The sequence below is a fragment of the Thalassolituus pacificus genome (assembly GCF_025318105.1).
GTDB lineage: Bacteria > Pseudomonadota > Gammaproteobacteria > Pseudomonadales > Oceanobacteraceae > Venatoribacter > Venatoribacter pacificus.
Genome location: NZ_JAOANI010000009.1, coordinates 115,155 through 171,534, shown reverse-complemented (window position 1 = coordinate 171,534; position 56,380 = coordinate 115,155). Strand labels below are relative to the sequence as shown.

Here is a 56,380-nt window from a genome sequence, read left to right as displayed (position 1 = left end):
GGCTTTACAGGTTGGACACCAGGTCGCCCAGACGTTAACCAATACCGCTTCTTGCGGTAAATGATTGGTGCTTTCGCCGGACTCCACAGTATTAAGGATAAAGGTCGGAAACGGCTTACCAATTAATGGCGACGGCAACGCCGTTTTATCTTCCTGTCCCAAACCAATCCAGAACAGAATACCCATAGCGATAAAACCGATCAGCGGTATAAACAAAAACGCGCGATTCATACCGTCACCTCGGTCGCAGTATTGCCGCGGGCGTTATTCACCGGCGCATTTTTACGCTGGCGGTAGCGCTTATCCAGCATGGCCAGCAGACCACCCACCGACATAAAAATGGCACCCAGCCATACCCAGCGCATAAAAGGTTTTACCTGCAAACGCATGCCCCAGGCACCATCAGCCAGAGGCTCACCCATCGACACATACAAATCACGGAACAAAGATACATCGATAGCGGCTTCCGTCATGATCGAACCACTGGCGTTGTAGCGGCGTTTTTCCGGCTGCAACAGCGCAATTTCACGCTCACCGTCATAGACGCGGAAACGGATCGCATCGGATACATAGTTCGGCCCTTCGACATGACCGGCATCGACAAATTCAAAGCGATAATCGCCAAGCATTTCCGAATCGCCCTTGGCCATGCGTACCGACACTTCGGTGCTGTAATTCGCCACCATGGTCACGCCAATAATGGTTACTGCCACGCCAAGGTGCGCCAGCACCATGCCCTGATAACTCATGCCCAACTGCGGAATACGGCTTAAGCGACCACGGGCTTTTTTCCAGACATCCAACAGCGTGGCACCAATCAGCCAGAAACTGACGCCCAAGCCCAGCAGCACTTTCCAGTTCATTTCACCGTTCATCAGCAGTGGCATGGCAAAACCAAGCAAGACTGCTGCGACCATTGCGGCAATGGTTTCGCTGCCCAGACGTTTCAGATCATCGGCTTTCCAGCGCGCCATGGCACCCAGTGCAATCACCAGTCCCAGCACGACACTGATCGGTACAAACATAAAGTTAAACCAGGAAGCACCGACCGACAGTTTGCCCATGCCCATAAAGTCGATAATCAGCGGATACAAAGTCCCCAGCAGAATGGCAAAGGCCGCGACCAGCAACAGCAGGTTATTGAGCAGCAGGAAGCTTTCACGCGATACCCACTCATAGCGGCCAACCGACGCTACCGTTGGCGCTTTAATGGCGTACAACAGTAAAGAGCCGCCAACGCATATACCCAGCAGCGCGAGAATAAACACTCCGCGTTCAGGGTCAGAGGCAAAGGCATGCACCGAGGTCAGTACGCCGGAACGTACCAGGAATGTACCTAACAAACTCAGCGAGAAAGCAAAAATCGCAAGCAATACCGTCCAGCTTTTAAACAGGCCACGTTTTTCGGTCACCGCCAGCGAGTGCAGCAGTGCAGTCGCTACCAGCCACGGCATTAATGACGCATTCTCAACCGGATCCCAGAACCACCAGCCGCCCCAGCCAAGTTCGTAATAAGCCCACCAGCTGCCGAGCGCAATGCCGAGAGTCAGAAAAATCCAGGCCGCCATGGTCCACGGACGTGACCAACGCGCCCAGGCCGCATCCAGGCGTCCGCCCATCAGCGCCGCCAGCGCAAAGGCAAACACCACGGACAAGCCGACGTAACCCATATACAGCGTTGGCGGGTGAACGATCAGACCAAAATCCTGCAGCAGCGGATTCAGGTCGGCACCTTCCTGCGGCATGCTTGGCAAGCTGCGCTCAAACGGATTGGAGGTTTCCAGGGTGAACAGAATAAAGCCCACCGACACCATCCCCATAGTAGACAATACCCGCGCCACCATTTCCAGTGGCAGGGATTTACTGAACCAGGAAACCGCCAGGCCCCAACATCCCAGCATGGTGACCCATAACAACAGAGAGCCTTCATGCGCGCCCCAGACGGCACTGATCTTAAAAGCTGTCGGTAACGCGGTATTGGAGTTTTTGGCGACATAAGCCACCGAAAAATCATCGACCACAAAGCAGTAGGCGAGAATCACCAGACTGATGATCAGAAACAACGCCTGCGCGGTTGCCAGCGGACGGGCATACGCCATCAACCAGGCCTGACCACGGCGCACGCCGACCAGCGGCACCACAATTTGTATCGCAGCAACGAGCAGAGCAAAAATCAGCGCCAGCTGGCCAAACTCGGGCAGCATTCCGGACAGGTTACCCATATCAGTATCTCGCCTCTTCTAACGCCTGCTTACCATCTTTGTGCGCCTGATCCAGCGCATCCTGTACTTCCGGCGGCATATAATTTTCATCGTGTTTGGCCAGCACTTCGGAGGCTACGAACACACCGTCTTCACCCAATTGACCCATGGCCACAATGCCCTGCCCCTCGCGGAACAGATCCGGCAGAATGCCTTCGTACGCAATGGTGACTTCTGAGCGGCCATCAGTGACCACAAAGCGCACACCCAGTCCGCTGTCATCACGTTCCACCGTGCCCGGCTCCACCAGACCACCAGCGCGGATAGTACGGCCAACCGGCGCTTCACCGCTGGCGATCTGGGTCGGTGTCATAAACAGGTTGATATTCTGGCTGAGCGAATACATCAGCAGGCCAACGGCAGTACTCACACCGAGCACCATAAACAGAATCAGAGTCAGACGTTTTTTACGCTTGGGGTGCATGCTTTTTCTCCCGGCGCAGACGCTGGGCCTGCTCTTTCAGTAAACGACGACGACGCAGCAACGGCTGAGCCACATTTAAAGCAATAATCACAGCTGTCAGACCATAAGACAGCCAGACGTACAGGCCGTGGTGACCCATGGCCAGAAATTCGGCAACACTGTTGAATTCCATCAGGACTCCAGAATCTGTTTGACCCAACTGCGCTTACGTTCGTGCCATAAAATTTCATTGCGCGTACGCAGAATGATCAGCAGAGCGAAAAACACGTAGGTGGTGACAATCATAATCAGCAGCGGTATCAGCATGTCCGGATGCATGCTGGGTTTTTCTGTCAGTTTCAGGGTGGCTGGCTGATGCAGCGTATTCCACCACTCTACCGAGTATTTAATAATGGGAATGTTCACCAGACCAACCAGCGACAGAATGGCACCGGCACGGTAAGAACTGTCTTCCGATTCCATCGCCTGCTGCAGCGCCATCACACCGAAATACAAAAACAGCAGCAACAGCATGGACGTTAAACGTGCATCCCAGACCCACCAGGTCCCCCAGGTTGGTTTACCCCAGATAGCCCCGGTCAGCAGTGCAATCAGACAAAAACTGGCGCCGACAGGAGCGATGACTTTTGCCACCCAGGCTGCCATTTTCATGCGCCAGATCAGATACACCGCACCAGCCACGGCCATCATCATAAAGGCGCTCTGCGCCAGAATCGCCGCCGGTACATGAATATAAATAATGCGGAAGCTGTTGCCCTGCAGATAGTCTGCCGGAGCATACAACAGGCCCAGCACCAGTCCGACCACCGTGCCGACCACCGACAGAACGGCCAGCCAGGGAATCCAGCCGGTGGTAATTTCATAAAACCATTTGGGTGAACCCAGACGGTGATACAGCTGTTTAAGCCACTGCCACATAACAACTACCGCGATAAGTTGAGTTTTAACGCCGCTGCCGAAGCAAAGGGCGTCAGACATAACGCCAGCGCCAGCATGGCGCCGAGAAAACCAATCTGGCCGTTCCAGGCCATGCCAATGCCTGCATGGTACACCGCACTGGCCGCAAAAATCAGAACCGGAATATACAGCGGCAGAATCAGCAGACTGAGCAGCAAGCCACCGCTGCGTACACCCGCAGTCAGTGCCGCACCGACGGCACCGAGCAGACTGAGTACCGGAGTGCCCACTGCCAGGCTAAGAATCAGCGCCCAGAAGGCGTCATCCGGCAATGCCAGCATCAGCCCCAGCACCGGCGCCATAAGGGTTAACGGCAGACCACTGATACACCAGTGCACCAGCGCCTTGCCCAGCGACATGGCATATAACGACTCGCCGGAGGCCAGCCATTGCTCCAGCGAGCCATCTTCGACATCGGCTTTGTACAGAGCATCCAGCGACAATAACGTTGCCAGCAACGCGGCCACCCAGATCACGCCGCCGGCAATCTTGCTTAAAAACTTAGGGTCCGGATCAACGGCCAGCGGAAACAGCGCCGCCACCATTAAGAAAAACATCAGCGGATTCAGCCACTCGCCGGGATTGCGCGCCGCCAGTAACAGATCACGCTTGATGGTTGCCGTCACCAGACTCATGCGCGTGTACTCCCCAGTTCCAGCTGACGCAGACTGGCGATATTTTCCAGTGCGTGGTGACTGGTAATAATCACCGCACCACCGCTTTCAACCTGACGCTGCAGACAACCTTCGAGCCAGCGCACACCGGCTTTATCGAGTGCCGTAAACGGCTCATCAAGAATCCATAATGGGGTTGGCGCCACACATAAACGCGCCAGAGCCACCCGGCGCTGTTGTCCGGCCGACAATTGCTGACAGGCGGTTTCTTCATAGCCGCCCAGCTCAACCTCATCCAGTGCCGCCCACAGCTGATCGTCACTGACGTTCCAGCTGCTGACCAGCCAGCGCAGGTTTTCCAGCGGCGTCAGTGCTTTTTTTACAGCCGCCAAATGCCCCTGATACAAGCGCTTTGAGGCATAAGCGAAAAAATCGTCGGTCAAAGGCTGGCCACACCACAACAATTCACCTTCATAGTCGCGATTCAGACCGGCCAGCAAACGTAACAAGGTGGTTTTACCGGCGCCATTCGGCCCGGCCAGCTGCAACAAGTCGCCATTACCAACCGCCACATCCAGCTGCTCAAATAACACCCGGTCGTCGCGTTCACACAGCAACTGCCGGGCCTGCAAATCGATAATGGTGGAGCCAGAAGTGGCGGTCATGATGAACCTTATTCGCAAAAATCCGCGGCATTATATACAAAATCCCTCTGTCAGGACGGCAGCCACCGAACTAAGATGGGTAAAGATGCGTAAACCTTGGCCGATATCAACGTTATGCTGCCCGAATCCGTCCCGCTACTGTCATCCGCGACCCTGAAGGCGGCCGCCCTGAATAAGGTTCAGGCGGACGCGGGCAAGGCTGTGGACGCCTCTCCGGACCGAAGCACGCAAAGCAGCGCAGCAACTACAACAGCAACAAACGCAGAAGCCACGCGCCAGTCAGCCACGCAGAATTTTAATGCCCGGGTGATCAGCAGCATCGCCACCGACGATGGCTACCGTCTGACCCTCGAAGGCCAGGACAGCTCCGGCAAACCTCAAACCCTGCAGGTCAACAGTCAGTCCCCATTGCCGCGTAATACCGTATTAACCCTGCAACTGAGCGAAGATGCAGACGGCCAGATGCGCCTGAGCGTAACGGATATAAAACTCCCGCCGCAGAGCGGCTCGCTATCGGATACCTCCGCCAGCATCATTAAACAGGCAGCGGCGGCCTTGTTGGCCAACCTGCAAAACAACGGCAAAGCAACAGGCAGCAATCTTCCGGGCAGTAACAACCAGCCACTGCCGACCAGTACGCAAACACCGCTCCCCGTACCGCCGATATCAACCGCCACGACGAACAGTGCCAGCGCGATACTGAACGCAAAACAGGCCGCACCGCTGCCGGCACTGCTCAGCCAGTTTCTGGCCAGTCGCATTCCGCTGCTGACATCCTCGGCAGCAATGCTGCTGCCACCGTCGACCACCAGCCAGTCTCTGCCTGCCGACCTGAATGCACCAGCCTCCAATGTCTATACCAATCCTGCCAGACGCCCACCGGTCAATACCGCCGCAACTGCAGCACAAACCCATGCTGCCACTGCAGGGAAACACCTGACGCCACAGACAGGCTCTTCCCATGCCTTGCAGCAGCTGCTGCAACAGCCATCACTGCCCGCCAGTGTGCGTATGCCGTTACAGCAATGGCTGAATAATCTGCCGCAGATTCCGCAGTTACAGCAGCCCGCGGCTTTACGCGAGAGCGTTCTCAACAGCGGCATGATGTACGAGAACAAAGTGATGTCGCTGCTGCAGGATGCACTGTCTGCACCGCTCAGCAGTAAAAACGCAGCAACACCACCAGCAACAACACCAGCAACAACACCAGCAGCCAGCACTGGCAACGACAGCAGCTCACTGTTCCGCTCACTCTGGGCCAGAACGGGTCTGTCTCAGACGGTAGCGCAACTGCAAACACCGCAAACGGCGCTGCAGGCAGACAGCCGTTTGAACAACTCAGCGGCGCAGACTCCGCCGGCGGCACCGGCAGATGCCTTAACAGCTGCCCTGCAGGCCACGCGCGAGCGGCTGGAAAAAACCGCAGAAGCCCCTGCCCCAGCGGTCAGCCACAATCTGCTGCAACAGATTGAGCACCTTCTGCACAGCGACAGCAAAGCCGCTATGGGCAAAGCGCTGCTCGCCTGGCTGCAGATCATTGCCCAGAACAGTGGTAAAGATGGCCAATTCTCCGCGCCACGGGAGCTGCCTTTGTCACTGCCTGCAGCGCTGCGCGACAACCTGCCGGACGGCTTCCGGTTACTGCACAGCGCACTGGCTCAATTGGAAGTTGATCAGGCCCAACGTCTGCAAAACGGCAATGACAGTAACCTGAATATTCCTCTGTATTTCCGTGATGATCAGCAGCCCAAAGAAATCCGTTTGCAACTGCAAAAAGAAGAAACCAGCAGCAGCGACAACGAACAGAAAAAGACCATACGCTGGCGTCTGAAGCTGCATTTTGAGCTGCAGCAGCTCGGCCCGCTCGACGTTGAGCTGGATATGACATTACCGCAGGTCGCCGCAACCTTTTGGTCAGAGCAACAGGACACACTGGCACAACTGCAACGCAGCCTGCAGCCATTACGCAGCCGCTTACAACAGATGGGGGTCGATGTCAGCGAGCTGCGCGCCCGCCATGGCCGACTGCCGGAAACCACCCGCAACAGCATCAGACACAGTCTGGTGGATGTGCATAGCTGAGGAGACGCGATATGAGCATTCCGCAATCCCTGCTCGACGCCAGCGCAGCCATTGCGCTCAGTTACGATGGTGTCAGTGCGCCCAAAGTCAGCGCCAAAGGACAGGACGAACTGGCCCAGGCCATCATTCAGCTGGCGCTGCAACATCAGGTGCCGGTGTATGAAAATGCGTCGTTAATGCGCTGGCTGGGACAATTGGATCTGGGCGATGAAATTCCGCAGCAGCTCTATCAGGTGATAGCCGAAATTCTGTCGTTTGTTTATGCACTGGAAGGCAAGATACCGGGTGAAAACCCACAGGCGAAGACGACAACGCCGAAAAGCTAATCCAGGAACATAAAAAACGCCGGACTGTCCGGCGTTTTTTATCGCAAATGTAAGCGGTCTTCCGTGCGTCAGGAAACCCGCTCTGACTGACGCTCCAGCGTCGACAGCAGCCAGCTGATATGCGCCTGAACCACTTCATCCGGAATCAGATCCACCCCCGCCAACAGCATCGGTAGCGCGCGGTAGCGGTAAGAATCAATCAAGCCATGAATAGAAGCGATAAAAAACAGCGCCAGTTGCTGCTGTGCCGCTTCGCTGCGTTCTGCCAGCGATGGCACCGCGTCGCTCAGCAGTGACAACAGATGACGCTGCCATTCTTCAACCAGACGCCCGACCTGCAGCTGAATATCCTGATCAACGGCTTCGGTTTCATCCAGGCTCAGTAACGGTGGCTGAAACATCAGCTGGTAATAACCGGGAAAGCGCTGGGCAAAAGCGATCAGCTGACCGGCAAAGGCATACAGGGAATCGGTGGGGCTGCTGCTGCTCGACATCTGCTCGTTAATATCGGCAAAGGCCAGATCAAAGCCGCGACGACGGGTATGAATAAATAAAGACTCTTTATTCGGGAAATAATTGTAAATATTGCTCGCGGTCATTCCCAGCTGCGATGCCAGCTTACGCATGGACAAATGATGAAAGCCGACCTCGGCCATCACACTGGAAGCACTGTCCATAATTCGTTCACGCTGCGCCGCAATCTCTTCCGCTGTAAACGGCTTCTTTGGCATGTCCCCACCCCTTTAAGATTCTCTGCTTTTGCAGATGTCATTATTTATTGAATATTTACACTGGGTATAAAACGTCTGATCTTTTGTAAAATCAAGACTGTTAGCGGCCAAAGTCGTAAAAAGTTGAATAAATGTCAATTAAACGTCGCAACCCCCACCTTGATATGGCGCAAGGCCCGTCATTTGCCACGCACTACAATGACGACTGACTTCTGTTAACCGTGACGACACAATGACTGAGCAACTCTTGTGGGACCCTCTGCTGATTCAGCGCTACAACAAACCTGGTCCGCGCTATACCTCTTATCCGACCGCCGTTGAGTTTCAGCCTGCCGCCGACGATCTGGGCGAACGCGCCGCATTTGCCCGGCGTGACAACAGCAAAGCGTTATCGCTGTATATCCATATTCCGTTCTGCCGTCATGTCTGTTACTACTGCGGCTGCAACAAGATCGTTACCAAGCATACCGAGCGTGCGGCGCCATATCTGGAACTGCTGAAAAAAGAAATTCTGCTCAAACGGGCTCTGTTAAGTAAAAGTGCGGTGGTCGAACAGCTGCATCTTGGCGGCGGCACACCCACCTTCCTCAGTGATGCAGAACTGACGGATCTGATGCAGTTTCTGCGCCAGCACTTCAATTTCAGCCATGCTGACAGCGCCGACTATTCGATTGAGATTGATCCGCGTGAACTGCGCCCAGACACACTGAAGGTACTGCGTTCACTGGGCTTTAACCGTCTGAGCTTTGGCGTGCAGGATCTGGAACATCAGGTGCAGGAAGCGGTTAACCGTATTCAGCCGGAATCCATGATCCGTGCGGTAATGGATGAAGCCCGCGCGCTCGGCTTCCGTTCCATTAATATGGATCTGATCTACGGCCTGCCCTTGCAGACACTGGAGAGCTTTGACCGCACACTGGATACCATCATTGAGATGTCACCCGACCGCCTGTCGATTTTTAACTACGCCCATCTGCCGGAACGCTTCAAACCCCAGCGTCGCATCTGTGCCGACGACCTGCCGGGTGCCGATGAAAAACTGGCCATTCTGGGTCACTGCATTACCAAATTATCGGCGGCGGATTATCACTACGTTGGTATGGATCATTTTGCCAAACCTGATGATGAGCTGGCGCGGGCACAGGCCGCCGGTAAACTGCACCGTAATTTCCAGGGCTATACCACCCACGGCGATTGCGACCTGATTGGCTTTGGCGTGTCATCCATCAGCCAGATTGGCGATTATTACCTGCAGAATCAGGTAACAGAGGCGACCTGGGAACAGGCTTTACACGATGACCGCCTGCCGACCATGAAGCAGCTGATCACCAGCGCCGAAGATAAACTGAGACGGACCGTGATTGCCGAATTACTGTGCCACCTCAAGTGCAACTTCGCAGCACTGGACGAGCAATTTGCTATCGACAGTCGTCAACATTTGCAAAGCAGTCTTGATGAGTTAGCACCGATGGTGAATGATGGCCTGGTGATCATTGATCAGCACGCCATCCGCATCACCGACAAAGGACGCTTACTGGTTCGAAACGCCTGCATGGCATTCGATACCTATCTGCAACAACATGAGCAACAGCGATTCTCCAAGGCCATCTGATTCTTCTTCCCGCAGCGTGCGCAGCAAATGGCTGCGCCGCGGGGCGGAACTCCTGTTCTTTATTCTGTTATTCAGCGCTCTGAGTCACTGGCTAAGCCGGCATATGCTGGACTCCGGCAGCAACGCCCCGTCAACCCGGCTCCCTGCACTTTACAACCGTGCCGCCACACTGGCAGACAATCCGACCGTCAACCTGACAGGCAATCTGACCTGGCCTGCAACGCACGAACGTACTCTGGTGTATTTCTTTGCACCCTGGTGCAGCATTTGCCGCGTCAGCATGCCCGGACTTAATCTGTTGGGTAATGATGACCTGCGCATTGTGACTGTGGCACTCGACTGGGAAACCCGTGAGGAAGTGGAAACTTTTGTCAGCTCGGTCGGATTCCGTGGGGAGGTATTACTGGGCAATGCCACAACGGCACAGCAGTATCAGGTGCAGGGGTATCCGAGTTATTACGTCATGGACAGCAATGGCCGGATACTGCATCAGGACAAGGGACTGAGTACACCGCCCGGCTTGTGGCTGCGTACTCAGTTATAACGCTGTTCAATCCTTGCAGAGGCCGCCGCAGGCATTGATCAGAGCAGGCCGGGCTGACCATTCCAGAAGCCCCAGCTTTCGCCGTCATATTGCAGGTAAACCCGTTTTTCGAACGGTTTTTGAAAAGACTCCAGACTGCGACGCAGCGTGCGTGCCGAACGAAACGCCGGATCTTTCGCCCATTCCTGCAGATCATCGACATACCACTGGATATACACTTCTGCGTAGTAGTAATCGCCGATCTGATACGGACTGGATAACTCCATAACCTTCTTCAGTTTGCCAGTACCGTAGTAAAAACCTTCCTGCGTACCCTGCTCACGGTGCGCCAGCGGATAGTCATAAATCCAGGTCGCCAGCACTTTGCGTTTAATGCGGCCATCCTCCTGCACGTCAGCCACTTTCATCTCTTTATCACGCTGCAACAGGCCGAAACGGAATAAACCATCCAGCAAACCGGCATCTTTATCCTGACTGCTGCGCTCAATCTCATAGGGCATAGGGAAAGGCAGCCACAACAAAGGTTCGGCCTGCAAAGCACGGGAAACCAATGCCGCTGCGGTATTTTCGCCGATTACCGGCTGCGCACAGACTGTTCCGCAGAACAGTAACAGAGTTGTAACAATCAACGGTTTCATAAATCCTCCCCGTCCCTTAGCATAGCCGCCCTTTAGACGAATGTCGGACTTGTCATAGAAATGTCACAGCCCTGACTTAGAGTCGCGCTGATCAATAAGAAAACAGGATTGACTATGCAGCAAGCCACTGCACGCCAACAGACTGAAACCCTCGAATCCCCATTGGTTGCCCGTATTACACAGGACCCAAAGGAGATACGTCAGGCTCTCGAACTGCGCTATCGCGTTTTTGCTGAAGGTATGGGCGCCAGCCTGCCAACCGCCAGCGAAGGCATCGATAAAGACGATTTCGATGACCTCTGTCTGCACCTTATTGTAAAAGACGTGATGAGCGACCAGGTGATCGGCTACAGCCGTCTCCTTACCAACGAGCTGGCACAACGCGCCGGTGGATTCTACTCCGCCACCGAGTTTGACCTCAGCAACATCGTGCTGCCAGGAAAAACCTATATGGAAATCGGCCGCACCTGTGTTGATCCGGATTTCCGCAGCGGTGCCGCCATCGGGCTGCTGTGGTCAGGCATTGCCCAGTTTATGTCAGCACACAATATTGATTACCTGATGGGCTGTGCCAGCATTCCGCTGAACGAAGGCTATGCCCGCACCATCGCCATTGTGAATCATCTGCGCGAAAAGCACTTCACACCCGAGCACATGCGCGCTGAACCTAAAGTGCACATGCCGCGCATCGATGTGGACATCGACGGTAAAGCACTGGTGCCATCACTGTTAAAAGCGTATCTGCGCATTGGCGTAAAAGTCTGCGGTGAGCCGTGTCTCGATAAAGATTTTAACGTCGCAGACGCGCTGATCCTGCTTGCCCGAGAAGACATCAACCAGCGCTATCTGCGCCACTTTACCAAAAGTGATCTCTGACGCAGAACTGGCGTCTGCTGCTTAAGATAATCAGGGGCCTGCGGGCTCCTTTTTTATATCCGTCTTTCCCGCCTGTAACACAACCGCTAGACTGCGCGACCGCGTTTTCTGCTGTGAGCAATCTGATGATTAAAAAATTTACCCAATGGCTGACATCCGCTTCCGGTTTACGCCGCATTCTTAATATTTATGGCCCTTATCTGGGCGCCGGGGTACGCGTTCGTTATCTGGCCAAAGATTTCCGTGAAGCCAAAGTCGAGATGAAGCTGCGCTGGTTTAACCGCAACTATGTCGGTACCCACTTTGGCGGCAGCCTGTTCTCCATGATCGATCCGTTTTACATGCTGTTGCTGATGAATACACTTGGCCGCGACTATATTGTCTGGGATGCCAGTGCCGAAATTGATTTTGTAAAACCCGGCCGCGGCGTCGTCAGCGCCCACTTTATGGTTACCGATGCCATGCTGGCCGAAATCCGCGACAAAACCGCAGACGGCGAGAAGTTTCTGCCGACCTATGAAGTACATATTGTCGATGCTGATGGTGAACTGGTCGCCCGCGCCCGCAAAACACTGTATATCCGCCGTAAACCGGCCCGCGAAGACTGATCAGCGCACGCCTGTACTGCATGAAAACGCCCATCTGCTACGCTTAAAGCAGTTGCCGTTAATGTGTACAGGAGCCTTATGACCACCATGACCATCAGTCAGGCCAGCGAACTTATCTGGGACCTGCTGCAGACACTGGAAGATGCTTACTGGGAATCCAGCAATTGCGAAGAAAAAGATCAGGTATTCAACCTGATGCAGCTGCTGAACGCTGAATATATGGAACTGCTGAAAATCAGCATTCAGGATCATCACTACGAATATGAAGTAATCAGTACCGGGCTGGCGTCGTTGCGACAGGCTCTGGAAGATTTCCAGCGTGTCGCTTTGCAGCAAACACGTCGCCAGAGTACCTCATCCCGGCTCAACGCGTTCCTGAATAAATTGAGCGCTAACCTCAGCAGCAACTGAACCGGGCAGTAACAGAGCTGCGCAGCATCGTAAACAATCAGTGCGTCAGCAATTGACGCACGGAAGCCAGATTGACGGTTTCACTGAATTGGTGACGTCCGGCCGCTTTCGCCGCATATAACGCTTCGTCAGAGGCTGCCAACAGCAACTCCCAACGTTCATCGGCCTGAGGCTCACACCACGCCAGACCGATACTCACCGTTATATATGCACTCACCGGCGAGGCAACATGGGGAATCGCCAGCTGATCAACCGCATCCTGCAAACGCTGGGCAACCACGGCCATACCATCAAATTGTATTGATGGCAGCACCAACGCAAACTCTTCACCGCCATAGCGGGCGACCAGGTCACGTGGTCGCTGTACTGCATTTTTCAGACACTGTGCCACCTGAGCCAGACAACGATCACCTTCCGGGTGGCCATAGTGGTCGTTAAACAGCTTGAAGTGATCAATATCCACCATCATCAGGCCGATATTGCCACCTTCACGCTGCGCCCGCCGCCACTCTGCGCAGAGAAATTCATCCAGATAACGGCGGTTGGCGATATGCGTCAGACCATCGGTAACAGACAAGGCTTCCAGGTGTCTGCGCTGTGCCCGTTGTGCCAACTGTTTTTTAATCCGGGTTAACGCCAGCAGCGGGCTCAGCGGTTTGCGCAGGTAATCAGCCACGCCAGCCACCAGAGCCGCGGTTTCCTGGGCATCGTCCGCAGCCCCCAGCAGCAGGATATCGCAGCCGCGGGTTTTCGGGTGGTCGTACCAGCGCTTACAAAAAGTCGCCAGATTTTCTTCCAGCAACCCCTGCTCAAGAATCAACAGGTCCGGTACCTGCGAAGGCTCAACCAACCAGTCATAAAGCTGCGCACGGTTGATGGCTCCGGCCACACAAACCTCGGCAGCCAACAGATCCCCCAGTTGGGCCTGAACCGCAAGGGTTTCAGCAGCAATGATCACCAACGGCTGACTGGACATAAGCTCGGCTTCCTGAATATTCCACATACGACGCACTCTTACGGTATCCGGTGCGCTTCTTTTGCTTTATCGGCAAGAATACACCAAAGCGTATAACCGGTAACAAAAAATCACTGGACTCCGAATATACGACAATATACTGACTTTAATCCGCGTTATTTATGCCAATTTTAAAGACAGTTCGTTGCCGACGTTTCTTCACGCTCCGGGGCTGGGGGAAAAGCGTGAAGTTCGCTAAACTTGGGTAAAGTTTTCTAAAAAAATCAGTTTCTTACATGCCAAAGTACTTAATACTCATTATCTGTCTGGGATTACTCGGTTGCGACCGCGAAGGCGCACGCGAGTCAGAAACCAATAACGCCAGCGCACAACTCACACCGCTGCCTGATTTCAGCGTTTATCAGGATGTTAAAGAGAAGAAAAAAGCGTTCTTCGCTTATTTACTCCCCCTGATCGAAGAGGCTAACACCCGTGTTCTGGCAGAACGCCAGGTGGTGGAAAAATGGTATCTGGCCCCCGATGAGCTGAGCGAGCGTGACCGCGACATGCTGCAGGAACTGTTGATCAAATACCGCGTCAACACCGACGACGAAGATGAACAGAAAGAATTGCTGTTGCTGCGCGTCAACACCATTCCGCCATCGCTGGTGCTGGCTCAGGCGGCCAATGAATCGGCCTGGGGCACTTCACGCTTTGCTCAGGAAGGCAACAACCTGTTCGGTCAGTGGTGCTTCCGTGAAGGTTGTGGCCTGGTACCTGAGGCCCGCGGCGGCAGCTCGCGCCATGAAGTCCGCGCCTTTGAGTCACCACTGGAATCGGTGGAAAGCTACATGCGTAACCTGAACAGCCATCCGCGCTACCGCGAGTTGCGTGAATTGCGCGAACAACAGATAGAACAGCAGGGCTACGCCAGCGGCGAAATCCTGACAGAAGGCCTGGATGGCTACTCCACCCGTGGTCAGGAGTATATTGATGAAATTCGTAATATGATTGAACACAACAAGCTTAACCGCTTTGATCAGCTGCATTCTCAGGAATCCGCTCCTGCCGATCAGCAACCAGTCCCCAGGGGGTAATTGTGCAAGCCAATGAACGACGCTTCCGTCAACGCTACGATGCCTCTCCGCTAAAGCTGGAAATCCGCATGCTGAACCTGTTCGGCCGGCCGAAAAAAGCCCATATGGCCATCGCCCGTGATTTTGCTATTGGTGGCATTGCCATCATCTCCCCTTTAAAAATGAAAGTCGGCAAACGCCTGCTGATCAGTATCGAAAGCCGCGACCATCGGCTGCAATCCATACCCGCCGTCATCATCCGCGCCGACGCAAGCGAAGGTGATTACCTCTACGCCCTGAAGTTTGCGATGGGACAACTGCCGGAGATGGCCAGTCGCGGGGCTTACACCGTTTTGCAACGTCTTGAAGTTAGCCTGAAATCTGCAACCCCGGCCTGAGCCGGGTGTAAACCGTCATAAGCAAGGAATCCGCTGTGAACCAATCTGTACTTGTTATCAACTGCGGCAGCTCATCCATTAAGTTTGCCCTTTATGCCAACCCCGACCAACCAACACCTCTGCTGACCGCACTGGCCGAGCGCCTGAATGAACAGGAACCGAGCATCCGCATTCAAGGAGCCGTTGACTATCAACACACACTGGCCGCCGAGGCCGGTCACAAAGCTGCCTTACTGGCTTTTATCGAACACTGCAGCGCTTATCTGCAAAACCTTAAAGGCATTGGCCACCGGGTCGTACATGGCGGCGAACTGTTTCACGCCAGTACTATCATTGACGATGAGCAACAGCAACGTCTGGCCACCCTGTCACCACTGGCACCACTGCACAACCCGATCAATCTGCTTGGCATAGAATTATGCCGCGAGCTGTTCAGTGGCGTGCCTCAGATCGCAGTATTTGATACCGCCTTTCACCAGACACTGAGCGAATCAGCTTACCTCTATGGCGTCCCCTACGACTGGTATGAACAGGATGCCGTGCGCCGCTACGGCTTTCACGGCACCAGCTATCGCTATGTGGTAGAAGAAACCGCCCGCCGTCTGAAAAAGCCCGCCGAAGACTGCAATCTGTTGATTGCCCACCTTGGCAACGGCTGCAGCGCGGCCGCGGTGCTGTGTGGCCGTTCGGTCGACAGTTCCATGGGACTGACACCGCTGGAAGGCCTGGTAATGGGCTCACGCTGTGGTGATATCGACCCCGGTCTGATTGAACACATGAGCCGCAGCCGTGATCTGACGCTGGAGCAGATCATGCGTGAACTGAACCGCAACAGTGGCCTTAAAGGCCTGTCCGGTTTAAGCAACGACATGCGCACCCTGCTGGCCGCCGAGGCCGAAGGTCACGAAGGCGCACGCCGTGCGATTCAGGTGTTCTGCTTCCGTGTCGCCCGCCAGTTCTCTGCGCTGGCCACGTCGCTGCCGAGCATCGATGCCGTTATCTTCACCGGAGGTATCGGTGAACATGCCGCACCGGTTCGCCAACGCATTCTGGCCGCCTGGCGCTTTATGAACTTCCGCCTCGACAGCGATCTCAACAACCGCCACGGTGATGACCTCGGACGCATCAGTCAGCCCGGTTCGCCGCTGGTGCTGGTTGTACCCACCTCCGAAGAGCGCATGATTGCCCTGGATACCTACACTCTGATTGCTGCGAACTGATACCCGATGATCAATATTTTTATTGCCCCAACCGGCCTCGAAAGCGGCCTGACCACCATCAGCCTGGGTCTGATCCGAGCACTGGACGCACAGGGCCTGAAGGTTGGCTTTGTCAAACCGGTCGCGCCCGGCTATGCCGCCAGCGAACGCTCCAGCCATCTGGTGCGTACTGTTCTGCATCTCACCACACCTGACCCGATGCACCTGAACCTGGTGCAGCAGCGCGTCAGCGACGGCATGCTCGACCGCGTACTGGAAGATGTGATTGCCCTGCATGATGAAGTCAGCCGCGATTGCGATGTGGTGCTGATTGAAGGTCTGGTGCCCGATCGCAGCGAGCCTTACACCGCCAAACTCAACGCCGAGATGGCCAAAGCCCTGAATGCTGAAGTCATTCTGGTTGCCAGCGGGCGCAATCGCAGTCCGGCACAGATTCAGGCCGAACTGAAATTACAGACGGGCATTTTTGGTGGCGCACAGGCCAACCTGATGGGCTGCATCATCAACAAAGCCGGTAAAGCGCCGGCGCAGCAGGTGATTCCGTCCGGAGAACTGATCGGCCAGCAACCCGACTTCAGCCAGCAGGAGCATGATGCTTTCTGGCAGATCAACATGAAGCAATGCCCGGTGTTGGGCGTTATCCCCTGGAAAGCCGAGCTGGTCAGCCCGCGCATGCTGGACATTGCCCGCGCTCTTGATGCCCATATCCTGCATGAAGGCGAACTGGATACCCGCCGAGTGCTACGCATCGCCCTTTGTGCCCGCACACTGGGCAATATGGTCGATGTTCTGCGCCCGGGCACGCTGATCGTTACCCCGGGGGACCGCGACGATATTATTGTTGCCGCGGCGATGGCAGCAACCAGTGGTACACCGCTGGCGGGGCTGCTGTTAACCAGTGGCCTGAAGCCCGGTGAACAGGTCATTAACCTCTGCCGTCCGGCACTGCAAACCGGCGTGCCGATTCTGCAGACCACCATGGATACCTTCACCACCGCACAAAAACTGACACAGATGGATACCCACGTGTCCATCGACGATGTTGACCGCGTGCAGCATATTATGGCGACGGTGGCCGAACATCTGAATATTCCGGTATTGATGGAACGTCTGGGCCAGCCCCACGCCTCGCGCCTGAGCCCGGCCGCCTTCCGCTATCAGATTGTCGCCAAAGCCCGGGCCGCGCAGAAACGTATTGTTTTGCCCGAAGGCGAAGAACCGCGCACCATTCAGGCCGCAGCAATCTGCCAGCAACGCGGCATTGCACAATGCGTTCTGCTTGGCGATCCGGAACGGATTCAGCAAATTGCTCAGGCCAACGAAGTAGAACTGCCGGAAGGCCTGCAGATCATTGAGCCCGCCAGCGTGCGTGAACGTTACGTTGCCGGCATGGTGGAATTGCGTAAACACAAACAGCTGACCGAACCCATGGCGCTGGCACAGCTCGAAGATAACGTGGTACTGGGGACCATGATGCTGGCGCTGGACGAAGTTGACGGCCTGGTGTCAGGTGCCATTCATACCACCGCCAACACCATTCGCCCGGCACTGCAGCTGATTAAAACCGCCCCCGGCGCCAAGCTGGTGTCGTCAGTATTTTTTATGGGCCTGCCGGATCAGGTGCTGGTGTACGGCGACTGTGCCGTTAACCCTGATCCGAATGCAGAAGAGCTGGCCGATATCGCCATGCAGAGCGCCGATTCTGCCATTGCCATGGGCATTCCGGCACGCATCGCCATGCTCAGTTACAGCACCGGCAAATCCGGTACCGGTGCCGATGTTGAAAAAGTGCGTACCGCTACCGAACTGGTACAACAGCAGCGTCCTGAATTGCTGATTGACGGGCCATTGCAGTACGATGCAGCGACCACGGCGAGTGTGGCGCGCAGCAAAGCGCCGGACAGCCCGGTCGCCGGGCAGGCAACTGTGCTGATTTTTCCGGACCTGAATACCGGGAATACCACGTATAAAGCTGTACAACGCAGCGCCAATGTCATCAGCATCGGGCCGATGTTGCAGGGCCTGGCCAAACCGGTAAACGATTTGTCCCGGGGCGCACTGATTGAAGATATTGTTTACACCATCGCTCTCACCGCGATTCAGTCACAACAAAATAAAGGAAAATAATAAATGTTTGGGGTTATTACCGGTGTTATTGCCAGCTTGATGTTGTTTATCAACATCGTGTTCTGGTGCTCTTTGCTGTTTATCTTCACCTTTGTAAAAATCATTATTCCCGTGCCATTGGTGCGCAAAGGCGTCACCGCGATTCTGACCGCCATTGCCAATGCCTGGGTCAGCTGTAACTCCGGCTGGATGATGCTGACACAGAAAATGGATTGGAATATTCAGCGGCCGGTAAGCCTGGATAAAAAGGGTTGGTATTTCGTTGTCAGTAACCACCAGAGCTGGGTTGATATTATCGTGCTGCAACATGCACTGAACGGCCGCATTCCCCTGCTAAAGTTTTTTCTTAAGCAGGAACTGATCCGCGTTCCGGTTATGGGTGCTGCCTGGTGGGCGCTGGATTTCCCGTTTATGAAGCGTTACAGCAAAGCGTATCTGGAAAAATATCCGGAAAAACGCGGTCAGGATCTGGCAACAACGCGCAAAGCCTGCGCTAAATTCCGCGAAATGCCGACCAGCGTGATGAACTTTCTTGAAGGAACACGCTTTACCCAGCGCAAACACGACGATCAGGATTCTCCTTTCAAATATCTGCTCAAGCCCAAAGCCGGTGGCATGGCCTTCGCTATGAATGCCATGGGTAATCAGTTCCGTTCCATCCTGGATGTCACCATTCACTATCCGGATGGCATTCCGACGTTCTGGGATTTTTTACAGGGAAAAATGCAGCGTTGTACGGTCATCATTAACGAAAAACCGATTCCGGAAGAATTACTGGACGGTGATTACGAGAACGACGATACCTACCGTCTTCACTTTCAACAGTGGGTACAGATGCTGTGGGAAGAAAAAGACCGTCAGCTGGACGCCTTGCACAGCGCCAGCTGATGACTCAAAACCCGGGGCGCGGCATCAACTGACCGCAACGACTCAGGCCGCAACCACACAGTTGCGGCCTTGTTCTTTAGCCTGATACAACATCCGGTCAGCACTGCGCAGCAAATCATCACTGCTGCTATCGGCCTGCGGAATCATACTCGCGACACCGACGCTGATGGTGGCAACCAAGTGCTCAGATGTTTCATGCGGTATTGCTAATGCGACAATACTTTCCCGGATTTTCTCCGCCATATAGGCGGCCTCACCCGGCGCGGTATCGGGCAGAATAATAATAAACTCCTCTCCGCCATACCGGGCACAAAGATCGCCCGGACGCTGGCAAAACGATGCCATCGCCTGGGCGATATCATGCAGGCAACGATCGCCCTGCTGATGACCATAGTGGTCGTTATAATCCTTAAAGTTATCAATATCGACCATCACCAGTGACAGAGGCGTCTGACTACGCAGGCAGCGACGCCATTCATTAGCCAGACACTCTTCCAGGTAACGGCGATTAGCAATGCCGGTCAGGCTGTCAGTGGTCGACAACAGGTGCAGACGCCGGGTCAGATACTGCAGTCGCTCCGCCTCCAGCGCCAACAACCGGTTTTTCATGTAATCGTTACGCGCGGAAGATTCAATCGCATAGGCCAGATAAGCCCCCATGCCGATTAACAACAGCCAAAACAGCACGAACAGCGGCATAAAAATTTCAACAATGCTATTCAGCTCAGGACTAAGCGGTGGCGTGTCGCTGAACAGCAACATAACGACATAGCAAACCAGTAATGAAACAGAAACAACCAGCATGGCACGATAACTCAGCCGCAAAGCAACCAGAGCAAACACCTGAATAGGAACAAGCCCTAAGTGATAGGCATATTTCAACGCGTCCGGAATCAACTGAATAAAAAAAATAACCGATAACCCGGCCAGAAAAATACCGCTCGCCGCTACCGTGACCATGTGCGCCGCAAAACGCGAACGCGGTACCCACCACAACAAACAAAACATGGTGATGGTAACCAGAAAACGGCAGATAAAAATCAGATTGGCATTGTCTCCGCCCAGATAAAAATCGGACCAGGAAAATCCCAGATAAAACAGCAGACCACCAATAATAATTTTTTGGTCAATTTCAAGAAAACGTTGGTTGCGGAATTCAAGATAGCGTTGTTCCAGACGTCCGGGAAAGCGTAAATGCTGACGCCCCCGATCAAGGATACCGGAGAGGATATTGATCTGCTCCTCCACTCGCTTTAAGGTGTCACTGTCTTGCTGACTGCTGATGTTTGGCACCGTTTCTCCCACACCCCGCATACTGGTGTTGACAGAATCCCCCAGAACACGGCAAAGCTGAAGTTATTTTTTGTCACATAAGACACGCTATTCGCAATTTAGACAATATCCTGACACGCCCAGTTGCATACGAGGTTCTATGAAGGTTTTCGAAGATATCAGCCAATCCATCGGTAATACGCCGCTGGTACGCATCCGCCATCTGACCAGCCATCCGGCTATTTATGCCAAGCTGGAAAACCGTAATCCGGCGCATTCCGTAAAATGTCGCATTGGCGCCAACATGATCTGGCAGGCGGAGCAGGATGGCATCCTCAAACCCGGCATGGAAATTGTTGAGCCAACCAGTGGTAACACCGGCATCGCGTTATCATTCGTCGGGGCGGCCCGGGGCTATAAAGTGACCCTTACCATGCCAGAAACCATGAGCATAGAGCGCCGCAAAGTCATGATGGCGCTGGGTGCTAATCTGGTGCTGACCGAAGGCGCAAAGGGTATGAAAGGAGCCGTTGAAGCGGCTGAGCAATTGGTTGCGCAAGCCCCTGAACAGCGCATTATGCTGCAGCAGTTCAATAATCCGGCCAACCCGGCGATTCACGAAAAAACCACTGGCCCGGAAATCTGGAATGATACCGACGGACTGGTCGATGTTGTCGTCGCCGGTGTCGGCACCGGTGGTACCATCAGCGGCATATCGCGCTTTATTAAACAGCATAAAGCCATCACCTCGGTTGCTGTTGAGCCCGCAGCGTCTCCTATTATTACTCAGACTCTGGCTGGCGAAACCATCAGCCCGGGGCCTCATAAAATTCAGGGAATCGGTGCGAACTTTATTCCCGGCAACCTTGATCTGAGCATGATTGACCGGGTTGAACAGGTAGATAACGACGCAGCAATGGCCATGGCGCACGAGCTGATGTCGAAAGAAGGCATTCTGGCTGGTATTTCCTGTGGCGCCGCGATGGTCGCCGCATTACGACTCGCCGAAGAAGACGCCTTTAAAGATAAAAAAATCGTGGTCATCCTGCCGGACTCCGGTGAGCGTTACCTGACCTCCCCATTGTTTGAAGGTTTCTTTGATAAGTAGCCCACAACAATCACCTCCATGGCGGCTCCGGCTGGAGTCGCCCGAGGTGCTGCTCGATGGGCAGCTGCATTACTATCCTTCCCTGCTTGATCCGCAACAGGCCGATATCCTTTACCAGCAATTGCTGCAGGAAATTCCCTGGCAAACAGGGCATGTCTTTATTTACGGCCGTGAGCATCTCATTCCCCGCTTGCAGGCCTGGCACGGAGATCCGGGAATCAGCTACACCTATTCCGGTAAAACACTGCGGGCCGATGCCTGGACACCGACGCTGGCCAACCTTTGCCAACAGCTGAATCAACTTCTGGGTCTGCAATTAAATGCGGTGCTGTGCAATCTTTACCGTAATGGTAACGATTGCATGGGCTGGCATGCGGATGACGAAAAAGAGTTAGGAGAAAATCCGCAGATACTGTCCATCAGTCTTGGTGCGGAGCGTGACTTTGCCTTACGGCGTCAAGGCAGCAGTCGCCAAAGCGGGACTCTGCGGCTGGCTAATGGCAGCCTTTTGGATATGCGTCCGGGAATGCAAAATCACTGGCAACACAGCCTGCCCAAACGGGCACGTATACAACAGTCACGTATTAATCTGACATTCCGCACGCTGTACAACTAAAGGCACAATGCCAGACCTGGCGCGGCCCCTATCTTCAGGGTTTATGAATACTTTACCCGAAAGGGCTAAACATCAGCGATCACGGGCAATAACGGATTCGAGGCGGAACATAATCACCGGCGTGGTGGCATAATCTTTATCACGATTCCAGATAAATTCCGGTGCGACTTCGGCAAACACCCAATTACTGTAAATCTGGCGGCGGTAACGTACACCGGCATTATAGGAATAAAAAGTTGTATCAAATTCACTGTCGCCTTTAGCACCGGCAACAAAGCCAAGCGCCGCCTTACTGCTCAGCTCATGATACAGCCCGGCGTCGTACGATAATTTGAAATACTCGTCATTCAACTGATAACCGGCTTTGGCATTGATACGGAATAATTTTTCCGTGTTTATCGGATAATCCATTTGCACACGGGTTTCTTCACCCCAGCCGTCCAACGAAAAATAAAAGAATGTTTGCGTAGCTTTCAATTCCCATTCGGATAAATAAGCGTAGCGCCGTGCGCGGAAACGTACAAAAGGATTGGGTGGAACACCCCAACGGACACCCGCATCAATGTTAGTTTTCCACTGATCGGACTCCCGTATAATAAATCGCAGTGCTGCGGTGTAATCGACGTTTTCAACACTCTCAATCGGGTCGGCTTCGCGGTTATCTCCGTCTTCCGAATCGAGCAGTAAATTCAGCCGTTCATTCGTATTGGGCAAAACCAGTTTTACGCTCAGGCCAAATTTATAATCCACCGGATCACCCAATACCCGCCTTGTATAGAGCGATAATTTGGCACGACTGCCTTTTACGTCATCGTCAGTGATGTCTTCACTGAAAAAAGAATCGACGAAAAAAGAATCAATATTACCGGACAAGCGGTTCAGATAACCGGCCAGCCAGTCTTTAGAACGATCCAGCGCCGCCTGGTTAACACTGGTTTGAGCGGTATAGTGATCATCCTGATATTCAGTCTCAAGCGTCTTTGGGGGAATGAACTGTTCGCTGTCACCCTGTAAATAAGGCTCAGGACTCAGCGCCTGAGAAGGCACTGAAATGATCACTATCCACAACCCCAGCCATCCCTGCCAGCTCATCCGATATCAGACCGGATCGTGATGAATAATAATTTCAGCGCGGGGAAAGCGCTCAAGAATACGCTTTTCAACACAATCACCGATGGCGTGCGCTGATTTAAGTGGCTGCAACCCGTCCAGTTCCAGATGGAACTGAATAAACTGCAACGCCCCCGCCTGGCGGGTGCGTAAATCATGAAATCCACGCACGCCTTCGCAACTGTTAATCAGGGTTTTAAGCTCGGCTTCGTCGTCGTCCGGCATCGACTGATCCATCAGAACCTGCAAAGCATCTTTAACAATGCCGTACACGCTGTAAAACAACACGCCGGCAATCCCCAGCGCGACGACCGGGTCAAACCAGTACTGCTGCCAATAAGCGGCGATAAGAGCCAGGATGACGGCGACGTTGGTCAGAATATCGCCGTAATAATGTGCGGAGTCGGCTTTAATCGCCAACGAACCGGTCTGCCGGTAAACCCAGCGCTGATAGGCAACCAGACCAATCGTCGCCAGCATCGAAAACACCATAACCCCGATGCTTTCGCCCAGAGCCGTCAATGGTTGCGGATTCAGCAGACGATCAAATACGTGTAATAACAGCACAACGGCCGAACCAAGAATAAACGCCGACTGAATCAGTGCCGCCAGCCCTTCCGCCTTACTGTGCCCGAACGGATGATCATCATCGGCGGGCATCAGGGCATAACGCACAGCAAAAAAATTCACCAGCGATGCCGCAATATCCATCAGGGAGTCGAGCAAAGATGACAGGACACTGGCCGAATCGCTGAGCATCCAGGCAAAAACTTTAGCCACCAGCAACGTCACCGCCACCAGCACAGAGGCACTGGAAGCGCGTTTTATCAAGACAGCATGAGAAGTCACAGTCATTACAGATTCGTCAACGGTAAACCGGGGATTATGCCAGATTGGCCTGAGCAGATCAGACTTTTTACCCCGAAAAACGGTAATTTGCCACAAACTGAAACAGGATGGCGCCTGCGCCTATTGACCCATTAAGGGCAACTTGGTCTTATTGTCGGCCAGACTGTCCTGAACGAGCCAAGCCATGACCATAAAAAATGCTCTTGTTGTCGATGACTCCAAGTCAGCCCGCATGATGCTGCAACGTCTGCTGAGTAAAATTAATGTCCAGGCCGATGCGGTCGACAGCGCCGAAGCCGCGCTCAGTTTTCTGGAAAGTCGTCAGCCCGACGTCATTTTCATGGATCATATGATGCCAGGAATGGACGGCCTGGAGGCCACCCAGCTGATTAAATCCAACCCCCGCACCGCTACGATTCCAACCATTATGTACACCTCGAAAGAAGGTCAGGAATATCAGGAAATGGCGCTGTCCCATGGTGCGCATGGTGTGCTGGCCAAGCCCGCCAGCCATGAAGCCGTTATGGCGGTTATTCAGGCACTGGATGAACCGGCGGCAAACGACGAACAAAAACCTCAGACTGCAGCCATCGCACTGGTCGAGATTGATAAGCTGGTCCAGAAACACCTGCGTAATGCCATTGCCGAAGCCAAAGCCGAAATCAGCGCAGGTCTGGATGCCACAACACAACAACTGCAGACCCACCAGACTCATCAGATTGACCTGATTCAGGCACGCATGCACCAGCAACAGGAACGCTGGCAGCAGGAGGTCGATAAAACCCTGACTGAACAGGCGTTATTTCAGAAAACGCGTGCTATGAATCAGCGCCTGGCAGTCAGCGTTGCCGATAAACTCGATAAGAAAAATGCGGACGACCTGATTGCGATTATTAAATCCAGCCAGACCTCACTGGAGTCCACCCTGGCTGCAACCCGCAGTGAATTTCAAAAAGCCCTGCAACAAACCGCCATCAAAGCGGCCGCAGCCGGTGCTGTTATCGGCGCTCTGGCTGGAATTGCAGCCGCACTGTTACTGTAAGCCGTCTTTATCCCCTCTGAGCCCGCTCTTCGGGCTCATATATTTTTGCTGTCATAAATAACCAGTATATGGCCTGACAATACCTTTCCATTCACAAAGGTGCTGATTACACTAGCCGCTCTCACCAGACTCTAAAAATATGATCAGGGATACGATAATGATCAAAGCCATACTGACAGCGGCAGCGGTTGCCATATTAACCGGCTGCGCGGCAGCAACACCTCTGCTTATTGCAGAAGCCGGTGGCCATCAGGTCGCCCGTTACGATGAAAACATCAAAGTACGTGCTGCAGCAGCATTACATGAAGAACCAGATCTGCTGACCTTTTCTGTGCAGGCCATCAGCCGTGGAAAAACCGAACAGGCCGCCAGCACCTATATGCAGGGCTACAGCGACCCGGATTACAGCAGTAACATGAAATCACTGGCGCTTTATCAGATCGCCCTGCTGTATATGAACCGCTTTAACGACCAGCGTGATGATCAGAAAGCCCTGTCTTATCTGAAGCAACATCGGATTGAATTTCCGGATTCACGCCTGAAAGAAAAAGTGATCAAACGCATTCAGATCATCGAAACCCGGCAAAGCGAGCCGGTACAATTGTCAGCGACTCAGCTGCTGAAACAAGTAGACCGCAGCAAACTGCTGAAAGCCGATCGCACCCCGTTTGATTCCGAACTCACGCCGATGAGTGAACGAGCCATTACCGAAGCCCGCGTAGCGGACGCAGAAGCGGTTTATCTGATTTTGTACGATAACAAGGCGTCCTCTGCTGAAATGCGGGCGAAATCCCTTTATCAGCTGGGTCTTATTTATATGAGCCCATACAATCAGGCCGGCAATAATCAGAAAGCGTTGGCCTATTTCCGTAAGATTGTGCAGGAATTCCCGCACGTATCTGTTGCTCCACGCGCCAATCAGCGCATCAGCGAGCTGATTAACCGTCAGGATTGATGGCTACCAGCAATAAAAAAAGGCCGTTATGGCCTTTTTTTATTGCTGTTTTTTGTGGTCTCAAGACGTAAACATTCTGCCTCAGAATGCCCAGGTCACATCGCTTTCATCTGCGACACACTCTTTGAAATCAGCCAGCACGTCATCATGGCAAAAAATTTCCTGCAGCATGATCTGCTCGCCATCGACATACCCTTTCAGCAATAACCACTGATCATCGCTGATGTAGTTATTCAGGTCAGTACACAACGAATTACTGTTACAGTTCATATCCGGAGTATTGTCATAGCCTGCAATTACACCAGAATTATCCGCAGCCAGTGCGCTGCCACGCAGAATAAATTTAAACGGATAGGTACTGTTGGCTTTATCGTCCGGGTTGCTGTCATTTTCTTTCAGCACCGCTTTACTGATGCTGCCGCCAGAAGACAGGGTTTTGACCACCGTCAGATCATATTGCTTACCCCATACCGGGGTGAAATTACTGATGTCGTCGCTCAGCGTTAACAGCGACCAGTCATCTGAACTGTTCACCCGGTAGAGTAAACACATAGCCTCTTCTGCCAGTCCGCATTCCGACTGGAAATGTGCCACTGTCCACTTACTGGTACTTTCTCCGGAACACTCACTTTTAAAATCACTTTCACTGGCACTGCATATTAAGGATTTCAGCGAGACAGCACCGGCACTGGCGGTGAATTCCAGCTTCAATACATATTGTGCGTTGACGGCATTCTGAATTTCGGCACAAAAAGCATTGCAGGCAAATGTCGTCTCGCCCCCCAGAGACCAGTTAGCACCATCCAGAGGCGTCAGTACACCTGCGCGGGTGTACAGTGTCAGGGCAAAGGCTTCGTCCGCAGAACTGACTGCCGTTGTCGTTTCCACTGAGCGGAATTCATAAGCGCTGTCTTTACCGCTGCTGTTAAAACTGGTGTTAACAGTAACACTGTAGCGGTTACCCCAGGCAAAGCTGCTGAAGCCGGTAAATGGAAGATCGGCGGTTTTCCAGCTGTCGGTACTTTTTTCACGCACTCTAAAGCACAGGTTGCTGTCATCCTTATCGCACTGCACTTTGTAATAATCCACCAGAAGTGTTTCTTCCTTGTCCGTCCATTCCCGTCCAAGTTCCGGGCAACCTGTCAGGGTCAGACAGACCAGAGCCGGAATCCATAATGTTTTCATTCAATACTTCCTGATTGCTGTTGCTCTGCATTTTCAGCAGCCACTTTCTGTAATAAAGGCGCGGCATAGGTTTGTAGCAGGCGTTGCCGGACCGCATGATCCAACCCTTCCAAACGCCGCAGCAGTTTTTTATGCGTTACCGTATCCACTCCGCTGCAGTCATACTCAGTAGCCAACGAATACTCCTGCTGCAACAAATACAACGCCGATTGCTGCACCGGCAGGATCTCACACATTTGTTGCAATTGCAGGTCAATGGCCTGAGCCATATCGTCTGCAGACGCTAACTCGGCCGCGCTCAGCGGATGACCAAAATCAACATAAATACGTCCCTTCGCACCCGTCAGCCCCAATAAAATACTGCGTGTATCTTCATCAAGACTTTTTTCATAGCGACCGGTTTCTGCACGAGTCACCAGCTCCTGTGCCTTCTGCACATCACAGGGATCCCATTCATATTGTATGGAAACCGGTACCGGACGCATGGCTGTCATCGTTGCGGTAAAATTTTCACCTCGCTCACGGCCATTCAGAGCCAGCATTTTCAGCACTGCGGTGTCGGTACGATCAATACCGTCTTTGGCGCGCCCTTCCCGTTGTGCAATCCAGATGGAATGGCCACTTTCCAAAGAGGTACGGATATACGCCGACAGCTTTTGCAATTCGCGCAGTTTTTCACGCTTATTGGCAACGCTGCGCTTTACCACAAAGCTCTTGTTAAGACGCATGATATCGGCAACGTCAGGATGCCCCAACAAGTTATCTCCGATAGCAATCCGGCTGGTTGGCCAGCCCGCATGATGCAGGCTGTAATTGATCAGAGTCGGGTCCATGGCGATGTCTTTGTGATTGGAAATCCACAGATAACTTTTTTCGGACGATAAATGCTCCAGCCCTCTCACCACAATGTCATCGCTGGATTGTTTCAGCAGCGACGCGATCCAGGGCGCCAGCCAACGCTGAAAACTTTCAACCGTATGAATATGCGCGGTACGACGGCGCAGATACCAGCCAGCCAAAGGCAACAGCGCCTGACGTAACCACGCAGGCAACGCCGGGAAGCGATATTTAACCAGAGCATGCTGCAGGGTTCTGGCCCGGGTGAGGCGCTGAATAACACGGCGGACTTCTTCATCATGATAGGGGCGGATATCGGAATATTGGTCCTGCATGCTGTCTCACTGTTATTAGCCGTTAACGGCAAAAATGCGTTTACATCATCAGCCCGCATAACACCGGCCAGATAACGATGCCGGCCCATTGGCTTGTTAAGAATTCGGGCTGAGTAGTATATCCTATCGCCCCCTGTGCCAGATAACGACCAAGGTTAAAGCAAATGATTGATGAATGGGTGCCAGCAAACCAAAGCTCAACCAGTATTGCTCCTGCGCTGTTACAGCAATGCATCGCTGTGACGGCCATCATGGCAGACAGCAGCAATCGGGCTGAACAAGAACTGGGAGAAGAAACACTCAAACAGGTACGTTCGTGGCTGCAGCTCAGCGAAGAGCAATGGCAACCGACGCTGAAGACGTTTAAAGCGGACGAGCTTTTTCAGTTGGCAACCTTCTTTACCCTGGCTGAAATGACATTCAGCGGCTGGCAATGTGGTGCCAAAAACCCGGCTATCTGGATTTTTCGTGTACTGAAAAAGAATGGCCAACTGCCGGAAAAAGACGCAATCCGTCATCTGAAAAGCCTGACCGATAACCGCTACATCCCTTACGGCAGTGCGCTCTGATCAGGTCGGAGAAAACCACACAGCGCCTGGCGTAACTCATCCAGGCGTATTGGTTTGGATAAATAACCGTTCATACCAGCCTGCATGCAAGCCACTTTCTGCTCAGCCATGACATCCGCAGATAAAGCAATAACAGGGATCTGTTGCTGAGCACTGCTGCGGATCTGACGTGTGGCTTCGAGGCCATCCATCACCGGCATATGACAGTCCATAAGCACCAGATCAAATTGTTTTTTCTGATACAGATCCACCGCCTCCTGCCCATTGCACGCAACGGTGACCTCACAACCCAGGCGTACCAACATTTGCGTCGCCACTTTCTGATTCACCAGATTATCTTCTGCCAGCAATATGCGGATGCCTTTAAGCTCATTACCAGCCGTTAAATGCTCTCCTGCCCGGCGGCCAAAACGGGTAATCAACTGGCCTTGATTGGCCCCATCAAGCAAACGCAACAGCAATTGCTGCAAATGTTCCTGACTGATTGGCCAATCCCAGAAAGCCTTAACCCCCAGAGCCAGCCATTCAGCTTCCGGAACCGTGACACTATCCGTGGTGGTCAACGCCAGGCGGGTATGAGTGTTCGACAAACGCTCCCGCAGTTGCTGCTGATCACGGCTGAATAAACTGTACGGCACCACCAGAATATCCGGCTGGCTGACCTGCAGCGCATCAAACATATCCTGGGCAATGGAAAACTCCCGGATAGACAAGCCCAGACGACGCACAACCGAGACCAGCAGAGCACGGTTGATCTGCACATCATCGCAAACCCAGATATCAGCAGAACGATTACCTGTTGACGCCTCTGCCATACCTGCCGGCAGGTCACAGGCGGCAACGGTCAGATTCAGATCCAGCCAGAAATTCGACCCCAGTCCTGGTGAGCTGATCACGCCGACTTTGCCGTGCATCAGAGCGGCCAGCCGACGACAAATACTCAACCCCAGACCCGTTCCGCCCACCAATGTGGATAAACGCCCGTGCGCAACGCTGTATTCATCGAATAAATGCATCGCCCGGTCAGCAGCGATACCAATGCCCGAATCTTCCACCGAAAAACGCAACTGCACCTGACTGAACTGACGCCGGATAACCACCAGCCGCAACAGAACATGCCCTTCTTCGGTAAACTTCAGCGCGTTGGTCAGGTAGTTCATCAGAATCTGGCGGATTCTTACCGCATCACCAATCAGATATTGGGGGACAGCATCTTCGACAAAAAACTGCAGACTAAGATGTTTTTCCCGCGCCTTGGCGCTCATCATCGCGACCAGACTGTCGATCATCTCGCGGATATTGAAGTTTTCTTCTTCAATAGTGAGTTTATCGGCGTCGATTTTGGAAATATCGAGAATATCGTTAACGATGGTCAGCAGATGTTCAGACGATGACTGAATAATGCGTACAAAACCCATCTGTTCAGACGTTAAAGGCGTTTGCTCAAGCAGAGACACCATCCCCAGCAGCCCGGTCATCGGCGTGCGGATTTCATGACTCATACTGGCCAGAAAGCGGCTTTTGGCAATGTTGGCTTCTTCCGCTTGCTCTTTTTCGGTGGTCAGAAGATCACGTGCGAGCTTCTGTTCGGTAATATCAGTGCTGATCACCAATAAACTCTGCAGTTCACACGAAACCATCACCGGAATTAACTGATTTTTCAGATAACTGATGCGGTTATTCTGATCCCGCAGAGTAATTTCATAACTTTGAGGCGTGTGATCTCTGAATGCAGAGTGCAGGCACTGCAGGAAGCTGTCTACCTGGTCTGCTGGCAGAAAATCCACCGAGGGTTGCCCGACAACATCGTCCATGACAAAACCACTGAGCAAGTGGTTTACATCCAGAATACGACCATCACGATCAAGTTCGGTGATAACGTCAGGCAGGTGCTGCCAGAGAATACGAAAACGTTGCGCGGCGGCGAGATTTTGCTCTAACTCACGCCTGAGTCTCCAGCAACAACTGGCCAGCCAGAGCAGCAGCAGAACCAGTAGCAGCGTCAGTCCGAGTAACGCAGAAAACGTCATAGCTCCCTCTCCGGGAAGGTCTCAATCCATAGTGACCTTGGCTGTTTATTACGACTAAGCGGCGGCGTCACCCGTCAGAAATGCCAACAGAGCCTGCTGATCTTTCGGCCACAGATAACTCAGCCAGCCATCCCGTGAAGGTTTTTCCGGTTCGTGACGACTGATGAGCAAGTACAGCGTTTCACGGGCTTCGGTATCGCGCATCAGGCGGGAAACAGACTCCTGTGCTGCGACAGAATTCACCGCAATCGCTCCCGGTTGATGCTCGGCAATCAAAAAACCAAACTGTATCGGGTCAGTGGTTACCAGCGGTTCCCAACCTGCCCGACGCACAAATGAAGCAACATCGGCGGAGAAATCTTCCGCATCAGCCAACAACACCAGCGTTCTTACACCCAGCGATAAATCGCCGGGAACCGGCATATTGTTCTCCTGCAGAAACGTAATAAAACTGCTGACCGGAATACGATTGTCTCCGCGCCCCGGCAGCTTGTAAGCATCCAGGTGACCGCGTTCGATCCAGCGAATGACTGTGCGGAAATTCACGCCGCAGTATTTCGCCACCTCGCCGGTTGTTAAGGCTTGTTTTTCCCTCACAGCATTATCTCAAGTTGGCAACTACACTGTTTCCAGTATAGATAGCCTTTCACCAATGCAAGGAGAAATGAGCAAATTGCGACATCCTTGCCTTACCAGCCATGACAACGCTGTACATAAAGCGCACCCGGAATGCTACATTGGATTTATTGAGAACAACCTCAGAACCACGATAAACCGCCAGGAGGTGAAGGATGCAAAGGAACGTTTTACTGGTCGACGATGAAGCCGGAATTATTCAGGCTATCCGGCGTATGTTGCGGGCCGAACCGTTCCATATTCTCGAAGCCAGTAGCGGTGACGAAGCGCTCGCCATACTGCAGCGCCATGATGTTGAACTGATGATCACCGATTATAAGATGCCGGGGATGGACGGCCTTACGCTGTGTCAGAAAGCGCGTGAAGTCTCTCCTGCAACCTACCGTCTGCTGCTATCCGGACAAGTTGACTACAGTGCCCTGCGCCGCGCCTGGCAGAATGGCGACGTCCATCGTTTTGTCGCGAAACCCTGGGATAACCTGTTACTTGGCATGGATATCAAAGAAGGTCTGAAACAACACGATCTGCTTAAAAATCTGCAACAGGTCAGCCAGGCCGTACAGTCCGAACAAGCGATATTATTGACTGACAGTAACTGGATCGTGCGCATGGCCAGCCCTTTGCTGTGTGAAGCCTTGCAATGTGAAGAACAGGATCTCCTGGGCGTAAACCTGTTTGCCAGTGCCCTGTCATCCATGCCGGTGACATTAGAAACCGATGTGACCCGTCAGGTAGAACAGCAACAAACCTGGCTGGGCTATTTCAACCTCACCGGCCCGCAACAGCTGAGCCTGCCCGCCTGGATGGCGATTACCCCACTGGGCAACCAATACCGGTTGTGTTCGTGTAACTTTGTTGCCACGGAACAATCACCACAACGCGATCTTAAAGATGAGATGCAGCGCTATTCCGGTGAGCACCACCTGCAGCGTCTGCAACAGGCCGCCGGAGTTGCCCGCGCAGAGCCGCAATTGATGGTGGTTGCATTGCCCGCTGAAGAGGTCAACCACAAAGATCTGTCTTCGATCTGCTATGAACGTCTGCAGGCAGCAACCGACGATCTTTATGAGATCTATTCGCCACAACCTCATACCTTTCTGATTCTGCTGCCCGCTTCCGTCTCAACAGAACAAATTGAGCGCCTGAGTCAGAATATCCGCCAGGACTTCAATGAGACCGTCAGTTTTCAGGGGCAGCCAACGCGGCTGCAACCGCAAATCAGCATCGAACAAAAACCTGCCTCAATTGCCCATTGGGATGACTGGCTACGCCGGCGTCTGGGTCTGCCTGTCAGCAGCAACAAAGAACAGCCACGCGAAGTTTCCGCCACTCCGGTCGCAGATCAGGAAACCAAAGCCAGTGAATACAGCGCGTTACCGGTATTTGACCAACAGGGCACACTCACGGCCCTGCAGGCGCCCCATGCCAGTGCCTACGATGAAGCCGGATGGCAAGCCTGGTTCAACGCTATCGGTCATACCTGGCGGCAGCATTTTGACCACGAACTGAATATTGTCATGCCCGCTGCAGAGCAACCGATCAGCGCCATCAGAACCTTTGTCAAAGCTCTGACTGACGCCCGTCAGAGTATGCCGGTGCAGTGCCGTATTATTCTCGGTGAAGATTGTATTCTCAGTCAGGATGAAGCGGACCTGAACTGGCGCGATGAATTGCGGGCGCAAGAGTGCCAGCTGTTTATTGCCAACTTCGGCCGCAGCTTCCTCAACCCCCGGCAGATCTTGTCGTTACCGATTCAGGGCGTCAGTCTGGCGCCGGAATTCCTGATTCACATGCGCAACAGCAAATCACTGCCGCAAAGCCGGCGTCTGCTGCAACGTATCCATGATCACGGCCTGATTATCTATGCTCCGGGCATGGACAATACGGAAGCCCTGGCTTCGGCTCACCAGAGCAATGTCGACTGGCTGTCAGGGGCGGTGCTGTCACGGGAACTGAACGCCGATCAGCTGCAGTGGTTCTCGCCCACGGCAGAACTGGGCTGAGTTATTCGGCCGGCAGTTAGGGTATGATAGGCTCCTGCTAAAAGGAGCCCGTTGTGAATAAAGATCAAGCCTACCACCAGATTGCCCTCGCCTGCCTTAAAGCCCTGCGTACCCCCGCCGGGGCCAGCGCCGAAGACCCGATCAAAGAGCTGTATTCTGTTATCGATAATGCCTTCGACAGTCAGTTTGCACTGCTGGTTGCGGAACTCGAAGACAGCAAACACCGTCTCAACCTGATTCAGCAGCTGGATCCGCAACGCCATACCCTGGCGGATGCGCAAGCCATCATTCAACACAACGGAACTGCACACTAGGGAGCAGGCATGTTATCGCCACGTTATTGGACCTTCTCACTCATCGTACTGGGCGCAATCGTATTTTCTATGATTAAGTTTTCCGCCGGATCCGAATTGATCGTCAGCCCCGCTGACACCTTCAAATACCGTTACCTGACACTGGATAACGGCATGAAGGTGTTGCTGGTGAATACACCGGATGCCGACAAAGCCGCCGCCGCGGTGAGCGTCGATGCAGGCAGTGGCGATGATCCCAAAGGACGCGAAGGCCTGGCCCACTTCCTGGAGCACATGCTGTTTCTGGGAACAGAGCCTTATCCCGAAGCCGGTGAATATCAGGCTTATATCAGCCGTCACGGCGGCAGCCATAACGCCTTTACCGCACACAGCCAGACCACGTATTTTTTCGATATCGATAACAAAGCTTTCAGCGGCGCACTGGATCGTTTTGCGCCGTTCTTTATTTCACCGACCTTCGATGAAGCCTACGTTGATCGTGAAAAAAATGCCGTGCATGCCGAGTACAGCTCCAAGCTGAAAGATGATTTCCGCCGTATTTACTCGGCCGAAAAGCAAGCGATGAACCCAGACCATCCCTACGCATCATTTGCCACCGGCAACCTCGACACCCTGTCCGACCGTCCTGACAGCAAAACCCGCGATGACTTACTGGCGTTTTACAACAATCACTACTCTGCTGACCGTATGACGCTGGTTCTGGCCAGTAAAGACGATCTTGATCAGCTGGAAAGCTGGGCCAAGAGTCATTTTTCTGCGGTGCCCAAACGTCAGACCGCTGCTCACGTGGCTAATCCGCCATTGTTTATTCCGGGCCAGTTGCCGCTGGATATGAACATTGAACCGGTGAAAGAAATCCGCCGTCTGCAGTTCACCTTCCCGATGCCGGAAACACAGTCGCTGTACAGCTATAAGCCCGTACAGATTCTGTCGAACCTGATTGGCCACGAAGGCGAAGGCAGTCTGCTGGCACTGCTGAAAGAAAAAGGCTGGGCCGAAGGCCTGAGCGCCGGACGCTCACTCAGCACTCAGGATGAAACCACCCTGGTGGTACAGATTCAGCTGACCAAACTGGGCCTGCTGTATACCGAGAACATCACCCAGGCGCTGATGCACTACATTGATCTGCTGAAACAACAGCCGCTGCCGCAATATCTGCTGACCGAACAGCAGCAACTGAGCGATCTGTCGTTCCAATTCCAGGAACAGAGCCGCATCAGCGATTACGTCGTACGCCTGAGCAGCAATATGCTGGTCTATCCGGCACAGGACATCATCTACGGCGATTACCGCTGGCAGCCAATCAGCCAGCAACAGCTGCAGCCTTATCTGGATGCACTGTCGGCCAACAACATGTTACGCACGCTGATTGCACCCAAAATCGCTACCGAAACCATTGATCCATGGTATGGCACCGCCATCCGCATTCGCCCCGGCGATTACCGCGCGGATGCAGTAAGCACCGAGGGTCTGGATAAACTCACTCTGCCAGCACCCAACCCGTTTATTCCGACCGACTTTACCCTGCACGCCGACGCGCCTCAGGCAACGCCGGAAGCACTGATCGACGAACCTGGCCGTTTGCTGTGGTACTACCCGGAGCATGAGTTTGCCATGCCCAAAGCCCGGGTTCTGATTCAGTTGCAGCAAGCCAGCGTACAAAACTCTGCCCGCCAGCGGGTATTGGCACAGCTGTACAGCCGCACGGTTAACGAAGCCCTGAATACCTACAGCTACCCTGCCTACCTGGCGGGCCTGACGTACAACCTCAGCGCATCCGGCCGTGGTCTGGAGCTGTCTTTGGGCGGTTATCAGCACAAGCTGCCGGAATTGCTGAAGCGCGTTCTCAGCGAAATGAACAGCATCAACCTGAGTGAAGAAGACTTCGGCCGCTACCAAGCCTCGCTGCAGCGCACTCTGGAAAATCAGCTGAAAAACAAGCCGTTTGAACGCGAACTGGCCGTGCTGAAAAACTGGTTATACGAACCCAGCTTCGATCAGACCGAATTACTGGCCGCACTGGCGGAGGTCAGCCGAGACGATGTGCAGCAGTACGCCGCAACCTTCCGCAATGAGCTGGCCGTGCAGATGTACGTCCATGGGCAACTGAGCAAAGCTCAGGCACAGGATCTGGCTGCCATTGTTGATGCCCAGTATCCGGCCAAAGCCACGCAGGTGGCATTGCCGCAATTACTGCGTATACCGGAAGGTCAGTATCAGAAAAACCTGACACTGGATCATCAGGATACGGCCATCGTACTCTATGTTCAGGGTCAGGAAGGCAGCGATAAGAACCGCGCCCGCTACGCCCTGCTCGGCCAGATTCTGAGTGCACCGTATTACCAGACCATGCGTACCGAGCAGCAGCTGGGCTATATCGTGTTCGCTACACCGTTCCCGCAGCAAACCATTCCCGGTCTGGCGTTTATCGTGCAGTCACCGGAAGCCTCACCACAGGCCATTATCGACAGCAGCCTGAACTTCTTCAGTAGCTTCGAGCAGCAACTGGCCAATATGTCGGAGGAAGAGTTCAACTCTTACCGTCAGGGGCTGAGTTCATTATTGCTTGAAAAACCTAAGAATATGGCCGAAAAAGTGGTTCGTTTCTGGCGCGACATTGAAGTTCGTCGTTATAGTTTCGACACCAGTGAAGCCATTGCTGCGGAGGTGAAAACCCTCTCCCAGGATGATATCCGGGCATTATTCCAGAACGCCATTCTGGAGCGGGACAAGCCTTGGTTATTACTGACCCAGGGCGGCAAAGTGCAGGACTGGCCGGCACTCGATACCCTGAAGCGTGACAGCTTGCCACGCTTCGAACGGCCACAGCCGGAACAGGCTGCGCAGTAAGCATCAGCCTGAGGACTGTAAAGCCCGTCCGTAAAAAGCCCGCTATGATCTGTGATCATGGCGGGCTTTTTTATGTCTGGCGTACTTTACCCTTTACCTGTCAGACGATAATCGCGAGTCTGACGCACTGATTCTTTTTACTGAGTAAACTGCATGATTAAGAATGCCTTTATTACTGGTGCCGCCTCCGGCATTGGCCGGGCAACGGCCGAAACCCTGTATGCCCAGGGCTGGGACCTGGGTCTGGCCGACATTAACGAACAGGCATTAAAAGAAATGACCCTGGGCTGGGATGAGCAGCGTGTGCACTGCTATCGCCTTGATGTTACGCAGCCAGACCAGTGCGCCGCCGTTATCGGTGCTTATGCAGAGCAGCATGACAAACAGCTGCGCCTGCTGTTCAACTCCGCCGGCATTCTGCAGATTGACCGTTTTGAAGACGTCAGCAGCCAGTGCCACCAGCAGATTTTCGATATCAACGTGATGGGCACTATCCACTGCTGTCAGGCAGCCTTCCCCTACCTGCGTCATACCAGCGGCGCTCAGGTGATCAATATGAGTTCTGCCTCGGCGACCTATGGCATTCCGCGGCTGGCCAGTTATTCCGCCTCCAAATTTGCCATCAGCGGCCTGACAGAAGCGCTGGAGCTGGAATGGGAAGAGTACGGCATCCGCGTCTGCGATGTGATGCCGCCTTTTGTCAGCACACCAATGCTGAATGAACAGGCCTCCGGCGCCCCGGTGCTGGATAAACTCGGTGTGCATCTGAACGCCGAGGATGTCGCCCGGACCATTCTGCAGCAGATAGAACAACCTAAGACCCACCGCGCCGTCAGTCTGCAATTTGCCCTGACCTACGCCGCCAGCCAGCTGCTGCCACGGGCGGTTACCCGCGCCATTATCCGCTTTCTGAATAAAGGCTGAGTCGCCGCTGCGCCCGGAATTTCCGGGCACGTTTATTCCAGCGTATTTATTCCGGCCGCGGCAGATTAAACAACTCACCCAGCGCGGCATATTCACTGCCACCCAGACGCGCCAGCGGGTTCAGTTCCGCAGCCCCGACCTGCAGGCGCGGCTCTTTGCTGAGCACAATATCGTCCGCCAGATACGCCGCCTCGGCCTGTAAAAACAGCACATGCTGCCCACCCGGTCCGACATCCACCTGCTGTTGCAGAGTACAGGCAAAAGCAACCGGCGCCTGACTGAGGCGCGGCAGTTCTGAACCCGCAAAAGCTTCCAGCGCCAGAGCAGAACGCTCGACCTCACTGTCGCCATAGGCCAGCGTGGCCGAGCTGGCGTTCAGTGCCTGTAATTGTTCAACCGATGCGATGTGCAGCACACAACGGCCATCACGGGCCAGATTGGTAAAGGTATCTTTTTCGTCGCCGCCGGGCTTTTTACCCACAGAAACCACAAAGGTGGGCGGGTTGGCACAGACCGGCGCGAAGAACGAAAACGGTGCCAGGTTATAGGATGAGCCATCGTCATTTGCGCTCAGAATCCAGGCGATCGGCCGCGGCAGAACGGTCTGAATCAGCAGGTGATAACTCTCAACAGGGTTAAGGTCGGCAAAACGTAATTCCATGATGACTCCGTTATTGATCGGATTTACAACCGGGTGAATTATTCCCGCCAGCGGCGTGAAATACCAGACAACGGATAAGCGATGACGATACACCAACGCTCAGCACTGCGCCGCAGGCGTCACTGAGGTAACATAGCGCTCTGCTTCCGGAGGCTTCTATGTTTTCTGTTAACCGTTATTTTCCCCTGCTGGCCATCGCCGTCAGCGCCCTCGCCTGGTATGAACCGCAGCCATTGCTGGGGCTGAAAGACGCCATTGTGCCGCTGCTGACCATCGTTATGTTCTGTATGGGCCTGACCCTGCGCTGGGCGGATTTTCGCCGCGTCTGGAATAAACCACAGCCTATCGCTCTGGGAGTGTTGCTGCAGTTTACTTTAATGCCATTGATCGCCTGGCTGTTGGTACAGCTGCTGCAACTGCCGCCAGAGCTGGCGATTGGCCTGATCATTGTCGGCGCCTGTGCCGGCGGCACCGCCTCCAACGTGATGACCTATCTGGCCGGCGGCGATGTGGCGCTGTCGGTCAGCATGACGCTGATCTCCACCCTGTGGGGCGTGGTGCTGACGCCATGGCTGGTTGCCTTTTATTCGTCCGCTGAAATTGCCGTGGATACCCAGGCGATGATCATCAGTATCGCTCAGATTGTGCTGCTGCCGATTGCCGGTGGCCTGTTGTGCAACCGTTTTCTTCCCCAGGTCGGACGCAGCCTGAACAGCCACCTGCCGGATATTGCCAGTGCCTTTATTCTCGCCATTATTGCCATCATCGTTGCCCTGAATGCTGACGAGATTGCCACCATGGGAGCACTCGCCGTTGTGGCGGTGATGCTGCATAACCTGCTGGGTCTGGCCGCGGCATATGGCATCGCGCGCTGGAATGGTCATACCGAAGTGGAAGCACGCACCATTGCGCTGGAAGTCGGGATGCAGAATTCCGGCCTGGGCGTCGCGCTCGCACTGAAATTTTATGGCCCGATGGCCGCCCTGCCCGGCGCACTGTTCAGCGTCTGGCACAACATCAGCGGTTCTCTGCTGGCCGCTTTCTGGAAGTGGCAGACCAATAAAAAAATCCGCAATCTGAGCCAGCAGAAGGCGGTTAAGGAGCATCTGTGAAATTATTAACCACACTCTGCACCAGCAGCCTGCTGCTGTTCAGTCTTGCCGCACAGGCCTATGAGGTACGCCTCACGGAACAGCAACTGCAGCAACAATTAAACAGCCAGATGCCTCTGAGCCAAAGTCAGGGCATGGTGACGTTAACGCTGAGTCATCCAAAGCTTGATCTGCTGCCCAGCGGTAACCGTCTGAGCCTGCAAACCAACGCGCTGATTGTCACCAGCATTGGTCTGCAAAGCAGCGGTCAGCTGACCGTAGAAGGAAAAATCCGCTACGACAAAGCCAGCTACAGCTTTTTTATTGAAGAGCCGGTTATCCGCCAACTCGACATTGATGGCCTGGCTCCGGGTCTGCAGCCGCAGCTGATATCTATGGCACAAAAAGCACTGACACCAGCCTTAACCGGACAGCCGGTGCACACCCTCAGCGATCAGGACGTTACCCAGGCAATGGCACGTATGATGCTAAAATCGCTGACCATTACAGAAACCGAAGTCGTACTGGTGATGAGTCCGTTCTGATCTGACCCGGTCTATCTGAGCGGACACAAAAAAACCGGCGTCATTGCCGGTTTTTCATGCTGTGGTAGCCACGATATTTTTCAGATTTTTGCGTTTCGCCCTTAAAGCCAAAACAGATAATCGCCGCTTAGAAAAGCGTGAGTCCGCTACGCGTTATATTTTTATAAAAATGAAGAATAGAAATTGTCCAACTGACAGCAGCACAGAATCTTTAATGCATAGCTACTCTGATACTGTTTACCAGATTTCGATTTCCTCCATTACCGGTTTACGCGCGTTCATTTCAATCTGCACCAGATCGTGAAGCTCGCTCAGTTCGGTTTCATTCAGCTGGCGTAAATTCAGCGTCTTGAACACCCGCTGTTCGATCAGATGACGCTCATAACAGGATTCGTGTGCAATGCCGATACCGGAAACCGTTATCGGCTTTCCGGCTAATGCCGACTGATGGCAAAACTCACACTTCATGAAGAATCTATTCCCGTAAAAAATTAGTGGTGATTCTATCCCTACATTAAAGAAGAGGATCAACAGAAATGTTATCAGTCCTGATGAGTTTCGTAATTGCTGTGTAATAAAATCACGGGCGTGAGTACAGAAAATAACACCTCACCGCTCAGCCTTTTTTGAAGAGACTGTCAGTAGGTAAAAATACCGATATAAAACGTAGATTCCGTAATTTCTCGCTACCTCAGCCGCTCATTCGATATGGAAAATCAACACTGAGATTCCTCATACTCTCAGATACCACAGCAATTCAGACTCAGCGGCAGCCCCGGCCATAACGGGATTGCCGCTGAATATTTTTTCACCATAAATGGAATATTAAAACTGCATTTTCCAGCGTTGCTGCGCCCCCTGATGACGTGACCAGAGCCCCACATCAGAGCTGTCCTCAGTGCTATAGGCATCCAGGGCATAAGCAGCCGATGAGCGCGGAATCAGCTGATAACCCTGAGCATCCGGCTGAAGGTTCCAGCGCAGGTTATCGCTGTTCACACAGTCCCAGATCACAGCTTTACCGTTATCACGTAACTGGCCTCCATGATCCAAACATTTATTGCCGAGTGCCGATTTCAGATAGCCGGTATTTTTATCGTAAAACCAGCGCTGGGCATTGCTGCCGTTACAATGATAAGACTGCACATTGGTGCCGTTCCAGCTGCGTGCCCCGGCAACATCCAGACATAACCCCGAGCGGGCATTAATCAGCGAAAAACCGTTGGCCGCAGTTCCTTTGTCAGCGCTATAACCGGAATGGGTCATGCTGCCGGTGAGGTACACCGGGCTTTTTCCCTGCGCTAACTGATAGTGGATTCCCGCCTGTAAATCCGCCAGTTCTCCGCTACTGAGTCCGGCATCGCCATTAATTAATAACGCAAAATGCAGGCTGTCAGAATCCTCATCGGCGCTGACATCATCCCACACCAATACCCGCTGACCGCTATCAGCACCACGGTCAGACATCAAAACCACTTCATTCGCCTGCTGTGTCGGCACTCCTGATAATGTTTCGGGCAGGAAAATAGCGGCATCGGTAATCACCGTCAGTTGCTCTTTGGCTAAATGCCGTGGCCAGTAAATTTCCGTCGGCGCATCGCTTAAACGTCCGCGCCAGGCAGCAAAAGAAAATTCGGTATTACGCAGAAATTCACGTTCAGAAAATAACGGCGGTAAGGAAACACGGATACTGTGGTAGTTCATCCGCTCACCGGCACGATCCGGCACGATCCGGCACCCGGCCTTCATAGCTGAAATGCAGAAGCTCGCCCTGCAACGCCCGCGGATAAGCCCGCTGTACCAGTTCGGCATTAATATTGTAGTTCTGGCCATAGTCACGGATGACGGAAAAATTCTCGCCATTCCAGGCATCATCTTCTGTCAGTACCCGCTGAGGATTACCATTCTGTAATTCCATATGGTTGTCATAATAATAATCCCACTGCCATTGGGTACCACTGACCAGCGGTGTGTAAAAATCGACATAGCGGTCTTTACCGGAAACGCGGTCGGAGCTTTCCATGCCCTGATAGGTGGCATTCACCACCCGCTCGGTATCAGTATGCCCCCAGCCATCCAGCCACATGCCGAACTCTGATAAAAACGGCGTAATATTCAGATAGCGGGCTTCATCGCGGATCTGGTCAATATTGGCAAAATAGCTGCCATTACGCGCCACGGTTAAATCATTAACGCCCATACGGGCCTGATCATAAAAATGGCTGTTAAACACAAAGCCATCACCGGGCTGATAAGTTAAGTGGTGGCCGCCGGTTGCCGGTGCCACAGCTCCGGCAATGGAACTCCAGAACACCATAGGCTCAGCAAACACCGGCGTATTATTCCAGCCGCGCTGATCCATTTCCGCACGCACACGCTGATAAAATGGCCACAAAACCTCATTATCCCAGTCGGCATAACTCATATTACCAATACCACCGTCGAAGGGCTCATTGATCGGGTCCACACCAATGACCATGGCTCGCTGTGTCGGCGTTAAATGCGCCTGTAAGTAACTCAGCATTTCACCCAGTTGCCAGACAAACTGGCTCTGAACAAAATCCAGCTGTGTCATCAGAGAAGAGTGAGTGGCAGCATCACGCAGCATAAACTGCTGGCGACTTCCCACCACCTGGCTGGCTGCCAGACACTCCGCCAACTGCACATTGCCATTGTTCAGGCTCAAACATTTGTTCAGATCCAGTACGCTATGTAGCCGGCCATGCACGTCGGGCATAAACTGCTGCGCACGGCTGCCATTGCATTGATACACCTGAATATCCGTACCCGCTGCGGTTTTGGCACCCGCTACATCCAGACACTGCTCCGTATCGGCAAGACTGCGTAAGGTGCCATCCTGCCGATAATGCCAGCGCTGATTAGCACCGCCATGGCAGCTCCAGCCGCCAACGGTAACCGAATTCCCGGCCTGACCACCGCGGATATCCACACACTGCTGCGATGCCGGTAAATAAAGTTCAATATCGGCTAAATCTTTATTCAAAGCCCAGTGATCAGCCCAGAAGCCACGGATAGCATTACGCACAGCAGAATCAGAAAGTTTGTGTGCCGACCAGGTCAGCTGACAAGGCAGACCACAGTCATCCTTGCCATAAGCATCACTCACTGCCCAGCGCGGGGCACCATTACCGGTAGCTGCAGAATCTGCGGTGAAGGTATGGCGACTGTACAGATCCGAGTGATAATCCAGCAGCACATACAATCCGAGGTCCGCTGCGATGGCAATCTGCTGGCTGATCGCTGCCAGATAACCTTCATCCACCTGCCCCGGCTGCGGTTGCACACCTTCCCAGGCCAGAGTGTAGCGAATCAGGTTGGCGCCGGTTTTTTCCTTCAGCAAACTCAGACTGGCCTGCGCATCCTCATTGTTTTTAAAGGCTTTAAAGCCCGATTCTGCCAGCTTCACTTCACCCGATACGTTGAAACCACGGAATCCAAGCTCGCGGCCAGAAGTTCCGGCAAACACTTTATCCTGCTGAGCAGCAACGGTTTTTTCTCTGATAAGAACTTCATCTGCAGCAGGAATACTGTGTAAGGCAACAGCCTGCAACGGCAGCAGTGTCAGCACCGAAAAGATACAAGAAGCAGCACGCCGGTAGCGGCTATCGTGAGAAACAATCGACATGGTAAGGCCCCGTTATTTATTTTTATGGTACGTTCGTATTAAATTAACAGGAATATATCCGCCATCTATGGGACTTGCCATGCCAATGGCTGTAGCGGAAATACTGTTTGCAGCCAAAACCTGTCAGACAGCGCACACCGCTGGCGCCCTGCAGCAGTTGTTCTAGTCTTCTGTCATAGCTATATAAAGGTTAACCCCCATGGTTATTGACAACTTCAGTATTAAAAGCAAACACGGCATGATTCTGGTGCTGGTCATTCTCGGCCTGATTATTACATCGGCCTTAAGTGTTCAGCAGTTCACGCGCCTTGGTGAGCTGTCTGATGTTCTGTATCAACAGCAAACACTCAGTGGTGATATTCTGCTGCTGCGCCGCAATGAAAAAGATTTTCTGGCACGCAAGGATATGAAGTATGTTGAGCAATTCAGCACTGTCGCAGATAAAACCCAGAATGACATCTCGGAGTTGAGCAGCCACATGCAGGGACTGGGCCTGAATACCACTCAGGTTCAGCAACTGAGCACTCAGGTGGATGGTTACCGCAAAATATTTGATGCCCTTGCCACCGCACAGCAGGAAATCGGTCTGGATCACAAAAGCGGTCTGTATGGCGGCCTGCGCAAAGCCGTACACGATATCGAAACCTCGGCCAAATCCTCTGACGACTACGAGTTGCTTTATTACATGCTGATGCTGCGCCGCCATGAAAAGGATTTTATGTTACGCAGTGATCCATCTTATATGGAAAAATTCAAAGCCGGGATTAATGATTTCAGCCTGGCGCTGGAGCGCAGCAGTCTGGCCGGTAGCAGTAAGGTACAGCAGGAGCTGAAAGCCTATCAGGATCAGTTCACCGCACTCTTTAAAAAAGAACAGGCCATGGGCCTGAACGAAAAAGAAGGCCTGCGCGGTGATATGCGTACCACCATCCATAAAACAGAAAGCATTTTTGATGAGCTGACGGTTTACATCAGCAACGAAATGGAAACCATGACTCAGCGGGTATACACAACCCTCACGCTGAGTATTCTGCTGACTTTTGCCATAGTCGCCACCCTGACCTTTCTGGTATCCCGTGCGATTTATCTGCCAGTACAAAATATTACCGGAAAAATTCAGCGCATTGCCCGTGATCTCGATTTAACCCAATTAATTGGCCACCGTTCCGGCGATGAAATTGGCATTTTATCTCATGCCTTTGACGCTTTAATTGCCACACTGCGCGAAACCGTCGAGCAGGTAAAATCCGGTGCAACCGAAGTGGCCTCCGCATCGGAAGAAATGTCAGCCATTACCCGTGAAGTCGGTGATGCCAGCAGCCAGCAACAGGAAGAAGTTGCCCAGGCAGTAACCGCGATGACCGAGATGACTTCGACTATTCAGAATATTGCCGGTAATGCCAATCAGGCCGCCAGTGCCGTGAATGAAGTTCACCGTGAAGTCAGCCGTGGTAAGAATATTTCTGATGAAGCCCGCCACGAAATTGAAACCCTGAACGGCGAAATTCTGGAAGCCACCAAAGCCATCGAAAAACTGCAGAAAGACAGCGAAAGCATCGGCGCCATTCTGGGTGAAATCAGTGCCATTGCCGAACAGACGAATCTGCTGGCATTAAACGCCGCGATTGAAGCTGCACGGGCGGGTGAGCAGGGTCGTGGTTTTGCCGTGGTCGCCGATGAAGTACGGACGCTGGCCAGCCGCACTCAGGAATCCACCGAATCTATCCGTGCCACGATTAATGAATTTAACCGGGGAACAGCCGAAGTGGTGAATACCGTGCTGAAATCCCGTGACCGTGCAGAAACCGGGATTGCGCGCGTCAGCGAAGCCAGTGATGCCCTGCAGGTCATCTACAACAACATCAGCAGCATTAATGATCTGAATACCCAAATTGCGACCGCAGCCGAAGAGCAAAGCTACGCCGCCGAAGAAATTAACCGTAACGTCGTACGCGTGAATGAACTGGCCAGCACCAGTCATGAACAGGCATCTCAGGCAGCATTAGCCAGTGCTGCACTGGCCGAGCTGGCAGCACGTCTGAATCAAACGGTGGAGAAATTTGTCGTTAACTGATGACTCAACCCTATCCCGAGAGAAACAATAAAAAACCGGCACTGATCAGCCGGTTTTTTATTATCTGATATTCTTCAGATCATTAAGAGAGCCTGTTTAATTACCTCTAAACCAGCGTGTGTACAATCTGATCACGATAACCGGTGGTAATTTCAATAGTCCCTGCCCAGTCTTTATCCAGTTGAGGATCGCCACTGTCCATAATTAATGGCCGGCCATTCAGTGCACTGATTTTTGTTTTGGTCGAAATCAGGCGAATATTTTTCTTACCCAGAAGGCGCAGAGCATCCGGAGTGAACTGCTGATTACCCCGGCCAAAGATATGCCCCTGCCCGCCCATCACACTGACAATGGCCTGAGCCTGCGGATATTTCGCCAGTAGAGCAAGAATCTCATCTGCGGTTAAATCCGTACCGATCTGCTCACGGTTCAGTACCGCATCGACACCCAGCAGAGTATTCTCGAGCCCCAGTTCATCCATCACCGCTTGCGTGGTTTTTCCTGAGCCAACCAGATACAACACATCGTCATCCATATCGGCACAGATAAAGGCAGCAATATCGGCCAGCACCAGCTCTTCCACCTCAACGCCGCCCTGCTTTACTGCCTGCACAAAATGCCCGGTTTGGGGCACGCGCATTTCGCCGTAATGCCGCGCACGTACCTGATTATTGCGAAAAGCGTCTTCATCCAGATCACGCACCTCGGCTTCTTTAATATCCACCAGCCCGCCTTCGAGCAGGCTGCGTACCACTTCACCGGAGGCCGTCGGTGTAATGCCATACACTGCTGAATGAATTTTCACGCCGGCCGGAATACCGAGTACTGGCAGGGTATCGCCTACCACGGCACAGATATCACGCGCCGTACCATCGCCCCCGGCAAACAGCAGCAGATCAACGCCTTCATCCAGCATCGCTTGAGCTGCCAGACGGGTATGATCGGCACTGGTATTCACTTGCGGAATATCCGCATCGATTAAACGGTAAGAAAAGCCCAGCCCGGTTAATACATCGGCACCCATTTCACCGGGGCAGGTTAAAAAATAACAGCGCTCTTTTAACGCCGATAAAACATCCAGCGCCTGGCGGGTACGCAATGCGGCTTTACGCTCAGCACCACGTGCCATTGCTTCGGCAACAATATCAGCACCATCGCTGCCTTTAAGGCCAACGGCGCCACCGATACCGGCATAGGGATTAATAATAAGTCCAAGAGTTAACATCACGAGTATTCCGGCCTGATTGCGGGGCGATTATACCCCGCGGTTGCCACACTGCCAGTTCAGAACCAGTCGCTGAGTTTAATGCCGACGCCAATACGCTCCTGATAGCGGTTGTAATCAATCAGGCTTTCACCGTAACCATTAAAATACTGCACAAATCCTTTAATTTTACGGTTGAGCGGAAAGGTCCAGCCAACTTCAATGGCGCCACGGTTTTTATCCGGGTTGAGATTATTACGCAGCATCGTACTGATATTATGATTGCCCATCACATAGATATAAGTGAACTCACCGTTACCCATGTAATCGTCAATATCCGGGTTATCATTATCGGCCGGATCAAAAGGATCAGCCTTGCTTTCTTCCGGCAAGCGCCACCAGATGCGGGTGGAATAGATTCCTGTCGACGATACCGATGCGACCTGGGCAATCACCCGGTTCCAGCTGCGTGACATTGAGCTGGTCTGACCGTTGGACTGGTGATTAATCGCCAGCGAAAAATAATCGACCCACTTGTTTTGCGGCTGCCAGGAAAATATCAGCTCCGGCTCGTGGTTGGTTTCGCGAAACGGACGGGAAATATCGCTGTTATACGCCTGCCAGAATGAACGGTTGGTATAGGCCACATCAACACTGCTGAATTTGCCCAGCAGACCTTCTGACAAACGGTATTTAATACTGAGCTGAAACACCGCCTCAAGATGGTCATTACCGGCTTCGCGTTCCGCATCAGGGTCTCCGGTGTAATGTTGCAAAACCCGGTTCTGCTCCCGATCACTGGGGCGGCTCTGATACGACAAAGGCAGCACATAATTAGGCCGGTGTGGCAGCATGACGTAAGGACTGTCGGATGCGAGGCGCTCGATCTGAATTTTTTCGACCATTTGTGGCAGGTTGTCGCGCAGGGCTGGCTTAAACTCATCATCCGCAATCATATCAACCGGCTGCTGTTTTGTTTTCAGCGGCCCGGTGGCGGGTAATAATTCATCCAGCACCGTCGGTTCGCTACCGGCCCCGGCATCAGGCTCACTTTCTTCGGCGTTAACCATAAAAGCAGGACACAACATCGAGACCAGAACTGAGACCAGTAGCGATACCTTTAACACCAGGACAGCAGGATTAAGCAGATTCATACGGATTCCATTGCCAGAGATTGCGCGGCCAATATAGCCGCGCCCTGAGCGAAGTGCGAGACCAGCCTCGGCCTATCCGGACATTTTCCCGTAAAACAGCGCAGACACTCTGTCCCCATACTGAAACGATGACTGCGCGAAGGCTTAAACCGTCATGCCGTCCGCTTCCAGATACGGTGTGCGGATGGCCTGATATTCATTTTTGCAGCCCGGACAAATGCGGATGTCTTTACTCAGAATGCGACTGTGCAGATGCAGCAACTGCTGCTTGCTTTCCCAGCAGTACGAGCAATAAGGCTGACCATAAGGGCGGCCATCCAGTGTTTTGTAATAGCCGTCGCCACGGCGGCGCAGGTTGCCTTTATAAACCAGCGCTTCATGCAGACGAATCAATTCGTCATCGCGCGCCTCGCACACTCCCTGCAGCAAAGACAGCTCCATTTTGCTGGAGGCAACCGCCGAAGTCAGTTCGGCCAGTAAACGCTTCAACTCTGTTTTATCCAACACATAACCGGCGTCGCGTATCTGCTTACCGACATCCTGAGCAAAGTTCAGGCTACGCAGCACATCTTCTACGGTACCTTGTCCGGGCATTGTCATTCTCCTGTCGTATGATCATTCAAATAACGCCGGAAATCCGACGATTCATTCAATTAATCTGAGACATTGCAGCTTCGGTGCCAGTTTTAACGGGTGTTGACTGCAACCGGTTATCGCTGCGCCGCCGGGTGCTGGGCCAACAGCACACAGAGCAGCACCAGAGCAATCGCAAAGGCCTGGCTGATATTCATCAGCTCGCCCATCAACAAGACCCCGGCCAGTACCGCCACCACCGGATTAATCAGGCCCATAAAGGCCAGCTTATCGACGGCAATCAGGGTAATGGCACGGAACCACAGGTAATAGCCCAACCCCATGCCAATCGGTCCGAGCCAGACCAGGGCCAACACGCCCCTGGTGTCCAATGACGGAAACGGTCGTCCCCAGAGCAGCATCAGTGCCAGCAACACAACACCCGCACTGAATAACTGCGCACTGGCCAATACCAGCGGTTTGATACCGCGCCCCAAAAGCGGCATAAGCAACACGCCCAGCGCCATGCAGAAGGCCGCCGCCAGAGCCAGCGCAACTCCTGTCCAGTCAGGTTCAGCCGGAGCCTGCCAGACCAAAAGCCCAACCCCCGCCATCCCGCCCACGGCGGCCAGCAATTGCAAAGGAGCCGGCAGCTTGCCCTGCAACGCCCGCAACAGCAGCAGCTGCAATGGCATACTGGCAGTCAGCGTCGCCGCCATGCCGCCAGGTAAACGCTGTATAGCGCCAAACAGCAGGACGGTAAAAATGCCGATATTCAGCGCACTGAGCACCACAATGTTCAGCCAATGCCGACGCCAGACCGTCAACGGCACCAGCCACACCATCATTACGCCAGGCACCACAATGCGCAGCGTCGCCAGCCAGAATGGATCAACCCCGGCCAGAAAAGCCTGCGTCACCGCGTACGTTGTTCCCCACAACAGAGGGGCGGCTACTGCCATCAGCCATAACGGCAAGCCAGCCGTTGCACCTGAACTGTTCGTTGTCATCCCACACCACCACTTATCTTCACATTAAGATATTTAAGACAAAGATATATTCTCCACGACCACGGGTCAAATATCTTTACGTTAAGATAATATCCGGGCAGACTTCTGCGTGATTGCAGCAGAGATAGGTAACGTTATGACGCAGGACCATGTGGATTTTATTGTCGCCCAGTGGCAGCAGGAGCGCCCGGATCTGGACATATGGCCGATGGAAGCCATTGGCCGGATATCCCGTCTGGCAAACCATATACGTCAGGAAATCAACGAGCTGCATAAGGAATTCGGACTAGCCGGTGGCGAGTTTGATGTGCTGGCCACCCTGCTGCGCAGCGGCCCGCCCTACCGCTTAACCCCCACGGTTTTGTTTAAATCCGCCATGCTGACCTCCGGTGCCATGACCAACCGCCTGAACCGGCTGGAAGAGCGCGGACTGATTGAACGACTGCCTGACCCCGATGACCGCCGCAGTTTATTAGTGCAACTGAGCAGCAGCGGACACGAGCTGATCAGTAACGCCGTTACCCGCCATGTGCAGTTGCAGGCACGTCTGCTCAAAGCATTAGAGCCTGAACAACAACAGCAACTGAACGATCTGCTGCGCCAGCTGCTGCTCAGTTTTGAGTACGCAGAGGAATAATCCCCGAATAAAAAAGCCCGCCCGTTCTGCGGCCTGCCGGGCCAAGATTCCGACAGGTTGCAGAACGGGCGGGCTTACCCGCTTGCCGTTATCACGGCGAATTTATTTGCAACAACGTCTTACTTTTCGACGAAAGCGCGCTCAATCACATAATGTCCCGGCTTACCGCCACGCGCTTCTTCAAAACCCATGTCATCGAGAATTCTGGTCAGGTCATCCAGCATGGCCGGGCTGCCGCAGAGCATAAAACGGTCAGTTTCCGGATTCAGATCCGCCAGACCAATATCACGGGTGAGCTTACCGCTGGTCAGCGCATCGGTTAAACGGCCATTGTTGCGGAACGGTTCACGGGTAACCGTTGGGTAATAAATCAGTTTTTTACGCACCACATCGCCAAAATACTCGTTATTTGGCAGCTCATCCTGAATACGCTGCTGATACGCCAGCTCGGATATCCAGCGCACGCCGTGGGTCAGAATCACATGGTCGTACTGCTCGTAAACATCCAGATCTTTGATGATGCTCATGAAAGGTGCCAACCCCGTGCCGGTGCTCAGCAGATAGAGGTTTTTTCCCGGCAGCAGGTTATCGGTAATCAGCGTGCCAACCGGCTTGGTACCCACCAGAATCTCATCGCCAACCTGCAGCTTTTGCAGATGTGAGGTCAGCGGGCCGTCCTGCACTTTAATGGAGAAAAATTCCATCTCTTCTTCATAGTTGGCGCTGGCAATACTGTAAGCGCGCAGCAGTGGTTTATCTTCCACTTCCAGACCAATCATTGTGAAATGACCATTCTTGAAACGCAGCCCCTGATTACGGGTGGTGGTAAAGCTGAACAGAGTTTCATTCCAGTGATGCACACTGGTAACAGTTTCGCGGATCAGATTGCTCATAATGGCTGGTTCCTGGCGGCCAATTTAACTTGTCAGGCAGAGTACCCCACGGCAGACTATCGGCAAATCAAGTTATCTGAATAACTTTATTCGGTTTTACCGAATAACACTCCACATGACTCACCGCCAGAGGCCGCCATGCGCTACACCCTGCGCCAACTGCAAGTGTTTATCGCCATCGCCCACCATCAGAACCTGACCCGTGCCGCAGACGAACTGGCGATGTCGCAAAGCGCAGCCAGCAGTGCTCTGAAAGACTTTGAGCATCAGTTTGCGGTGCAGCTGTTTGACCGTATTGGCAAGCGCCTGCAACTGAACGAGCAAGGCCGGCTGGTGCGGCCACGTGCCGAAGCGCTGCTGGCCCAGGCACAGGATTTTGAGCAGATTCTGCTGCGCCATGCTGAAGCCGGGCCACTGAATGTCGGCGCGACACTGTCCATCGGCAATTATCTGGCGGTGGGATTAATGGCGAAATACATGGCCGAACACCCGGATGCACCGGTACGGCTGGATGTGGCCAACACCCGCCAGATTGCCGATAAGGTGCTGAACTACGAGCTGGACATCGGCCTGATTGAAGGCGAACTGAATCACCCGGAACTGGAAATGATCCCCTGGCATAACGACGAACTGGCCGTATTCTGCCACCCGGATGACGAGCTGGCGCACAAGCAACAACAGCAGGGCCATATCGACGACAGCGACTTACTCGCCGCCCGCTGGATTCTGCGCGAAAGCGGCTCCGGTACCCGGCAGGCGTTTGACCGTGCCCTGCATGGCCTGCTGCCCGACCTCAACATCACCCTGGAGTTACAACACACCGAAGCCATCAAGCGCGCGGTGGAAGCGCGGCTCGGCATCGGCTGTTTGTCGCAGATTACTCTTACCGATGCTTTCCGCCGTGGCAGTCTGGTGCATTTAACCGCCCCGCAGCGCGACTTCAGCCGCCAGTTGTATATGATTGTGCACCGCCAGAAATACCGCAGCGCCGGTATTCAGGCCTGGATTGAACTGTGCCGTAACCATGCACTGAATCCCTGAAACATCGTTAACCATGCGTAAACCAAACCAATGAAACAACGCCAGATAAACTATCTCAACGGCTACAGCCCCGACCTGCAACGTCAGGCGGCCGAGCTGCTGGAAGCTGACCGCGTGGGTGCGCTGCTGCTGAAGAAATACCCGCACAGTCACGCTCTCAGCAATGAGCGCGCGCTGTACGACTACACCATTGATTTAAAAAACGATCATCTGCGCAGCTCTCCGCCGCTGAGCAAAGTGATTTATGACGACAAAATTCACGTCATTAATCACGCCCTCGGACTGCACACCTTTGTCTCGCGGGTGCAGGGCAACAAACTGAAAGCCAAGCACGAAATCCGTGTATCCACCCTGTTCCGTCAGGTGCCGGAAGCATTTTTACGCATGATTCTGGTACACGAACTGGCGCACCTGCGCGAGAAAGAACACAACAAAGCCTTCTACAAACTGTGCTGTTATATGGAGCCGGATTACCACCAGCTGGAATTCGACCTGCGCTTATACTTAAGCCACCGCGAACGTTTTGGCGACCTCTGGTAGCCCAATAACAACAGCAACCGGCTAAAACTAAAACAGGCAAAAGGACAAACCGATGAACGATCAGCAAGCGATGCAGGCCGCACTGGAAGAAGCACGTAAAGGACTGGCCGAAGGCGGCATCCCCATCGGCTCTGTGCTGGTCAAAGACGGGCAGATTATCGGCCGCGGCCATAACCGCCGGGTACAACAGAACAGCGTGGTATTACACGCCGAGATGGATTGTCTGGAAAACGCCGGACGCTTAACCGCCGCCGACTACCGCGACTGCACGCTCTACTCCACCCTGTCCCCCTGCGATATGTGCAGTGGCGCCGCGTTGCTGTATGGCATCCCGCGGGTGGTGATCGGCGAAAACGTTACCTTTATGGGCGCTGAAGCCCATATGCGCGAACGTGGCGTCAGCCTCACCGTACTCAATGATGCAGAATGCATTGAACTGATGCGCAGCTTTATTGCCGATCAGCCAACGCTGTGGAACGAAGATATCGGCGTCTGAGCGCGCGGCTGCTCAGGCCTGGTACCACATCCAGATCAGCCGCAGCGCCAGCAACGTCAATACCCAGCGGAACAGTGTGCGGAACAGTGCTTCCGGAATTTTGCCCATCAGCTTCAGACCGGCACGGGTACCCAGATAACCGGCCATCACCATCAGCAACAACAACGGTAGCCACTGGCTGAAAGCGAAACCGGCAAAACCAAAGACCACAACTTTTAATAGATGCTGCACACTCATACAGGTCGAAAAATTGGCCGTGTATTGCCAGCGGTCACCACTGCCACGCCCCAGCCAGGCTGACACCAGAGGCCCGGTAGCGCCAACCAGCATGGTCGCCAGTGTTGTCAGCCAGCCGCCCACAAACAGCCCCAGCGGCTGTTCACCCAGCCCAACCGGCGGCACTTTGCCCCAGCTCAGCCAGAGGATAAACAGGCCCACCAGCAGCGGAATAACACCCGGATCAATACGCTCATTCAGCCACCAAAGAGCCATCACAGTTAACACGACGGCCAGTAAAGCACCGGCTAAAAACCAACCGACCTTAGGCCATTGAGTATACCGCCGGGCCAGCCAGGCGCGGGAACCGTTAGAACCCAGCTGCACCATGCCGTGCAACGGAATCAGTGCCAGCGGCGGCACAATACCGGCCATTACCGTAATCAGAAATGCTCCGCCGCCCACACCCAGGGCCGCCGTCAGCAATGAGCCAAGAAAACTGCACAGCAATAAGGTCAGCAACGCCGGTACCGATAACCCGGCAAAGAGTACAGCCAGCAGGCTGCCATCCTCTCCTGCCGGCATTCAGCTCAGCCCCGGCGGTGCACGGAAATCCATCCCCGCCTGTTCCAGCAGCCGGGCAAATTCAATGGTCGTGCGGTCATCGTAGCGGCGCCCCAGAATCTGAATGCCAACCGGCAGGCCGGCGGCGGTCTGGCCCACAGGAGCACTGGTCGCAGGCAGCCCCATCAGCGTGGCCGGTGCAATCCACATAAACATATCGGAGTAGTTACGCCGCTCGCCATTTACATCCAGTTTGCGCACCTGAATCGGAACATCCTGTAAATGACGGAAGGCCGCGGTCATTGCCACCGGTGTCAGCACCACATCGTAGTCGTCAAACAGCTTGCTGAACGACTCGCTCAGGCGATGACGCTCTTCACTGCGTTTTACCCAGTCGGCATGGCTCTGGCCCATACCCAGTAAAAACTCATCACCATACGCGCCGCTTTTCAGCCAGCGGCCAAAACGTCTGGCCATGCCGCCCATCAGACGCATCATGCGCCGCTGTCCGGGCTTCATGCCGGAGCCCAGCACTGAGCCCAGCAGGCTCATATAGGTTGGAAAGAAGCGGCTCAGCGATACACCATCCGGTGCTCCCAAAGTCACGCTGGCGCCCAGCTGCTGCAACTGCTGATGCAGCCGCTCATACACGGGTTTCAGGTTCTCATCCAGCGGACAGAGCGGATCATCCAGCCACAGCAGCACGCGAAAATCCTGCAGTTGCGTTGCCCGTGGTGGTGGCAGTGTCAGTGACCAGTGCTCCGACATCAGCGGTCCGGAAGCGGCCACCACCTGTAGCGCCAGATCCAGATCTTCGGCACTGCGCGCCAGCGGACCGGGAACGGCCAGATCCGGTTCGCTCAGCATGCCCGGCGGGCCGGGAATATGGCCCCGGCTGGAGACAATGCCATAGGTGGTTTTATGGCCGAACACCCCACAAAAATGCGCCGGTGTCCGAATCGAGCCGCCGATATCCGAGCCCAGTTCCAGTGAGGTAAACCCCGCCGCCAGCGCCGCTGCCGCACCACCGGACGAGCCACCCGGCGTGCGGCTGTTATCCCATGGGTTATTGGTGGTGCCGTACACCTTGTTGTAGCTCTGAATATCGCCGGCGTAGAGCGGCACATTGGTTTTGGCGAAAATAATCGCTCCGGCGTCTACAAGACGCTGAACGGCAAAAGCATGATTGGCAGGCTGATGCCCGGCCAGTGCCGGGGCGCCAGCAACACAGGGCATGCCCTGTACTTCGAAGGTATCTTTGATGGTCATTGGCAGACCGTGTAACGGTCCCCAGGACTCGCCATTACGGCGCGCGCTGTCGGCCTGATCCGCGCGCCGCAAAGCGGCATCAAACGCGGTAGCCACCACGGCATTAAACTGCGGATTGTATTGCTCTATCCGCTGGCGGTAATACTCCAGTAATTCCCGGCTGGTCAGCTGTCCCGCCGCCATGACAGCCAGCAAGCGGGTAGCACTCAGATAAGCCCATTCAGTCGGCATGGTATTGTCCTTGTTATTATTATGTCGATTCAGACCCTATCGCAGACCTGCTGTCAAGCCAATGTGCCAATACGCCATTGAGCACCGCTGCAGAATATTCAGCCGCGCCGCTGGGTACGGGTTGCCAGACGCTGGCGGGCGTATTCGTATTCGCGCGGCGAGACGATAAACATCTCGGCGCGTTCGTTAATATCCGCGTATTCGTCATTCAGCCGACGCAATTCTGCGGCCAGTTGTTCCAGCGTCATCAGGCCGTCGTCATATAAAGCCAGCAGGCGCTCACACTCACGCGCCAGCCCCAGATAGTCGTTACCGACCTCGCGGTGTCCGGCGCAGTTTTTCTTAAAATCGAAGAAGGTCTGCACGCCCCCTAAAGCCGCCGCCAGCAGCGCCAACCCGGCACTCAGCCACTTACCCCAGTCTGGCAACTCAGCCTGCAACAGGGCAAAAAATACCGACCCCAGAATCAGGTTGATGACCACCACCG

Annotated in this window: 57 protein-coding genes (2 of these 57 only partly in view); 28 read left to right on the top strand and 29 right to left on the bottom strand. The window is 53.7% G+C overall.

Translation table 11 applies throughout. The features are described 5' to 3' along the window. The 7 genes in view from NYR02_RS02825 to ccmA are tightly spaced (at most 19 nt apart) and all read right to left on the bottom strand, a layout consistent with a single transcriptional unit that may run on beyond the window. Window positions 1-231 carry the 5' portion of a DsbE family thiol:disulfide interchange protein gene (locus NYR02_RS02825; RefSeq protein ID WP_260974879.1) on the bottom strand. The gene continues 285 nt to the left of window position 1, outside the view, so the window shows 231 of its 516 coding nt (coding positions 1-231); it begins with the start codon at window positions 229-231; its stop codon lies beyond the left edge, outside the window. Continuing rightward, window positions 228-2,204 carry a heme lyase CcmF/NrfE family subunit gene (locus tag NYR02_RS02820; RefSeq protein WP_260974916.1) on the bottom strand — a complete coding sequence of 659 codons (1,977 nt, stop codon included), beginning with the start codon at window positions 2,202-2,204 and terminating at the stop codon, window positions 228-230. The genes NYR02_RS02825 and NYR02_RS02820 overlap by 4 nt, the downstream gene beginning before the upstream one ends. Before the next feature lie 19 nt (window positions 2,205-2,223). After that, window positions 2,224-2,685, bottom strand: a complete 462-nt coding sequence (gene ccmE / locus NYR02_RS02815) for a cytochrome c maturation protein CcmE (protein ID WP_260974878.1) — start codon at window positions 2,683-2,685, stop codon at window positions 2,224-2,226. Then, window positions 2,669-2,857: a heme exporter protein CcmD gene (gene ccmD, locus NYR02_RS02810; RefSeq protein ID WP_260974877.1), complete on the bottom strand. Its 189-nt coding sequence runs from the start codon at window positions 2,855-2,857 to the stop codon at window positions 2,669-2,671. Before ccmD ends, ccmE begins: the two co-directional genes overlap by 17 nt. After that, on the bottom strand, window positions 2,857-3,603 hold the full coding sequence (locus NYR02_RS02805) for a heme ABC transporter permease (RefSeq protein ID WP_260974876.1): 747 nt from the start codon (window positions 3,601-3,603) through the stop codon (window positions 2,857-2,859). The genes ccmD and NYR02_RS02805 overlap by 1 nt, the downstream gene beginning before the upstream one ends. A gap of 5 nt (window positions 3,604-3,608) precedes the next feature. Further along, window positions 3,609-4,277, bottom strand: coding sequence for a heme exporter protein CcmB (gene ccmB / locus NYR02_RS02800; protein WP_145469381.1), 669 nt, complete (start codon window positions 4,275-4,277; stop codon window positions 3,609-3,611). Then, window positions 4,274-4,921, bottom strand: a complete 648-nt coding sequence (gene ccmA, locus NYR02_RS02795; RefSeq protein ID WP_260974875.1) for a cytochrome c biogenesis heme-transporting ATPase CcmA — start codon at window positions 4,919-4,921, stop codon at window positions 4,274-4,276. The genes ccmB and ccmA overlap by 4 nt, the downstream gene beginning before the upstream one ends. Before the next feature lie 114 nt (window positions 4,922-5,035). Here ccmA and fliK point away from each other — a divergent pair, with 114 nt between their 5' ends. Together fliK and NYR02_RS02785 are read left to right on the top strand one after the other, a co-directional pair. Beyond that, window positions 5,036-7,003 carry a flagellar hook-length control protein FliK gene (fliK, locus tag NYR02_RS02790; RefSeq protein ID WP_260974874.1) on the top strand — a complete coding sequence of 656 codons (1,968 nt, stop codon included), beginning with the start codon at window positions 5,036-5,038 and terminating at the stop codon, window positions 7,001-7,003. Window positions 7,004-7,014: 11 nt separating this feature from the next. After that, entirely contained in the window at window positions 7,015-7,329 is a 315-nt protein-coding gene (locus NYR02_RS02785; RefSeq protein ID WP_260974873.1) for an EscU/YscU/HrcU family type III secretion system export apparatus switch protein, read from the top strand. 68 nt (window positions 7,330-7,397) lie between these two features. Here NYR02_RS02785 and NYR02_RS02780 read toward each other — a convergent pair whose 3' ends face one another. Beyond that, entirely contained in the window at window positions 7,398-8,060 is a 663-nt protein-coding gene (locus tag NYR02_RS02780; RefSeq protein ID WP_260974872.1) for a TetR/AcrR family transcriptional regulator, read from the bottom strand. A gap of 232 nt (window positions 8,061-8,292) precedes the next feature. Here NYR02_RS02780 and hemN point away from each other — a divergent pair, with 232 nt between their 5' ends. Further along, entirely contained in the window at window positions 8,293-9,672 is a 1,380-nt protein-coding gene (hemN, locus tag NYR02_RS02775; protein WP_260974871.1) for an oxygen-independent coproporphyrinogen III oxidase, read from the top strand. Further along, window positions 9,641-10,216 (top strand): TlpA family protein disulfide reductase, encoded by a 576-nt coding sequence (locus NYR02_RS02770; RefSeq protein WP_260974870.1) that lies wholly within the window; start codon window positions 9,641-9,643, stop codon window positions 10,214-10,216. Before hemN ends, NYR02_RS02770 begins: the two co-directional genes overlap by 32 nt. A gap of 38 nt (window positions 10,217-10,254) precedes the next feature. On the opposite strand, the gene NYR02_RS02765 is transcribed toward NYR02_RS02770, so the two are convergent. After that, window positions 10,255-10,854 (bottom strand): hypothetical protein, encoded by a 600-nt coding sequence (locus NYR02_RS02765; protein WP_260974869.1) that lies wholly within the window; start codon window positions 10,852-10,854, stop codon window positions 10,255-10,257. A 114-nt stretch (window positions 10,855-10,968) separates the two neighbouring features. Between NYR02_RS02765 and NYR02_RS02760 the strand changes: the two genes are divergently transcribed. The 3 genes from NYR02_RS02760 to NYR02_RS02750 all read left to right on the top strand — a co-directional run bounded on the left by NYR02_RS02760 (window position 10,969) and on the right by NYR02_RS02750 (window position 12,749). Then, window positions 10,969-11,730, top strand: a complete 762-nt coding sequence (locus NYR02_RS02760; protein WP_260974868.1) for a GNAT family N-acetyltransferase — start codon at window positions 10,969-10,971, stop codon at window positions 11,728-11,730. Window positions 11,731-11,855: 125 nt separating this feature from the next. After that, the gene (locus NYR02_RS02755; protein WP_260974867.1) at window positions 11,856-12,338 is read left to right on the top strand and encodes a DUF4442 domain-containing protein; all 483 of its coding nucleotides are present in this window, start codon (window positions 11,856-11,858) and stop codon (window positions 12,336-12,338) included. A 78-nt stretch (window positions 12,339-12,416) separates the two neighbouring features. Next, the gene (locus NYR02_RS02750; RefSeq protein ID WP_260974866.1) at window positions 12,417-12,749 is read left to right on the top strand and encodes a hypothetical protein; all 333 of its coding nucleotides are present in this window, start codon (window positions 12,417-12,419) and stop codon (window positions 12,747-12,749) included. A 37-nt stretch (window positions 12,750-12,786) separates the two neighbouring features. Here the strand turns inward: NYR02_RS02750 and NYR02_RS02745 are convergent, their stop codons facing one another. After that, on the bottom strand, window positions 12,787-13,752 hold the full coding sequence (locus NYR02_RS02745; protein WP_260974915.1) for a diguanylate cyclase domain-containing protein: 966 nt from the start codon (window positions 13,750-13,752) through the stop codon (window positions 12,787-12,789). Between the two features lie 248 nt (window positions 13,753-14,000). On the opposite strand from NYR02_RS02745, the gene NYR02_RS02740 reads away from it, so the two are divergent. Genes NYR02_RS02740 through NYR02_RS02720 form a run of 5 tightly spaced genes read left to right on the top strand, consistent with a single transcriptional unit; the run spans window position 14,001 to window position 19,413 of the window. Then, complete coding sequence (locus NYR02_RS02740; protein ID WP_260974865.1) at window positions 14,001-14,801, top strand: glucosaminidase domain-containing protein; 801 nt, start codon at window positions 14,001-14,003, stop codon at window positions 14,799-14,801. A 2-nt stretch (window positions 14,802-14,803) separates the two neighbouring features. Continuing rightward, window positions 14,804-15,178, top strand: a complete 375-nt coding sequence (locus NYR02_RS02735) for a PilZ domain-containing protein (RefSeq protein WP_260974864.1) — start codon at window positions 14,804-14,806, stop codon at window positions 15,176-15,178. A gap of 35 nt (window positions 15,179-15,213) precedes the next feature. Beyond that, window positions 15,214-16,398 carry an acetate/propionate family kinase gene (locus NYR02_RS02730; protein ID WP_260974863.1) on the top strand — a complete coding sequence of 395 codons (1,185 nt, stop codon included), beginning with the start codon at window positions 15,214-15,216 and terminating at the stop codon, window positions 16,396-16,398. Window positions 16,399-16,404: 6 nt separating this feature from the next. Beyond that, on the top strand, window positions 16,405-18,525 hold the full coding sequence (pta, locus tag NYR02_RS02725; RefSeq protein WP_260974862.1) for a phosphate acetyltransferase: 2,121 nt from the start codon (window positions 16,405-16,407) through the stop codon (window positions 18,523-18,525). A gap of 3 nt (window positions 18,526-18,528) precedes the next feature. Further along, window positions 18,529-19,413, top strand: a complete 885-nt coding sequence (locus NYR02_RS02720) for an acyltransferase (RefSeq protein WP_260974861.1) — start codon at window positions 18,529-18,531, stop codon at window positions 19,411-19,413. 42 nt (window positions 19,414-19,455) lie between these two features. Here the strand turns inward: NYR02_RS02720 and NYR02_RS19495 are convergent, their stop codons facing one another. After that, window positions 19,456-20,706: a GGDEF domain-containing protein gene (locus NYR02_RS19495; protein WP_260974860.1), complete on the bottom strand. Its 1,251-nt coding sequence runs from the start codon at window positions 20,704-20,706 to the stop codon at window positions 19,456-19,458. A 139-nt stretch (window positions 20,707-20,845) separates the two neighbouring features. Here NYR02_RS19495 and cysK point away from each other — a divergent pair, with 139 nt between their 5' ends. Both cysK and NYR02_RS02705 read left to right on the top strand, forming a co-directional pair. Next, entirely contained in the window at window positions 20,846-21,793 is a 948-nt protein-coding gene (gene cysK / locus NYR02_RS02710) for a cysteine synthase A (RefSeq protein WP_260974859.1), read from the top strand. A 46-nt stretch (window positions 21,794-21,839) separates the two neighbouring features. Continuing rightward, complete coding sequence (locus tag NYR02_RS02705) at window positions 21,840-22,409, top strand: alpha-ketoglutarate-dependent dioxygenase AlkB family protein (protein WP_260974858.1); 570 nt, start codon at window positions 21,840-21,842, stop codon at window positions 22,407-22,409. A gap of 72 nt (window positions 22,410-22,481) precedes the next feature. Here NYR02_RS02705 and NYR02_RS02700 read toward each other — a convergent pair whose 3' ends face one another. Further along, window positions 22,482-23,501 (bottom strand): hypothetical protein, encoded by a 1,020-nt coding sequence (locus NYR02_RS02700; protein WP_260974857.1) that lies wholly within the window; start codon window positions 23,499-23,501, stop codon window positions 22,482-22,484. Window positions 23,502-23,507: 6 nt separating this feature from the next. Further along, window positions 23,508-24,374 (bottom strand): cation diffusion facilitator family transporter, encoded by an 867-nt coding sequence (locus NYR02_RS02695; protein WP_260974856.1) that lies wholly within the window; start codon window positions 24,372-24,374, stop codon window positions 23,508-23,510. Window positions 24,375-24,552: 178 nt separating this feature from the next. On the opposite strand from NYR02_RS02695, the gene NYR02_RS02690 reads away from it, so the two are divergent. Together NYR02_RS02690 and NYR02_RS02685 are read left to right on the top strand one after the other, a co-directional pair. Then, window positions 24,553-25,410, top strand: coding sequence for a response regulator (locus NYR02_RS02690; RefSeq protein WP_260974855.1), 858 nt, complete (start codon window positions 24,553-24,555; stop codon window positions 25,408-25,410). Window positions 25,411-25,567: 157 nt separating this feature from the next. Further along, window positions 25,568-26,365 carry a tetratricopeptide repeat protein gene (locus tag NYR02_RS02685; RefSeq protein ID WP_260974854.1) on the top strand — a complete coding sequence of 266 codons (798 nt, stop codon included), beginning with the start codon at window positions 25,568-25,570 and terminating at the stop codon, window positions 26,363-26,365. An 81-nt stretch (window positions 26,366-26,446) separates the two neighbouring features. Here the strand turns inward: NYR02_RS02685 and NYR02_RS02680 are convergent, their stop codons facing one another. Both NYR02_RS02680 and NYR02_RS02675 read right to left on the bottom strand, forming a co-directional pair. After that, window positions 26,447-27,550 carry a DUF4377 domain-containing protein gene (locus tag NYR02_RS02680; protein WP_260974853.1) on the bottom strand — a complete coding sequence of 368 codons (1,104 nt, stop codon included), beginning with the start codon at window positions 27,548-27,550 and terminating at the stop codon, window positions 26,447-26,449. Further along, a complete protein-coding gene (locus tag NYR02_RS02675; RefSeq protein WP_260974852.1) occupies window positions 27,547-28,722 on the bottom strand; it encodes a 1-acyl-sn-glycerol-3-phosphate acyltransferase in 1,176 nt (391 codons plus the stop codon). Before NYR02_RS02675 ends, NYR02_RS02680 begins: the two co-directional genes overlap by 4 nt. Before the next feature lie 164 nt (window positions 28,723-28,886). On the opposite strand from NYR02_RS02675, the gene NYR02_RS02670 reads away from it, so the two are divergent. Further along, window positions 28,887-29,291: a hypothetical protein gene (locus tag NYR02_RS02670; protein WP_260974851.1), complete on the top strand. Its 405-nt coding sequence runs from the start codon at window positions 28,887-28,889 to the stop codon at window positions 29,289-29,291. Here the strand turns inward: NYR02_RS02670 and NYR02_RS02665 are convergent. Both NYR02_RS02665 and NYR02_RS02660 read right to left on the bottom strand, forming a co-directional pair. Next, window positions 29,273-31,321, bottom strand: a complete 2,049-nt coding sequence (locus NYR02_RS02665) for a response regulator (RefSeq protein WP_260974850.1) — start codon at window positions 31,319-31,321, stop codon at window positions 29,273-29,275. The two genes, NYR02_RS02670 and NYR02_RS02665, sit on opposite strands and share 19 nt — an antisense overlap. 54 nt (window positions 31,322-31,375) lie before the next feature. Further along, window positions 31,376-31,918, bottom strand: a complete 543-nt coding sequence (locus NYR02_RS02660; RefSeq protein ID WP_260974849.1) for a helix-turn-helix domain-containing protein — start codon at window positions 31,916-31,918, stop codon at window positions 31,376-31,378. A 194-nt stretch (window positions 31,919-32,112) separates the two neighbouring features. Here NYR02_RS02660 and NYR02_RS02655 point away from each other — a divergent pair, with 194 nt between their 5' ends. The 4 genes from NYR02_RS02655 to NYR02_RS02640 all read left to right on the top strand — a co-directional run bounded on the left by NYR02_RS02655 (window position 32,113) and on the right by NYR02_RS02640 (window position 38,048). Next, window positions 32,113-33,960 carry an EAL domain-containing response regulator gene (locus NYR02_RS02655; protein ID WP_260974848.1) on the top strand — a complete coding sequence of 616 codons (1,848 nt, stop codon included), beginning with the start codon at window positions 32,113-32,115 and terminating at the stop codon, window positions 33,958-33,960. A 53-nt stretch (window positions 33,961-34,013) separates the two neighbouring features. Continuing rightward, entirely contained in the window at window positions 34,014-34,274 is a 261-nt protein-coding gene (locus NYR02_RS02650; RefSeq protein WP_260974847.1) for a hypothetical protein, read from the top strand. A 9-nt stretch (window positions 34,275-34,283) separates the two neighbouring features. Next, the gene (locus NYR02_RS02645; protein ID WP_260974846.1) at window positions 34,284-37,124 is read left to right on the top strand and encodes an insulinase family protein; all 2,841 of its coding nucleotides are present in this window, start codon (window positions 34,284-34,286) and stop codon (window positions 37,122-37,124) included. Window positions 37,125-37,277: 153 nt separating this feature from the next. Beyond that, on the top strand, window positions 37,278-38,048 hold the full coding sequence (locus NYR02_RS02640; RefSeq protein WP_260974845.1) for an SDR family oxidoreductase: 771 nt from the start codon (window positions 37,278-37,280) through the stop codon (window positions 38,046-38,048). A 46-nt stretch (window positions 38,049-38,094) separates the two neighbouring features. On the opposite strand, the gene NYR02_RS02635 is transcribed toward NYR02_RS02640, so the two are convergent. Continuing rightward, window positions 38,095-38,709 carry a flavin reductase family protein gene (locus NYR02_RS02635; RefSeq protein WP_260974844.1) on the bottom strand — a complete coding sequence of 205 codons (615 nt, stop codon included), beginning with the start codon at window positions 38,707-38,709 and terminating at the stop codon, window positions 38,095-38,097. Window positions 38,710-38,867: 158 nt separating this feature from the next. Between NYR02_RS02635 and NYR02_RS02630 the strand changes: the two genes are divergently transcribed. Continuing rightward, on the top strand, window positions 38,868-39,821 hold the full coding sequence (locus NYR02_RS02630; RefSeq protein ID WP_145469348.1) for a bile acid:sodium symporter family protein: 954 nt from the start codon (window positions 38,868-38,870) through the stop codon (window positions 39,819-39,821). Further along, window positions 39,818-40,345 carry a DUF1439 domain-containing protein gene (locus NYR02_RS02625; protein WP_260974843.1) on the top strand — a complete coding sequence of 176 codons (528 nt, stop codon included), beginning with the start codon at window positions 39,818-39,820 and terminating at the stop codon, window positions 40,343-40,345. The genes NYR02_RS02630 and NYR02_RS02625 overlap by 4 nt, the downstream gene beginning before the upstream one ends. 237 nt (window positions 40,346-40,582) lie before the next feature. Here the strand turns inward: NYR02_RS02625 and NYR02_RS02620 are convergent, their stop codons facing one another. The 3 genes from NYR02_RS02620 to NYR02_RS02610 all read right to left on the bottom strand — a co-directional run bounded on the left by NYR02_RS02620 (window position 40,583) and on the right by NYR02_RS02610 (window position 43,991). Further along, window positions 40,583-40,813, bottom strand: a complete 231-nt coding sequence (locus NYR02_RS02620; protein WP_260974842.1) for a hypothetical protein — start codon at window positions 40,811-40,813, stop codon at window positions 40,583-40,585. Between the two features lie 357 nt (window positions 40,814-41,170). Next, entirely contained in the window at window positions 41,171-42,073 is a 903-nt protein-coding gene (locus NYR02_RS19490; RefSeq protein WP_260974841.1) for a ricin-type beta-trefoil lectin domain protein, read from the bottom strand. Further along, complete coding sequence (locus tag NYR02_RS02610; protein ID WP_260974840.1) at window positions 42,054-43,991, bottom strand: ricin-type beta-trefoil lectin domain protein; 1,938 nt, start codon at window positions 43,989-43,991, stop codon at window positions 42,054-42,056. The genes NYR02_RS19490 and NYR02_RS02610 overlap by 20 nt, the downstream gene beginning before the upstream one ends. A 199-nt stretch (window positions 43,992-44,190) precedes the next feature. Between NYR02_RS02610 and NYR02_RS02605 the strand changes: the two genes are divergently transcribed. Then, window positions 44,191-46,065, top strand: coding sequence for a methyl-accepting chemotaxis protein (locus NYR02_RS02605; protein ID WP_260974839.1), 1,875 nt, complete (start codon window positions 44,191-44,193; stop codon window positions 46,063-46,065). A gap of 106 nt (window positions 46,066-46,171) precedes the next feature. On the opposite strand, the gene NYR02_RS02600 is transcribed toward NYR02_RS02605, so the two are convergent. From NYR02_RS02600 to NYR02_RS02585, 4 genes are all read right to left on the bottom strand, one after another. Further along, the gene (locus tag NYR02_RS02600) at window positions 46,172-47,290 is read right to left on the bottom strand and encodes an ATP-NAD kinase family protein (RefSeq protein WP_260974914.1); all 1,119 of its coding nucleotides are present in this window, start codon (window positions 47,288-47,290) and stop codon (window positions 46,172-46,174) included. Window positions 47,291-47,349: 59 nt separating this feature from the next. Next, window positions 47,350-48,423, bottom strand: a complete 1,074-nt coding sequence (locus tag NYR02_RS02595; protein WP_260974838.1) for a phospholipase A — start codon at window positions 48,421-48,423, stop codon at window positions 47,350-47,352. Window positions 48,424-48,567: 144 nt separating this feature from the next. Then, window positions 48,568-49,017 carry a hypothetical protein gene (locus NYR02_RS02590; protein ID WP_260974837.1) on the bottom strand — a complete coding sequence of 150 codons (450 nt, stop codon included), beginning with the start codon at window positions 49,015-49,017 and terminating at the stop codon, window positions 48,568-48,570. 116 nt (window positions 49,018-49,133) lie between these two features. Next, window positions 49,134-50,006, bottom strand: coding sequence for a DMT family transporter (locus NYR02_RS02585; RefSeq protein ID WP_260974836.1), 873 nt, complete (start codon window positions 50,004-50,006; stop codon window positions 49,134-49,136). Between the two features lie 136 nt (window positions 50,007-50,142). Here NYR02_RS02585 and NYR02_RS02580 point away from each other — a divergent pair, with 136 nt between their 5' ends. Continuing rightward, window positions 50,143-50,643 (top strand): MarR family winged helix-turn-helix transcriptional regulator, encoded by a 501-nt coding sequence (locus NYR02_RS02580; RefSeq protein ID WP_260974835.1) that lies wholly within the window; start codon window positions 50,143-50,145, stop codon window positions 50,641-50,643. Between the two features lie 119 nt (window positions 50,644-50,762). On the opposite strand, the gene NYR02_RS02575 is transcribed toward NYR02_RS02580, so the two are convergent. Continuing rightward, window positions 50,763-51,536, bottom strand: a complete 774-nt coding sequence (locus tag NYR02_RS02575) for a ferredoxin--NADP reductase (protein ID WP_260974834.1) — start codon at window positions 51,534-51,536, stop codon at window positions 50,763-50,765. A gap of 138 nt (window positions 51,537-51,674) precedes the next feature. Here NYR02_RS02575 and NYR02_RS02570 point away from each other — a divergent pair, with 138 nt between their 5' ends. The 3 genes from NYR02_RS02570 to NYR02_RS02560 are packed head-to-tail and all read left to right on the top strand — an operon-like array spanning window position 51,675 to window position 53,613. Further along, window positions 51,675-52,577: a LysR family transcriptional regulator gene (locus NYR02_RS02570; RefSeq protein WP_260974833.1), complete on the top strand. Its 903-nt coding sequence runs from the start codon at window positions 51,675-51,677 to the stop codon at window positions 52,575-52,577. 30 nt (window positions 52,578-52,607) lie between these two features. After that, window positions 52,608-53,117 (top strand): YgjP-like metallopeptidase domain-containing protein, encoded by a 510-nt coding sequence (locus NYR02_RS02565; RefSeq protein WP_260974832.1) that lies wholly within the window; start codon window positions 52,608-52,610, stop codon window positions 53,115-53,117. A 52-nt stretch (window positions 53,118-53,169) separates the two neighbouring features. After that, complete coding sequence (locus tag NYR02_RS02560) at window positions 53,170-53,613, top strand: nucleoside deaminase (RefSeq protein WP_260974831.1); 444 nt, start codon at window positions 53,170-53,172, stop codon at window positions 53,611-53,613. A 12-nt stretch (window positions 53,614-53,625) separates the two neighbouring features. Here the strand turns inward: NYR02_RS02560 and NYR02_RS02555 are convergent, their stop codons facing one another. The 3 genes from NYR02_RS02555 to NYR02_RS02545 form a co-directional block, all read right to left on the bottom strand. Then, window positions 53,626-54,414 (bottom strand): sulfite exporter TauE/SafE family protein, encoded by a 789-nt coding sequence (locus tag NYR02_RS02555; protein ID WP_260974830.1) that lies wholly within the window; start codon window positions 54,412-54,414, stop codon window positions 53,626-53,628. Further along, the gene (locus tag NYR02_RS02550) at window positions 54,415-55,893 is read right to left on the bottom strand and encodes an amidase (protein ID WP_260974829.1); all 1,479 of its coding nucleotides are present in this window, start codon (window positions 55,891-55,893) and stop codon (window positions 54,415-54,417) included. It lies immediately after the preceding gene. Between the two features lie 98 nt (window positions 55,894-55,991). After that, window positions 55,992-56,380: the 3' portion of an SLATT domain-containing protein gene (locus NYR02_RS02545; protein ID WP_260974828.1), read on the bottom strand. Its footprint extends 169 nt past the window's final position; the window shows 389 of its 558 coding nt (coding positions 170-558); the start codon falls outside the window, past its right edge; its stop codon occupies window positions 55,992-55,994.

What these genes read in the sequence shown, in the direction of transcription:
- NYR02_RS02820 (WP_260974916.1), bottom strand. Translation starts at nt 2,204, where the DNA reads ATGCTGCCCGAGTTTGGCCAGCTGGCGCTGATTTTTGCTCTGCTCGTT.
- ccmE (WP_260974878.1), bottom strand. Translation starts at nt 2,685, where the DNA reads ATGCACCCCAAGCGTAAAAAACGTCTGACTCTGATTCTGTTTATGGTG.
- ccmD (WP_260974877.1), bottom strand. Translation starts at nt 2,857, where the DNA reads ATGGAATTCAACAGTGTTGCCGAATTTCTGGCCATGGGTCACCACGGC.
- NYR02_RS02805 (WP_260974876.1), bottom strand. Translation starts at nt 3,603, where the DNA reads ATGTGGCAGTGGCTTAAACAGCTGTATCACCGTCTGGGTTCACCCAAA.
- ccmB (WP_145469381.1), bottom strand. Translation starts at nt 4,277, where the DNA reads ATGAGTCTGGTGACGGCAACCATCAAGCGTGATCTGTTACTGGCGGCG.
- ccmA (WP_260974875.1), bottom strand. Translation starts at nt 4,921, where the DNA reads ATGACCGCCACTTCTGGCTCCACCATTATCGATTTGCAGGCCCGGCAG.
- fliK (WP_260974874.1), top strand. Translation starts at nt 5,036, where the DNA reads ATGCTGCCCGAATCCGTCCCGCTACTGTCATCCGCGACCCTGAAGGCG.
- NYR02_RS02785 (WP_260974873.1), top strand. Translation starts at nt 7,015, where the DNA reads ATGAGCATTCCGCAATCCCTGCTCGACGCCAGCGCAGCCATTGCGCTC.
- NYR02_RS02780 (WP_260974872.1), bottom strand. Translation starts at nt 8,060, where the DNA reads ATGCCAAAGAAGCCGTTTACAGCGGAAGAGATTGCGGCGCAGCGTGAA.
- hemN (WP_260974871.1), top strand. Translation starts at nt 8,293, where the DNA reads ATGACTGAGCAACTCTTGTGGGACCCTCTGCTGATTCAGCGCTACAAC.
- NYR02_RS02770 (WP_260974870.1), top strand. Translation starts at nt 9,641, where the DNA reads ATGAGCAACAGCGATTCTCCAAGGCCATCTGATTCTTCTTCCCGCAGC.
- NYR02_RS02765 (WP_260974869.1), bottom strand. Translation starts at nt 10,854, where the DNA reads ATGAAACCGTTGATTGTTACAACTCTGTTACTGTTCTGCGGAACAGTC.
- NYR02_RS02760 (WP_260974868.1), top strand. Translation starts at nt 10,969, where the DNA reads ATGCAGCAAGCCACTGCACGCCAACAGACTGAAACCCTCGAATCCCCA.
- NYR02_RS02755 (WP_260974867.1), top strand. Translation starts at nt 11,856, where the DNA reads ATGATTAAAAAATTTACCCAATGGCTGACATCCGCTTCCGGTTTACGC.
- NYR02_RS02750 (WP_260974866.1), top strand. Translation starts at nt 12,417, where the DNA reads ATGACCACCATGACCATCAGTCAGGCCAGCGAACTTATCTGGGACCTG.
- NYR02_RS02745 (WP_260974915.1), bottom strand. Translation starts at nt 13,752, where the DNA reads ATGTGGAATATTCAGGAAGCCGAGCTTATGTCCAGTCAGCCGTTGGTG.
- NYR02_RS02740 (WP_260974865.1), top strand. Translation starts at nt 14,001, where the DNA reads ATGCCAAAGTACTTAATACTCATTATCTGTCTGGGATTACTCGGTTGC.
- pta (WP_260974862.1), top strand. Translation starts at nt 16,405, where the DNA reads ATGATCAATATTTTTATTGCCCCAACCGGCCTCGAAAGCGGCCTGACC.
- NYR02_RS02720 (WP_260974861.1), top strand. Translation starts at nt 18,529, where the DNA reads ATGTTTGGGGTTATTACCGGTGTTATTGCCAGCTTGATGTTGTTTATC.
- cysK (WP_260974859.1), top strand. Translation starts at nt 20,846, where the DNA reads ATGAAGGTTTTCGAAGATATCAGCCAATCCATCGGTAATACGCCGCTG.
- NYR02_RS02700 (WP_260974857.1), bottom strand. Translation starts at nt 23,501, where the DNA reads ATGAGCTGGCAGGGATGGCTGGGGTTGTGGATAGTGATCATTTCAGTG.
- NYR02_RS02695 (WP_260974856.1), bottom strand. Translation starts at nt 24,374, where the DNA reads ATGACTGTGACTTCTCATGCTGTCTTGATAAAACGCGCTTCCAGTGCC.
- NYR02_RS02690 (WP_260974855.1), top strand. Translation starts at nt 24,553, where the DNA reads ATGACCATAAAAAATGCTCTTGTTGTCGATGACTCCAAGTCAGCCCGC.
- NYR02_RS02685 (WP_260974854.1), top strand. Translation starts at nt 25,568, where the DNA reads ATGATCAAAGCCATACTGACAGCGGCAGCGGTTGCCATATTAACCGGC.
- NYR02_RS02680 (WP_260974853.1), bottom strand. Translation starts at nt 27,550, where the DNA reads ATGAAAACATTATGGATTCCGGCTCTGGTCTGTCTGACCCTGACAGGT.
- NYR02_RS02675 (WP_260974852.1), bottom strand. Translation starts at nt 28,722, where the DNA reads ATGCAGGACCAATATTCCGATATCCGCCCCTATCATGATGAAGAAGTC.
- NYR02_RS02670 (WP_260974851.1), top strand. Translation starts at nt 28,887, where the DNA reads ATGATTGATGAATGGGTGCCAGCAAACCAAAGCTCAACCAGTATTGCT.
- NYR02_RS02665 (WP_260974850.1), bottom strand. Translation starts at nt 31,321, where the DNA reads ATGACGTTTTCTGCGTTACTCGGACTGACGCTGCTACTGGTTCTGCTG.
- NYR02_RS02655 (WP_260974848.1), top strand. Translation starts at nt 32,113, where the DNA reads ATGCAAAGGAACGTTTTACTGGTCGACGATGAAGCCGGAATTATTCAG.
- NYR02_RS02645 (WP_260974846.1), top strand. Translation starts at nt 34,284, where the DNA reads ATGTTATCGCCACGTTATTGGACCTTCTCACTCATCGTACTGGGCGCA.
- NYR02_RS02640 (WP_260974845.1), top strand. Translation starts at nt 37,278, where the DNA reads ATGATTAAGAATGCCTTTATTACTGGTGCCGCCTCCGGCATTGGCCGG.
- NYR02_RS02635 (WP_260974844.1), bottom strand. Translation starts at nt 38,709, where the DNA reads ATGGAATTACGTTTTGCCGACCTTAACCCTGTTGAGAGTTATCACCTG.
- NYR02_RS02630 (WP_145469348.1), top strand. Translation starts at nt 38,868, where the DNA reads ATGTTTTCTGTTAACCGTTATTTTCCCCTGCTGGCCATCGCCGTCAGC.
- NYR02_RS02620 (WP_260974842.1), bottom strand. Translation starts at nt 40,813, where the DNA reads ATGAAGTGTGAGTTTTGCCATCAGTCGGCATTAGCCGGAAAGCCGATA.
- NYR02_RS02610 (WP_260974840.1), bottom strand. Translation starts at nt 43,991, where the DNA reads ATGTCGATTGTTTCTCACGATAGCCGCTACCGGCGTGCTGCTTCTTGT.
- NYR02_RS02605 (WP_260974839.1), top strand. Translation starts at nt 44,191, where the DNA reads ATGGTTATTGACAACTTCAGTATTAAAAGCAAACACGGCATGATTCTG.
- NYR02_RS02600 (WP_260974914.1), bottom strand. Translation starts at nt 47,290, where the DNA reads ATGTTAACTCTTGGACTTATTATTAATCCCTATGCCGGTATCGGTGGC.
- NYR02_RS02595 (WP_260974838.1), bottom strand. Translation starts at nt 48,423, where the DNA reads ATGAATCTGCTTAATCCTGCTGTCCTGGTGTTAAAGGTATCGCTACTG.
- NYR02_RS02590 (WP_260974837.1), bottom strand. Translation starts at nt 49,017, where the DNA reads ATGCCCGGACAAGGTACCGTAGAAGATGTGCTGCGTAGCCTGAACTTT.
- NYR02_RS02585 (WP_260974836.1), bottom strand. Translation starts at nt 50,006, where the DNA reads ATGACAACGAACAGTTCAGGTGCAACGGCTGGCTTGCCGTTATGGCTG.
- NYR02_RS02580 (WP_260974835.1), top strand. Translation starts at nt 50,143, where the DNA reads ATGACGCAGGACCATGTGGATTTTATTGTCGCCCAGTGGCAGCAGGAG.
- NYR02_RS02575 (WP_260974834.1), bottom strand. Translation starts at nt 51,536, where the DNA reads ATGAGCAATCTGATCCGCGAAACTGTTACCAGTGTGCATCACTGGAAT.
- NYR02_RS02570 (WP_260974833.1), top strand. Translation starts at nt 51,675, where the DNA reads ATGCGCTACACCCTGCGCCAACTGCAAGTGTTTATCGCCATCGCCCAC.
- NYR02_RS02565 (WP_260974832.1), top strand. Translation starts at nt 52,608, where the DNA reads ATGAAACAACGCCAGATAAACTATCTCAACGGCTACAGCCCCGACCTG.
- NYR02_RS02560 (WP_260974831.1), top strand. Translation starts at nt 53,170, where the DNA reads ATGAACGATCAGCAAGCGATGCAGGCCGCACTGGAAGAAGCACGTAAA.
- NYR02_RS02555 (WP_260974830.1), bottom strand. Translation starts at nt 54,414, where the DNA reads ATGCCGGCAGGAGAGGATGGCAGCCTGCTGGCTGTACTCTTTGCCGGG.
- NYR02_RS02550 (WP_260974829.1), bottom strand. Translation starts at nt 55,893, where the DNA reads ATGCCGACTGAATGGGCTTATCTGAGTGCTACCCGCTTGCTGGCTGTC.